Origin of the sequence: Persicirhabdus sediminis, from assembly GCF_016595495.1 — a bacterium.
Taxonomy (GTDB): domain Bacteria; phylum Verrucomicrobiota; class Verrucomicrobiia; order Verrucomicrobiales; family Akkermansiaceae; genus Persicirhabdus; species Persicirhabdus sediminis.
The window spans coordinates 1-56,871 of sequence record NZ_JAENIM010000008.1; the positions used below are offsets into that span (position 1 = coordinate 1).

55 protein-coding genes and 1 tRNA gene (1 of these 56 only partly in view) are annotated in these 56,871 nt (G+C 49.8%); 35 read left to right on the top strand and 21 right to left on the bottom strand.

The genetic code is table 11. The annotated features are described in order from the left end of the window. From JIN82_RS00330 to JIN82_RS00340, 3 genes are all read left to right on the top strand, one after another. Window positions 1-417, top strand: a 417-nt coding sequence (locus tag JIN82_RS00330; protein WP_234041668.1) for a hypothetical protein, incomplete at its 5' end; no start/stop codon positions are given. Between the two features lie 405 nt (window positions 418-822). Beyond that, window positions 823-1,488, top strand: coding sequence for a hypothetical protein (locus JIN82_RS00335; protein ID WP_234041669.1), 666 nt, complete (start codon window positions 823-825; stop codon window positions 1,486-1,488). A 130-nt stretch (window positions 1,489-1,618) separates the two neighbouring features. Continuing rightward, the gene (locus tag JIN82_RS00340) at window positions 1,619-2,461 is read left to right on the top strand and encodes an Imm26 family immunity protein (RefSeq protein ID WP_200309575.1); all 843 of its coding nucleotides are present in this window, start codon (window positions 1,619-1,621) and stop codon (window positions 2,459-2,461) included. A gap of 274 nt (window positions 2,462-2,735) precedes the next feature. On the opposite strand, the gene JIN82_RS00350 is transcribed toward JIN82_RS00340, so the two are convergent. From JIN82_RS00350 to JIN82_RS00365, 4 genes are all read right to left on the bottom strand, one after another. After that, complete coding sequence (locus JIN82_RS00350) at window positions 2,736-3,299, bottom strand: DUF420 domain-containing protein (protein WP_200309579.1); 564 nt, start codon at window positions 3,297-3,299, stop codon at window positions 2,736-2,738. 1,232 nt (window positions 3,300-4,531) lie between these two features. Further along, complete coding sequence (locus tag JIN82_RS00355) at window positions 4,532-5,095, bottom strand: hypothetical protein (RefSeq protein ID WP_200309580.1); 564 nt, start codon at window positions 5,093-5,095, stop codon at window positions 4,532-4,534. 155 nt (window positions 5,096-5,250) lie between these two features. Beyond that, window positions 5,251-6,096: a hypothetical protein gene (locus JIN82_RS00360; RefSeq protein WP_200309581.1), complete on the bottom strand. Its 846-nt coding sequence runs from the start codon at window positions 6,094-6,096 to the stop codon at window positions 5,251-5,253. A 122-nt stretch (window positions 6,097-6,218) separates the two neighbouring features. Then, complete coding sequence (locus JIN82_RS00365; protein WP_200309582.1) at window positions 6,219-6,752, bottom strand: hypothetical protein; 534 nt, start codon at window positions 6,750-6,752, stop codon at window positions 6,219-6,221. Window positions 6,753-6,968: 216 nt separating this feature from the next. Between JIN82_RS00365 and purE the strand changes: the two genes are divergently transcribed. The 9 genes from purE to JIN82_RS00410 all read left to right on the top strand — a co-directional run bounded on the left by purE (window position 6,969) and on the right by JIN82_RS00410 (window position 15,210). After that, complete coding sequence (gene purE / locus JIN82_RS00370) at window positions 6,969-7,478, top strand: 5-(carboxyamino)imidazole ribonucleotide mutase (protein WP_200309583.1); 510 nt, start codon at window positions 6,969-6,971, stop codon at window positions 7,476-7,478. A gap of 9 nt (window positions 7,479-7,487) precedes the next feature. After that, window positions 7,488-8,645 carry a 5-(carboxyamino)imidazole ribonucleotide synthase gene (locus JIN82_RS00375; RefSeq protein WP_200309584.1) on the top strand — a complete coding sequence of 386 codons (1,158 nt, stop codon included), beginning with the start codon at window positions 7,488-7,490 and terminating at the stop codon, window positions 8,643-8,645. Between the two features lie 335 nt (window positions 8,646-8,980). Then, complete coding sequence (mbhE, locus tag JIN82_RS00380) at window positions 8,981-11,731, top strand: hydrogen gas-evolving membrane-bound hydrogenase subunit E (protein WP_200309586.1); 2,751 nt, start codon at window positions 8,981-8,983, stop codon at window positions 11,729-11,731. A 3-nt stretch (window positions 11,732-11,734) separates the two neighbouring features. Then, window positions 11,735-12,076, top strand: coding sequence for an NADH-quinone oxidoreductase subunit K (locus JIN82_RS00385; RefSeq protein WP_200309588.1), 342 nt, complete (start codon window positions 11,735-11,737; stop codon window positions 12,074-12,076). A 20-nt stretch (window positions 12,077-12,096) separates the two neighbouring features. After that, on the top strand, window positions 12,097-13,590 hold the full coding sequence (locus JIN82_RS00390) for a proton-conducting transporter transmembrane domain-containing protein (RefSeq protein ID WP_200309590.1): 1,494 nt from the start codon (window positions 12,097-12,099) through the stop codon (window positions 13,588-13,590). Window positions 13,591-13,595: 5 nt separating this feature from the next. Beyond that, window positions 13,596-13,934 carry a Na+/H+ antiporter subunit E gene (locus JIN82_RS00395; protein WP_200309592.1) on the top strand — a complete coding sequence of 113 codons (339 nt, stop codon included), beginning with the start codon at window positions 13,596-13,598 and terminating at the stop codon, window positions 13,932-13,934. 44 nt (window positions 13,935-13,978) lie between these two features. Next, a complete protein-coding gene (locus JIN82_RS00400) occupies window positions 13,979-14,227 on the top strand; it encodes an MrpF/PhaF family protein (protein WP_200309594.1) in 249 nt (82 codons plus the stop codon). After that, window positions 14,224-14,496: a monovalent cation/H(+) antiporter subunit G gene (gene mnhG, locus JIN82_RS00405; RefSeq protein WP_200309596.1), complete on the top strand. Its 273-nt coding sequence runs from the start codon at window positions 14,224-14,226 to the stop codon at window positions 14,494-14,496. The genes JIN82_RS00400 and mnhG overlap by 4 nt, the downstream gene beginning before the upstream one ends. Window positions 14,497-14,658: 162 nt before the next feature. After that, window positions 14,659-15,210 (top strand): DUF6515 family protein, encoded by a 552-nt coding sequence (locus JIN82_RS00410; RefSeq protein WP_200309598.1) that lies wholly within the window; start codon window positions 14,659-14,661, stop codon window positions 15,208-15,210. Between the two features lie 8 nt (window positions 15,211-15,218). On the opposite strand, the gene JIN82_RS00415 is transcribed toward JIN82_RS00410, so the two are convergent. Next, window positions 15,219-15,295: transfer RNA gene (locus JIN82_RS00415), tRNA-Pro, on the bottom strand. A gap of 98 nt (window positions 15,296-15,393) precedes the next feature. Here JIN82_RS00415 and argC point away from each other — a divergent pair. The 3 genes from argC (at window position 15,394) to JIN82_RS00430 (ending at window position 20,000) form a co-directional block, all read left to right on the top strand. Next, the gene (argC, locus tag JIN82_RS00420; RefSeq protein WP_200309600.1) at window positions 15,394-16,431 is read left to right on the top strand and encodes an N-acetyl-gamma-glutamyl-phosphate reductase; all 1,038 of its coding nucleotides are present in this window, start codon (window positions 15,394-15,396) and stop codon (window positions 16,429-16,431) included. A gap of 50 nt (window positions 16,432-16,481) precedes the next feature. Next, window positions 16,482-17,729 (top strand): bifunctional glutamate N-acetyltransferase/amino-acid acetyltransferase ArgJ, encoded by a 1,248-nt coding sequence (gene argJ, locus JIN82_RS00425; protein ID WP_200309602.1) that lies wholly within the window; start codon window positions 16,482-16,484, stop codon window positions 17,727-17,729. 243 nt (window positions 17,730-17,972) lie between these two features. Next, window positions 17,973-20,000, top strand: a complete 2,028-nt coding sequence (locus JIN82_RS00430; RefSeq protein ID WP_234041670.1) for a glycoside hydrolase family 2 protein — start codon at window positions 17,973-17,975, stop codon at window positions 19,998-20,000. 146 nt (window positions 20,001-20,146) lie between these two features. On the opposite strand, the gene JIN82_RS00435 is transcribed toward JIN82_RS00430, so the two are convergent. The 4 genes from JIN82_RS00435 to JIN82_RS00450 all read right to left on the bottom strand — a co-directional run bounded on the left by JIN82_RS00435 (window position 20,147) and on the right by JIN82_RS00450 (window position 24,935). Then, on the bottom strand, window positions 20,147-22,264 hold the full coding sequence (locus JIN82_RS00435; RefSeq protein WP_200309606.1) for a transglutaminase-like domain-containing protein: 2,118 nt from the start codon (window positions 22,262-22,264) through the stop codon (window positions 20,147-20,149). A 47-nt stretch (window positions 22,265-22,311) separates the two neighbouring features. Then, window positions 22,312-22,668, bottom strand: coding sequence for a hypothetical protein (locus tag JIN82_RS00440; protein WP_200309608.1), 357 nt, complete (start codon window positions 22,666-22,668; stop codon window positions 22,312-22,314). A 138-nt stretch (window positions 22,669-22,806) separates the two neighbouring features. Next, window positions 22,807-23,175, bottom strand: coding sequence for a hypothetical protein (locus JIN82_RS00445; protein ID WP_200309611.1), 369 nt, complete (start codon window positions 23,173-23,175; stop codon window positions 22,807-22,809). 218 nt (window positions 23,176-23,393) lie between these two features. Then, window positions 23,394-24,935 carry a YifB family Mg chelatase-like AAA ATPase gene (locus tag JIN82_RS00450; protein WP_200309613.1) on the bottom strand — a complete coding sequence of 514 codons (1,542 nt, stop codon included), beginning with the start codon at window positions 24,933-24,935 and terminating at the stop codon, window positions 23,394-23,396. A gap of 335 nt (window positions 24,936-25,270) precedes the next feature. On the opposite strand from JIN82_RS00450, the gene JIN82_RS00455 reads away from it, so the two are divergent. Beyond that, window positions 25,271-26,128, top strand: coding sequence for a sigma-70 family RNA polymerase sigma factor (locus JIN82_RS00455; RefSeq protein ID WP_200309615.1), 858 nt, complete (start codon window positions 25,271-25,273; stop codon window positions 26,126-26,128). 106 nt (window positions 26,129-26,234) lie between these two features. Here JIN82_RS00455 and JIN82_RS00460 read toward each other — a convergent pair whose 3' ends face one another. Then, window positions 26,235-26,963 carry a PEP-CTERM sorting domain-containing protein gene (locus tag JIN82_RS00460; RefSeq protein ID WP_200309617.1) on the bottom strand — a complete coding sequence of 243 codons (729 nt, stop codon included), beginning with the start codon at window positions 26,961-26,963 and terminating at the stop codon, window positions 26,235-26,237. Between the two features lie 78 nt (window positions 26,964-27,041). Then, entirely contained in the window at window positions 27,042-27,734 is a 693-nt protein-coding gene (locus tag JIN82_RS00465; protein ID WP_200309619.1) for a CHAP domain-containing protein, read from the bottom strand. A gap of 137 nt (window positions 27,735-27,871) precedes the next feature. On the opposite strand from JIN82_RS00465, the gene JIN82_RS00470 reads away from it, so the two are divergent. The 5 genes from JIN82_RS00470 (at window position 27,872) to JIN82_RS00490 (ending at window position 32,414) form a co-directional block, all read left to right on the top strand. Then, window positions 27,872-28,246 (top strand): FKBP-type peptidyl-prolyl cis-trans isomerase, encoded by a 375-nt coding sequence (locus JIN82_RS00470; RefSeq protein ID WP_200309621.1) that lies wholly within the window; start codon window positions 27,872-27,874, stop codon window positions 28,244-28,246. 147 nt (window positions 28,247-28,393) lie between these two features. Then, window positions 28,394-30,130, top strand: a complete 1,737-nt coding sequence (locus JIN82_RS00475; protein ID WP_200309623.1) for a DUF3592 domain-containing protein — start codon at window positions 28,394-28,396, stop codon at window positions 30,128-30,130. A gap of 2 nt (window positions 30,131-30,132) precedes the next feature. Further along, on the top strand, window positions 30,133-30,537 hold the full coding sequence (locus JIN82_RS00480; RefSeq protein WP_200309625.1) for a hypothetical protein: 405 nt from the start codon (window positions 30,133-30,135) through the stop codon (window positions 30,535-30,537). A gap of 117 nt (window positions 30,538-30,654) precedes the next feature. Further along, on the top strand, window positions 30,655-31,743 hold the full coding sequence (locus JIN82_RS00485; protein ID WP_200309627.1) for a DUF3592 domain-containing protein: 1,089 nt from the start codon (window positions 30,655-30,657) through the stop codon (window positions 31,741-31,743). Window positions 31,744-32,027: 284 nt separating this feature from the next. Beyond that, on the top strand, window positions 32,028-32,414 hold the full coding sequence (locus JIN82_RS00490) for an SLOG family protein (RefSeq protein ID WP_200309629.1): 387 nt from the start codon (window positions 32,028-32,030) through the stop codon (window positions 32,412-32,414). 365 nt (window positions 32,415-32,779) lie between these two features. Here the strand turns inward: JIN82_RS00490 and JIN82_RS00495 are convergent, their stop codons facing one another. Together JIN82_RS00495 and JIN82_RS00500 are read right to left on the bottom strand one after the other, a co-directional pair. Continuing rightward, window positions 32,780-33,394 (bottom strand): NUDIX domain-containing protein, encoded by a 615-nt coding sequence (locus tag JIN82_RS00495; RefSeq protein WP_200309631.1) that lies wholly within the window; start codon window positions 33,392-33,394, stop codon window positions 32,780-32,782. A gap of 25 nt (window positions 33,395-33,419) precedes the next feature. Further along, entirely contained in the window at window positions 33,420-33,932 is a 513-nt protein-coding gene (locus JIN82_RS00500) for a DUF5069 domain-containing protein (protein WP_200309633.1), read from the bottom strand. Window positions 33,933-34,474: 542 nt separating this feature from the next. Here JIN82_RS00500 and JIN82_RS00505 point away from each other — a divergent pair. The 6 genes from JIN82_RS00505 (at window position 34,475) to cls (ending at window position 38,933) form a co-directional block, all read left to right on the top strand. Then, window positions 34,475-34,888, top strand: a complete 414-nt coding sequence (locus tag JIN82_RS00505) for a TraR/DksA family transcriptional regulator (protein ID WP_234041686.1) — start codon at window positions 34,475-34,477, stop codon at window positions 34,886-34,888. A 228-nt stretch (window positions 34,889-35,116) separates the two neighbouring features. Further along, on the top strand, window positions 35,117-35,290 hold the full coding sequence (rpmG, locus tag JIN82_RS00510; RefSeq protein WP_200309637.1) for a 50S ribosomal protein L33: 174 nt from the start codon (window positions 35,117-35,119) through the stop codon (window positions 35,288-35,290). A 39-nt stretch (window positions 35,291-35,329) separates the two neighbouring features. Then, window positions 35,330-35,572, top strand: a complete 243-nt coding sequence (gene rpsR, locus JIN82_RS00515) for a 30S ribosomal protein S18 (protein WP_200309639.1) — start codon at window positions 35,330-35,332, stop codon at window positions 35,570-35,572. Between the two features lie 83 nt (window positions 35,573-35,655). Continuing rightward, entirely contained in the window at window positions 35,656-36,438 is a 783-nt protein-coding gene (folE2, locus tag JIN82_RS00520; RefSeq protein WP_200309641.1) for a GTP cyclohydrolase FolE2, read from the top strand. A gap of 164 nt (window positions 36,439-36,602) precedes the next feature. Next, complete coding sequence (locus JIN82_RS00525; protein WP_200309643.1) at window positions 36,603-37,343, top strand: suppressor of fused domain protein; 741 nt, start codon at window positions 36,603-36,605, stop codon at window positions 37,341-37,343. 72 nt (window positions 37,344-37,415) lie between these two features. Further along, window positions 37,416-38,933: a cardiolipin synthase gene (gene cls, locus JIN82_RS00530; RefSeq protein ID WP_425511508.1), complete on the top strand. Its 1,518-nt coding sequence runs from the start codon at window positions 37,416-37,418 to the stop codon at window positions 38,931-38,933. Window positions 38,934-38,937: 4 nt separating this feature from the next. Here cls and JIN82_RS00535 read toward each other — a convergent pair whose 3' ends face one another. Further along, on the bottom strand, window positions 38,938-39,870 hold the full coding sequence (locus tag JIN82_RS00535) for a cation diffusion facilitator family transporter (protein WP_200309647.1): 933 nt from the start codon (window positions 39,868-39,870) through the stop codon (window positions 38,938-38,940). Window positions 39,871-40,138: 268 nt separating this feature from the next. Between JIN82_RS00535 and JIN82_RS00540 the strand changes: the two genes are divergently transcribed. Further along, window positions 40,139-40,867, top strand: a complete 729-nt coding sequence (locus tag JIN82_RS00540) for a DUF2270 domain-containing protein (protein WP_200309649.1) — start codon at window positions 40,139-40,141, stop codon at window positions 40,865-40,867. On the opposite strand, the gene JIN82_RS17045 is transcribed toward JIN82_RS00540, so the two are convergent. Together JIN82_RS17045 and JIN82_RS00550 are read right to left on the bottom strand one after the other, a co-directional pair. Beyond that, window positions 40,864-41,286: a DUF6899 family protein gene (locus JIN82_RS17045; RefSeq protein WP_234041671.1), complete on the bottom strand. Its 423-nt coding sequence runs from the start codon at window positions 41,284-41,286 to the stop codon at window positions 40,864-40,866. The two genes, JIN82_RS00540 and JIN82_RS17045, sit on opposite strands and share 4 nt — an antisense overlap. Then, a complete protein-coding gene (locus JIN82_RS00550) occupies window positions 41,216-43,765 on the bottom strand; it encodes a hypothetical protein (protein ID WP_200309653.1) in 2,550 nt (849 codons plus the stop codon). The genes JIN82_RS17045 and JIN82_RS00550 overlap by 71 nt, the downstream gene beginning before the upstream one ends. A 191-nt stretch (window positions 43,766-43,956) precedes the next feature. Between JIN82_RS00550 and JIN82_RS00555 the strand changes: the two genes are divergently transcribed. From JIN82_RS00555 to JIN82_RS00580, 6 genes are all read left to right on the top strand, one after another. After that, window positions 43,957-45,264 (top strand): UDP-glucose dehydrogenase family protein, encoded by a 1,308-nt coding sequence (locus JIN82_RS00555; protein WP_200309654.1) that lies wholly within the window; start codon window positions 43,957-43,959, stop codon window positions 45,262-45,264. A 142-nt stretch (window positions 45,265-45,406) separates the two neighbouring features. Continuing rightward, window positions 45,407-46,657 carry an RsmB/NOP family class I SAM-dependent RNA methyltransferase gene (locus JIN82_RS17535; RefSeq protein ID WP_200309655.1) on the top strand — a complete coding sequence of 417 codons (1,251 nt, stop codon included), beginning with the start codon at window positions 45,407-45,409 and terminating at the stop codon, window positions 46,655-46,657. 42 nt (window positions 46,658-46,699) lie between these two features. Further along, window positions 46,700-46,867 carry a hypothetical protein gene (locus JIN82_RS00565; protein WP_200309656.1) on the top strand — a complete coding sequence of 56 codons (168 nt, stop codon included), beginning with the start codon at window positions 46,700-46,702 and terminating at the stop codon, window positions 46,865-46,867. A gap of 27 nt (window positions 46,868-46,894) precedes the next feature. Next, window positions 46,895-47,758: a 1,4-dihydroxy-2-naphthoate octaprenyltransferase gene (gene menA / locus JIN82_RS00570; RefSeq protein WP_200309657.1), complete on the top strand. Its 864-nt coding sequence runs from the start codon at window positions 46,895-46,897 to the stop codon at window positions 47,756-47,758. Window positions 47,759-47,767: 9 nt separating this feature from the next. After that, entirely contained in the window at window positions 47,768-48,718 is a 951-nt protein-coding gene (locus JIN82_RS00575; protein ID WP_200309658.1) for an enolase-like domain-containing protein, read from the top strand. After that, complete coding sequence (locus JIN82_RS00580) at window positions 48,700-49,857, top strand: AMP-binding protein (protein WP_200309659.1); 1,158 nt, start codon at window positions 48,700-48,702, stop codon at window positions 49,855-49,857. The genes JIN82_RS00575 and JIN82_RS00580 overlap by 19 nt, the downstream gene beginning before the upstream one ends. On the opposite strand, the gene hemW is transcribed toward JIN82_RS00580, so the two are convergent. Beyond that, window positions 49,850-50,947 (bottom strand): radical SAM family heme chaperone HemW, encoded by a 1,098-nt coding sequence (gene hemW, locus JIN82_RS00585; protein WP_200309665.1) that lies wholly within the window; start codon window positions 50,945-50,947, stop codon window positions 49,850-49,852. The genes JIN82_RS00580 and hemW overlap by 8 nt on opposite strands. Window positions 50,948-51,045: 98 nt before the next feature. Between hemW and JIN82_RS00590 the strand changes: the two genes are divergently transcribed. Further along, window positions 51,046-52,497 carry an SDR family oxidoreductase gene (locus JIN82_RS00590; protein ID WP_200309666.1) on the top strand — a complete coding sequence of 484 codons (1,452 nt, stop codon included), beginning with the start codon at window positions 51,046-51,048 and terminating at the stop codon, window positions 52,495-52,497. 82 nt (window positions 52,498-52,579) lie between these two features. On the opposite strand, the gene JIN82_RS00595 is transcribed toward JIN82_RS00590, so the two are convergent. The 4 genes from JIN82_RS00595 to JIN82_RS00610 all read right to left on the bottom strand — a co-directional run. Next, on the bottom strand, window positions 52,580-53,473 hold the full coding sequence (locus tag JIN82_RS00595) for a D-hexose-6-phosphate mutarotase (protein WP_200309667.1): 894 nt from the start codon (window positions 53,471-53,473) through the stop codon (window positions 52,580-52,582). 134 nt (window positions 53,474-53,607) lie between these two features. Continuing rightward, window positions 53,608-54,384: an IclR family transcriptional regulator gene (locus JIN82_RS00600; RefSeq protein WP_200309668.1), complete on the bottom strand. Its 777-nt coding sequence runs from the start codon at window positions 54,382-54,384 to the stop codon at window positions 53,608-53,610. Between the two features lie 237 nt (window positions 54,385-54,621). Further along, on the bottom strand, window positions 54,622-55,929 hold the full coding sequence (locus tag JIN82_RS00605) for a DUF1501 domain-containing protein (protein WP_200309669.1): 1,308 nt from the start codon (window positions 55,927-55,929) through the stop codon (window positions 54,622-54,624). Window positions 55,930-55,944: 15 nt separating this feature from the next. Next, window positions 55,945-56,871, bottom strand: partial view of a DUF1549 domain-containing protein gene (locus tag JIN82_RS00610; RefSeq protein WP_200309671.1) — the final stretch only. The gene runs 1,125 nt beyond the window's last position; 927 of the gene's 2,052 nt are visible here — the last part of the coding sequence; the start codon falls outside the window, past its right edge; its stop codon occupies window positions 55,945-55,947.

Genomic DNA, 56,871 nt, shown 5'->3' on the forward strand with positions numbered 1-56,871 from the left:
TCTTCGCTATGTCTTCTACGTGGTTGTGTCATGGTCTCTATGATTTCTTGGTATCAATTAGGAGACCTGCTGGCTAGTATTTTGGGGAAGTTCAGATTGTTGACGAGTGAGGACATTGACGCATTGCCCGCGACACTTACTGCATCGCAACTATTTAATAAATTTTGGCAGATGGATCTCCCAGACCCGCCAATCTTTATTTACCCCTCGGCAACGCCCAATTATCAATACATTGCATTTGCTGATCCAGCTGACGATGAGGCGTTATTCAACGAGGAGTATGATAATGTGAAGATCGTGGCTATCGCTCATCTTAGCGACGATCAAAGTGTAAGATCAATAGTTTGGGGCGCAGATCCTACATCGATCCCGGAACATCCTGCCTCAGATCCATTTCAAGAAGCTTCCAAAGATTAGAAGAAGCATAACAAGTCGGAGCACACCCCGTCACATACATCATCTCCCATAGCACCGAGCGGGTGATGACTTTGTTACTGACGCACCAGCTGATGTGGTTTTGCATCGCTGGCGTGGCATGTTTGAAGTTAGCATGGTGAAGCCTATCTGACTAACTGCTAGCTATTTGATTGACTGATTAGAGCGATCTAGCAAACTTCATTAGGTTCACTGAGAGCTGAAAACTTTCAGTTACTAACCAAGGACACAGCCCGCCATCATTATGAGAACGATCCATCAAGCTAAACATGCCGCCCGCCAGCTAACCCTAAGCCATGATCGTAGTCTCGGCTAATCGGATTTCCGAAATGTTAAATCCACCACCAATTACTACGAACCAATACTGTTAGCCCAAGAAAAATGCTTATGCGATATAACGCCATTTTAATCGCGCTCTTGATCACTGCATGTGCGCCAGAGGAGAATGAACAGGCCTCCCCCGACACCGAATCAACAACTATGGAATTCATCGAATCTGAACTGCTTGGAGATGTCACGCTGTGGCTTTCGAAGTCCGGAGAATTATATCGTGAGGACGAGCTGAAGGCGCTTTCGAAGACGATCACCGCAGATCAGGCGGTTGAGCTTTACACCTACCTCCGAGACAACGGTGAGCGGTGGGAATCCGAGTGGAGAGAGTCATTCATTTCTCTGTTTCCGCAGTCGGAATCGAAGCTTCCGGAGATCGCCGAAGCCGATCGTTGGCAGACCGAAGTTTTCGAAGTCATAGCTGCCGGCGAGCTCCAAGGCGTAAAAGACTTCATCCAGGAGACAGGGATTTTGGAGAACATCAAGTTTGATCCTGCGGACACGTATCAGGAAGGGCAGTCGATGGGATTCACCGATAAGGTTGATTACATCCCATTCGATTTTTTCCCGGTTCAGGTAGAGAACGAGGATGGTGATTATCCAGTTTCCTACGCCCGCGAGAAGGGGCTGACTGAGATTGCGGACTACCTTCAGTCTGTAATCGACGAGCTGAGCCAGCGATACCGAAATGCCTACGAAGCCGGACGCAAATCCAAGGGCTAACAAGACGTCGCTCTCAGCACCTGCCCCGCCGCGAGTTCAAATCCGTTATGACCATTCAACCTTCAACCCGCAGTCGAAGCCTATCCCTCGGGCAGGTGTGAGAGGACTGCGACGTTAGCTCGGAACAACTATGATAGAGAACGACACTCTAAAGGCATTCGCATTTGACATCCAACTGCCGGATGAGACATCGCCCCGGTTCTACATCTTCCATGACCTTGCGGAGTTGTTCGGCGAAGAGTTCAACCGTGATGCCTTGAAGAGACTTCGAAAGTTGCTCCGTGGGCATCCTCAGAATCCTCGTGGCAAGTTGATATCGGACTACGAAGCGGATTGTGTTTCACTGAATGCCAGCAAGGCCGACGTGATCTACCTGGTGGCAAGGATTATCAATGAGGAATCCATATCCGCCTACAGACGTGAGTGTTCTGAAGAAGAGTATGCTGAAATCCTTGCAGAACTCCAGGGCTGGAAGAGACGAAAACCGAAGAAGTGGCAGGTCGGCGACGTGTTTTCTTTTTCTCTGAGCAACGGGGATCTCGGCTTTGGCCAAGTGCTCGCAAGGGAGTATGGGGCGCCAACATGTGCGTTACTTGATATCAGATCTTCTGAGCTTATAAGCGTGTCAGAGATCGAGAAAGCACGCGTCATTTCCATATTGCATCTCGGGTCCGATCTCTTGGATAAGGGGGGGTGGCAAGTTATTGGTACCGCCAGGGTTCTTGCGGATCCAGACAGCTCTCAACACGGTAGCCTCTTCGATGTCGGATCAACCTCCTTCGGATCTGGACAGCATTTGCAGGATCTCGCTGAAGCCTTCTACAGCCTTTCGCCATGGAATGTCGGTTATTGTGGAGATGACGAGTATTTCGACAAGCAATTGATGGCTGACGTGAAGCGACCGGAGAATTGCCTCTGGTTGAATGACGAGAAACGAAGAGCGTATCGTGACGAACATGGAATCACCGCTTGAAGGAAGAGATAACAAGTGGATTCATGCCCAACGAGGATCAGCCGCTGGCGCGTCTGCCCCACGTGGCATGATCCAGGACGCTCACCCCATCATATCCACCAGCTCCCGTAGTACCGAGAGCGTGATGCATTTGTTACTGTTGCTCCAGCAGATGTGGTTTTGCATCGCTGGTGTGGCCTGTTTGGAGTGGAAGCTGCCGTCTTGCAGAATGGCGTATTTTTCCACCTCGGGGTAATTTTCTAGCCAGATCTCCAGCTAGCTGAGGTTTTGCTGTTTACCCGTAGTAGGGTTTGAGCATGAGGTAGCAGATGGGGCCGGTGATGCAGACGTAGAGCCAGACGGGGAAGACCCAGCGGGCGAGTTTGCGGTGGCTGTGGAGCTGGTTGGTGAATCCGGCGATGAAGGTGAAGAGGATGAATGGGAAGCTTAGCGCGGCGAGGATGATGTGGCTGATCAGCAGGATGAGGTAGACGGCTTTGAGCGCGCCCTCGCCACCGTAGACGGTGTGGCCGCTGGTGATGTGATAGGCGACGTAGCAGAGCAGGAAGATGGTGGAGCAGGCGAAGGAGAAGCCGATCCAGAGCCGGTGGCCTGTGATGTTTTTCTTTTTGATGGCGATGACGGCAAAGATGAGGCCAAGGCCGGCGAGTGAGTTGAGCACGGCGTGAACGGCGGGCAGGAAATCTAGCGAGACGCCAGCTGGGAGTTCGAGGTGGATTTCTCGCATGGCGACGACTAAACCGAGTACGGCGGCAGTCACGACCCAGGCGATGGGTTTTAGCTTTTGGGCGAGCCGATGATTTGGCGCTTTGAGCAGGGTTTTCGTGTATGCGTTCATGCGTTTGAGATAGCGTTACTGGCAGATGATGCAAGTATTTCCTGCGCTTTGATGCACAGTAGGTGGGTGAGACCATTCTGCCAGCTAGCTAACTGGAATAGTTTTGATTTTGAGTTGAGAAAAATGGCGAGTTCAGCAGGCTGAGTTGATTATGAGAAACTTCGGTTTTGATTGGCGCTTATCCACGGGTTGCGCTCGCTGGTGCTCGTCGACCCGCGGCTAAAGTCCATTAGCCCTTCGGGCTAGCTAGCTGGCGTGATTTTTCTAGCTTGTAGCGAGTCAGCTAGATGACTTGAGCTGGCTAGCTTTGTCTCGCCCCTTTGGGGCTGCAGGTTTGTTGGGGGCGTTCTCCCTGACCTGCGTTAGGCCTTCAGCCTTGCCTTGGTCAGGGCTGTAGTTTCTCGGTCCTTTGGACCTTTTTTCGATAATGCAAGAATCTAGGGGAAGAGTCTGGCTAGATAATATCCTAAGCTGAGTGCTTTATCGTAGCTGGTTTTTCCATTTTCCCTGCGGGAAATACGATGTTTGGGGTGCTTATCCACGGGTTGCACTCGCTGGGGCTCGTTGACCCGCGGCTAAAGTCCATTAGCCCTTCGGGCTAGCTAGCTGGGGTGATTTTTCTAGCTTGTAGCGAGTCAGCTAGATGACTTGAGCTGGCTAGCTTTGTCTCGCCCCTTTGGGGCTGCAGGTTTGTTGGGGGCGTTCTCCCTGACCTGCGCTAGGCCTTCAGCCTTGCCTTGGTCAGGGCTGTAGTTTCTCGGTCCTTTGGACCTTTTTTCGATAATGCAAAAATCTAGGGGAAGGGGTGGCTAGATAATATCCTAAGCTCAGTGCTTTATCGTAGCTGGGTTTTCCATTTTCCCTGCGGGAAATACGATGTTTGGGGCGGCTATCCACGGGTTGCACTCGCTGGGGCTCGTCGACCCGTGGCTAAAGTCCATTAGCCCTTCGGGCTAGCTAGCTGGCGTGATTTTTCTAGCTGGCGTTTGGGTGAGCTAGGGGGGAGCAGGAAGTCTCGGGCTAGCTAGCTGGCGTGATTTTTCTAGCTTGGGTGTGGGTGAGCTGGGGGAAAATGGTGCCGTGAGCCGATTAAATGTGCTAATCGGCTCAGAATTGGCTGTATTTTGAGCCGATTAGCGATTTTAATCGGCTCATAATTGGCGTTTTTTTGAGCCGATTAGTTGTAATTTGTTTAGCGCGAAAGACTTGTATTTTTGGAGCCCGCTAGCTGGTTATTTGTTTGCTGGGGTGTGGTTGTTGAGGTGCTTGAGCTGGGCGTCGGCGATGTCTATCAATAGGGTGATGATGGTGAAGACGAGGTAGTTGACGGCTAGCGAGACGACGGTGGAGACGAGCACAAAAAAGGGGCTAGGGTTGGGGATAAATTGGGCATTGATAGCAAAGCCAAAGCTTATGAAACCGGCGAGGGCAATGAGCATGAACCCAATGGCATTGAGGGCGGAGACGACACGGCGTAGTGGGCCGTAAGCGCTGTGGTCGCGCAGCTTGTGCAATGTCTGCTCTTGCTGGTTGTTGAACCGAGTGGCTGTGTGTGGGTTTTTGGAGAGCGGAGTGGCCGATTGTGCACTTTTTGCAATGTCGGTAAAGATCTCGGTGAACGGAATGGTTTTTGATTCAGCTGCCACGCTCACATTTTCTGTGACGAGGATGGAGTCGTCGGCACACAGGTTTTCTAGACTTTGGGCAAATTTTCTAGCGGCATCATTGATGGACTGAGCCTCGATGGTGGCTTCCCATTGGTTGTTGCTGGTGCGGCGGACGCAGTATTCTTTCATGAGTTTGTTAGTGGTGCTTGTGTGTGGAACTCTCAGCTGGTGATTTAGTTAGGTGAGCTGGCTGGGGGTGGCCAGCTCTAGTAGCTGATTCTAGCGGCTGCGTCTAACTTCTTCTTCTAGCTGAGAGTGTTTTACCATCAGCTAGCCAGATGACGTTAGGTCGCGGCGTTGATTTTTTGTTCTAGCTCGCGGTGGTCAGCTGAGCTGATGATTAGATTCTCCACGATGTTGAGGGCGCTGAGATTATCTTTACCGTCCTTATCTGTGGTGATGGAGCAATACTTCACGGTGAGGTAGCTGTCTTGGCTGCAGCTTGGGCATTTGGTGAGGCCTATTTGTGTGTAGGCTGATGGGTCTTCAATTTCAGTTGAGAGGTTTTTGATTGCGCTCAAGTCGCCATTTTCCAGCTGCTTGATGAGATGTTTTTTATTAGGAATGTCGGCGAATTTTTGATCTGAGTTAGAGGTTTTAGCCCACTTGTGGCAGCGCTCACAGAATGGCACGTCACCGGTGGCCCAGAGACATAAATAATAGCTAGCTGCGATAACGATGGCAGCTTCTGCTAGCCAGATGAGATAGAGGGCAATGCCTGTTGGGGTGATGTTGCGAATGCCCCACACGCCGTCGATAGCGATCATCTGCATTGCTTGCCATTGGTCTAGTGGTGAGAGAATGAGATACTCTGAATCTGTGTAGGCAAAGAGCCATGCTACCCAGCTGAAGTAGACGGCAATGACGGCAAAAATCACGGCTAAGGTAATGGTCGCCTTGTTGTTTCTAATTTTCCCCCAATTAGCGCATAGGCCAATCGCCATGCCAACTGCTGCGCCGAAGATGATGGTGAAGATTATATTGAGGTAGATGAAGGGAACATAGAAAGTAGCATAGGCATAGATGATCGCTAACAGTAGGCAGGCTAGTCCTCCTAATACGATGCTGTAGATGATGCCTAGCGGGTTGATGCCACCTGAGTGGGTGTAGTAGTTTTGTGAAGAGTTCATGTTTGTGTAAGTGATAGGGCGACTTTGTTAGCTACACAGCGATGGTTCCAGTAAATTATTTGTTATGTGAATAAAATTTTCACGAACTTGTTCAGCTGATAGCTGTGAGGAGTTTGGTAGATCTATGCACGCAGGCGAAGATCGGCGAGGTCGATGAGTAGGCGAAGCAGCTGGCTAGCTAGATAGATGAGCCCGCAGTAGAAGGCGGTGCTTAGGAGGATATAGATGGCTGCTGGCCAGCTCAGCTGTCTCTGGATGAGTCCGGAAGTGGCAAAGAGCCATTTTACGACCACAAAACACTTCGAGATGGCCAAGAGGTAGGCGATGACTGAGGTGATGGTGATGGCGCTGTGGAAGCCAGGATAGGCGGTGTGGGCGCGGGTGAGCAGGCGCTTGATGTTGGGGCCAACTGTGCGCGGGGTTTCTTGAGCGATGTATTCATAGATGGCTTGTACAGGAAATTGCTCCCAGCTGATGCGATTGTCGAGACTACCGACGACATCTTCTATGCCATCATTGCGCACATCTAGAGTAGCTGATTCTGGAGTCTCTGGGTAGCGGTGCAGGTATGCTATGGCTGCCTCGGTTGCTGTTGTCGCGCTGATGGTGTCTGTGCTATCTTTGTCTCCCTCTATCTGTACCTGAAATTTCTTCATCGCGGGTATGTTAGTTGTGCTTGTTAGTTGGGCAAGCGTAAACGATGGTTTCCTGCTGGGTGTTCGTTAGGGGATGATTAGGCACGCAGCTGATGATGGGGGATTTTCCAGCTGGCGGAGGATGCCAGCTGGACGTGGCGGACAAGTCTTGCGGGGGCGGGTGATTGGTGTTAAGGAATGGCAACGGAGGCATCTCCGCAACCAGATCACAGAGACATGTCAGAAGAGAATCAGAGCAAGCCAGTGGTGGGAATTATTATGGGAAGTTCGTCGGATTGGCCGACAATGGAGCACGCAGCGAGAACGCTGAAGACGCTAGGCGTTCCTTATGAAACCAAGGTGGTGAGTGCTCACCGTATGCCAGACGAGCTCTATTCATATAACAAAACTGCGCGCGAGCGTGGGCTGAAATGCATCATCGGTGGTGCTGGCGGCGCGGCGCATTTGCCGGGCATGTCTGCAGCGATTACAGATCTGCCAGTGCTGGGTGTGCCAGTGGAAAGCAAGGCGCTCAAGGGCATGGATTCTCTATTGTCTATTGTGCAGATGCCGGGTGGAATTCCTACCGCTACTTTTGCTATTGGTAAGCCGGGGGCAATCAATGCCGCACTTTTTGCTGCAGCGATGCTGGCTAACGAATGTCCAGAGCTGCTCGAGCGTCTGGTAGAATTCCGCGCAGCACAGACTAAAGTAGCGACTGATAGTGAGCTACCAACCCTCGACTAATTTTTGACTATGTCAGCGACTAAGAGATTTCAGCCAGGAAGCACGATTGGCATCGTGGGTGGCGGCCAGCTGGGCATGATGCTGGCGGTGAAAGCCAAACAATACGGGTATAAGATTGTCGTCTGGACTGGCGGCAGTGAATCACCAGCGGCGAAGTTTGCCGATGCTACGGTGGACGGCGCGTACGACGATCCAGCTAGTTTGGCTGAATTTGTAGCGGCGGCAGATTTTGCCACGGTTGAGTTTGAAAACCTACCTGTGGAGATGTTGCGCCAGCTGGAACAAGAGATTCCTCTATCACCTAATTCTAACGCGATCTACACCTGCCAACGGCGCGATTTAGAAAAAACATTCCTGCGCGAGAATAACATTCCGCGCGCGATGTTTGAGCTCGTGCACAATGCCGACGAACTCGCCAAAGCGGTGGAGCGTGTCGGAGCCCAAGGGGTGCTGAAAACGGCTTCATTTGGCTACGACGGCAAAGGCCAACAACGACTGCACGGCGGCGAAGACCTCGCTCAGGTGTGGCAAGATTTTGGCTCCGACTGCGCGGTATTCGAGCAGTGGGTGCAGTTTGAAAAAGAGCTATCTATCATGGTGGCGCGCGATGCTGAGGGAAATTGTGTTTTCTACGATCCAGCTGAAAACGTGCATCGTCACCACATTCTCGACCATTCTATCGTGCCCGCTAGAGCGAGCGATGAAGTGATGGAGAATGCTCGCCAGATCGCGCAAAAAATCGTCGAGGCTCTGGATTACCAGGGCATCATGGGGGTGGAATTTTTCCTCAAAGCCGACGGCCAGCTGGTGGTGAATGAAATGGCACCACGACCACACAACTCAGGCCACCACACCATGGATGCCTGTGAGACATCGCAGTTCGAGCAGCAGTTGCGTGCGGTTGCCGGCCTTTCGTTAGGCTCAACTCGACTTCTCAGCCCGGTGGTGATGTTAAATTTACTCAGCGATGTGTGGAAAAATTCTGGCGACCAGCCGGACTGGAATCCACTTTGGGACGACGGCTCAGCCACGCTGCACTTATACGGTAAAGCTTATGTGAAGGGGCGTCGTAAGCTCGGTCACGTCAACTTTTTAGCCAAAGATGGGCTGGCTGATCCGCTAGATAGAGCGAAAACGATTCAGCAAAAATGGTTCGCTGAAGTGTAGTCTTATTAGATTTATCTAGCCGTTTTAATTTTCGGGTGAAATCGGCGCTAGATGTAAATAAAACACCTTATCAGTACCGCTTGGTGGGTAACTCCGCCAAGCGGTGTTTTTTTGTGCTGTTGCTTTACTGACAATATCAGCTGGAAATCAAAGTTGATTGTCATTGCAAAAGACAAATGATAACACATGTTTTAAGGAGTTGTTTAACATTTTGCAAAATGAAGAGCCTACTAGTGAGTGAGAAATATGTGATAACAAAGCAGCCGAACAACCGCTTGGCTGCGGATTAGCCTGGGGGATTCTAGGAAACCAATTGATGAATAATTTTAGATAGCATGATGTCGATAGCAACTTGGGTTTGGATTCCCTTTATACTCGCGTTAGTCACGCTGGTGGCGACACCTTTGATGAAGCGCATGCCGCAGGCATTCTCCTTGGCGCTCGCCGCGGTGATGTTAGTTCCGGGCATACTCTGTGTGCAACAGCTGGTGGCTGGAGAAAGCCAGCAATATTCGCTAGCCTGGTTTGAGGCCTTAGGCATTAACTTTGACCTGCGATCTCACCCGTTCTCCTTGTTTTTTGGCGCGTTGATCTTTTTGATTGGTGCCTCGGTGGTGGCCTACACTGGCTTCTACCTAACGCCGAAGAAGTTTGTGAACCGCTTCATGGTGGCGTTGTTAGTTTTTGCTGGTTCCATGGTGGGCTTGGTATTTTCCAACAACATCCTGCTGATGTTCCTGTTCTGGGAGCTCACTAGTGTGTCGTCCTACTTCATGATCGGCCACTATCACGAGCAGCTAGACTCACGAAAAAAGGCGCTGCAGGCATTGCTCGTAACGGGTACTGGCGGACTCGTCTTGCTAGCTGGATTTGCTTTGTTAGGAAGCATGGGCGGTAGCTACTTGCTCAGTGAGCTAGTAGAAAAACGCGAGTTATTGGTCAACCACGAGCTCTACACGGCGATGGTGATCTGTATCTTCATCGGCGCATTTACCAAATCTGCACAATTTCCATTCCACTTCTGGCTGCCAAATGCGATGGCTGGCCCAGCACCAGCAAGTGCGTTTTTGCACTCTGCAACGATGGTGAAAGCGGGTCTTTTCCTGCTAGCTGTGATGAGCCCAATCATTGGTGGCACCGCACTGTGGAACCAAACGCTGATGGTGATAGGCGGCATCACTTTGATTATTTCCTGCCTCAGCGGGCTGGTGCAGACGGATGTGAAAAAGCTGTTGGCTTATTCAACCACGGCGGCACTTGGTTTCCTAACGATGCTGTTGGGCATCGGTACGGAAGAAGCCTTTGTGGCTTTTGTTCTCTTTCTAGCAGCGCACGCATTCTACAAGGCGCCATTGTTTATGATCGCGGGTAGCATCGAGCATCACGCGCATTCACGCGACATTCGCACGATCTCAGGTCTATGCAAAGCGATGCCGGGCACCAGCATCGCCGCTGGCATGGCATTGCTCTCAGTAGCTGGTATTCCGCCAATGGCTGGATTCATCGGCAAAGAATACGCCTACAAAGCGACCAGCTTCTATCCATCTAGCGATATCAATTTACTAACTATCGTTGCGGTATTTGGCGCAGCCGTGATGATCGCTCTATCAGCGCTGGCCGTTGTTGGGCCGCTGTGGAGAAAGAGTGAAAAACCAGAACATCGCCACGAAACCACCGTGCAGTGGGGGGCGCCACTTTTCCTTACCATGATAGGTTTGGCTGTTGGTCTCGCACCAATCTGGTTTGCTTCTACTTTCCAATCCATGGCCGCGTCGCTATGGAATGACGACGTCAACATGGCCATCAAGCTGTGGGCTGGCGTGAATTTGCCGCTGGTACTCAGTATCATCACCGTGGCTACCGGCGTGATTATTTACCTCTACATCGGCAGGTTCCGTCCAGCTGGTGAGAAGATCTACGCTGGCTTTGCCAAATGGGGGCCAGAGCGCGCTTACGACGCCTCGCTAGCTGGCATGTTAGCCTTTGCCAAATGGCAGACCAATGCCATCCAGCACGGTAGACTGCGTGGCTACATCGCCGCTACTTTTGCTTCCGCCACCGCGCTGATCGCCTACAAACTTTGGTTCTCATGGTCGTGGCAAGACTATCAGGTGAGCTTTGATAACCCAGCCGCTGAGCTAGCTGTCGCCATCATTGGTGTGATCATGCTTTTGGCAGCGCTGTTTGCGCTGAAGGCCAGATCGCGACTAAAAGCGATTGTAGGCATGAGCATTGTTGGCCTAGGCATCGCCTTGTTATTTGCTGTATTCAGTGCACCGGATTTGGCGATTACCCAGATCTTGGTAGAAACATTGGTAGCTATCTTGTTAGCCTTCGTTTTGCCACTGCTTCCAGAAATGCGCCGCTACGCATCCAAAGCGGTCAAGCGCACGGATTTGGCCATCTCACTGTCAGCTGGTTTGGTCATGGCAATTATCGTTCTGAAATCAACCAGCGTGAATTTGCATGTTCCTATCTCCGACTTCATGGGAGAGCAGAGTTACCTAATGGCACACGGTAAAAACGTGGTGAACGTCATCCTGGTAGACTTCCGGGCGATGGATACCTTCGGTGAAGTTACCGTTCTAGCGATTGCTTCTATCGGTGTGTTAGCGCTGTTGCGCACGACTGCTAAAGAAGCTGGCTGTGGCCATAAAACGTCGATCATTCTGCGTGTGGTAGGTAAGTTCCTCCTGCCAATCCTCATGGTGCTCGCACTCATCGTTTTCTACCGTGGTCACAACGAGCCTGGTGGTGGATTCATCGGCGCCTTGCTAGGTTGCTGTGGATTTGGCCTGATCTTGCTCAACAGCAGCGATTCTGGCCTAGTAGCCAAAACGCAAAGGCTCTCCAAGCTACTCTTGGGTGTGGGACTATTCCTGTCCGCCCTCGCTGGAGTTGTTGGTAGCCTTGCAGGTACAGATTTCTTCACTGGCCTGTGGATCGCCCCGAATTTGCCGCTCATTGGTGAGCTGCACTTAGGCACGCCATTGCTCTTTGATGTTGGCGTCTTTTTAACTGTCATCGGCTTCACCTGTACGGTGTTAGCTTCATTTTCAAATCAACCACTAGAGAAGGAGTACTAAAATATGGATGTTATATTAGCTATTGTGATTGGCGGCTTATTTGCGGCCTCAGTCTATTCACTTCTTCAGCGGAGCCTATTCCGCATGGTGATTGGCGTGGTCTTGTTAAGTCAAACCGCTAACCTGATTGTCTTCACCGCTGGGGGACTAACACGTGGCAAAGCAGCATTCATTGCTGACGACGCTACTCAGCTGGCTGAAGCCGCTGCCGACCCGCTCCCTCAGGCGCTGGTGCTTACCGCCATTGTTATTGGCCTCGGCGTGACTTCATTCCTGCTAGCCCTACTGCTCAAAGGTGTGCGCAAAGCACAAATCGATGACCTCGATAAACTTAATCCACTCTAATTTCTAATTTTTCATACTCGATGAATCCTACATTGCTTATCATAGCTTGTATTCTACTGCCATTTGCTGGATCCGTTTTGGCTCTGCTCGGTGGTAAGTCGCTGCGCTTCCAACAGGCAGTTGGCATACTCGCTTTCTCACTCGCGCTCGCCGCGTCATGTGCTTTGTTGAAATTTACAGCTACTGGCGAGATCGCCACCGTAGTTGTAGGTGGCTGGAAAGCTCCATACGGCATCACTCTAGCAGCTGATATTCTCAGCGCCATGATGCTGGTGGTCTGTAACCTAGTAGCTCTGGGAGTAGCTATCTACTCACTCAAGGGGCTGAGCGTAGAACGCCAGACGACTTTCTTCTGGCCACTCTTACTAATCTTGATGTTTGGTGTTAGTGGTTCATTTGTGACGACTGACTTGTTCAACCTCTTTGTTTGGTTTGAGGTCATGCTCTTGTCATCATTTGTTCTCATGTCATCACGAGCTGGCAAAAGCCAGTCCGCTGGAGCGATCAAATACGTGGTGCTCAACCTCATCGCATCCACCTTCTTCCTCTGTGGCGCTGGCCTGCTCTACGGAAAAGTGGGCACGCTAAACATGGCTGACCTCGCCGTGAAGTTAGGTGAAAATGACTCCATGCTGGTGCAGAGTTCTGCTGCCATGTTGTTCATTGCCTACGCGATCAAATCAGCCGTTTTCCCATTCTTCTTCTGGCTGCCAGCATCATACCATACGGCTCCAATCCCAGTTTCCGCTTTGTTTGCGGGCTTGCTCACGAAGGTTGGTGTCTACGCATTCATGCGTACCGGGACCTTGTTTGTCTTCACTGGTGATAGTAATATGGAGCGCATCCTCATGGTGGCGGCTATCCTAACGATGGTCACTGGCGTGCTCGGTGCTGCGAGTCAGTTTGCCATGCGCAAGGTGCTTTCATTCCATATTATCAGTCAGGTTGGATATATGATGTTGGGCTTGGCTCTCAATTCCACACTGGCCATTGCCGGCGCTATTTTCTACATTTTCCACCACATCATCGTGAAGTCTAACTTGTTCCTTATCACTGGGGCTGTTGAACACAGCATCGGTACCAGTGACCTGTCCAAAACTGGTGGCCTCTACAAGAAGCTTCCTTGGTTGGCGATGTTATTCCTCATTCCTGCACTTTCTCTAGCGGGCATTCCGCCGCTGTCAGGGTTCTGGGCAAAGTTTGTTGTTCTCAAAGCGAGCTTAGATTCAGGTGAGTGGATTGCCGCCGTCGCTGTACTAGCGGTTGGCCTACTAACATTATTCTCCATGACCAAGATCTGGAACGAAGTATTCTGGAAAAAGGTGCCTGAAGGCGAAGAACGCGAGCTGAAGAAGATTCCAGCTACGATGTTAGCACCTATCGTCGCTCTTGCTATTTGCACAGTAGTGATTGGTCTCTTTGGTAATGATTTATTTAAGCTCTCTGAGCAAGCATCAGAGCAGCTGCTTAACCCGCAACCGTACATCGAAGCTGTACTTAACCCGAACTCATAAGCAACATGTCTATGATTACAAAACCAATTTCAGTGGCGCGATTTGCAGTTCTTTATCTCAAAGAAATCCTCATCGGCTGCTTGCGAATTGCTCGTCTCAGCCTCGCTCCTAAAGTCCACTTTTTGCGCAGCATTGAGTACATCGATATCCAGCTGGAAAATGATGTTCAGCGTCTCGCGTTAGGTAACCTCATTAGCATGACTCCTGGTACTCTAACCATGGATTACTCTGATGACGGTCAGCAGGTGATTGTGCACATGATGTACGCTGATGAAGAAATTCGTCAGGAGACCATCGACACTATCGTTAAGGAGTTTCAACCCGTAGTTAAAATTTTATTCTAATGGATACGATAATATTGATTTCGTTGATGATATTGCTCATAGGCATGAGTTGTTTATTCGTCTGTCTTCTTAAAGGTAAGAACATGGCCAATGCGGTCATCGTACTGGACGTCGCAACTATCTTGGCGCTGGGTATTTTCTCCGGTCTAGCCATCATTGATAATGAACCTAGATATGTGGATGTTGGCTTAGTGCTCGCGCTGGTCGGCTTCCTAACCACCGTTGCCTTGAGCCGATTGGTTAAAACCAAAAAGCAGGCTGAGACAGATAAACTTAACCAAGAAATCCTATGATCGCAGCAATACTATTTCTTCTCGGCGCATTGATGATGTGCATCGCCACTATAGGTATGCTAAGGCTTCCTGACCCATTGAGCCGCATGCATGCGGGGACAAAGGCCGCCTCATTAGGTATTTTGTTGGTTTGTTCGTCACTAGCTGTTCACTTTGCCAGTTGGGAGATTGCGCTGCGCGCGATCTTCATTGTGCTCTTAGTTTTCATGACCGTTCCTGTTGGCGCCCATATGGTGGCCCGCAAGCTCATTGAGGACGACTCAGAGTAATCTCTAGCCAGCTAGAAAATTATTTCAGACCCTCTAACGCCTCGGCATTTCGCCGGGGTGTTTTTGTTTCTAATAGGAGACGTTTGTATAGAAATCTGGGTCACTTTGATTGAATGCTTGGTTGTCTATCACCGTCATATTGGCAGATCATTAATCACCGATATGAAAAGAAGAAATCCATTGATGTTGGCCCCCCTGTTCAGTTTGTTATTTATTATATGCGGTGGTGTGGCTGGTGCTCAGTCTCATCATCATAAACCATCATCTAAGGTGACGGTTGTGCCTCATGGGTCGATTCATATTTCGATCGGTGGCATTAGCTATTGGATATCTAATGACAAGTTTTACAGATACGACGATAGACGAGGTTATCACACCGTGGGCCGCCCAGGCGGTTACAGATCTAACCAAAAGGCATCACTGCCGCGTGGCGCTAGAGAAATTACCCATAATGGTGAGCGCTACTGGAGCTACCGTGGCCAGTACTACAAGCATAACCCAAGAAGAGGTTATGAGATTGTAACCTTGCCTCCAAAGAAATCATCCAAGTGGGGATTCAAAAGTAAAAAGCCGGCAAAAGTTCACTACATGAAATCTCTACCAAGAGGCTCAAAGACAGTGGTTGTGCGCGGTAAAAAGTATTGGACCCATGGAGGCAGATACTATCAGCACGCTTCAAAACATGGTTATTACGAAGTTGCTAGACCAAGATAATTAGACATTGGTCGGGCTGACAGGATTCGAACCTGCGACCTCTTCACCCCCAGTGAAACGCGCTACCAAGCTGCGCTACAGCCCGCAAAACATTTATGCCTTACAGCCAAGATGGCTGTAAGGCAAAATGAAGCGCATCAGTTCACAGTTGGCAAGAGCATTATTTCATGGCATGGCTTTTTCATGAACTCAACGAAGATTGCTGTTATTGGTGCTAGTGGATACACAGGGTTAGAGCTTTTGCGTTTGTTGCTCATGCACCCACAAGCTGAGCTAGTATGCGTTACATCGCGCGCAAATGCTGGTAAGTCATTGAAACAGCTATTCCCACGCTTCACGGGAGCCCCGGGAGCCGACCTCGAGTTTATTGCTCCTGACGCTGATGTCATTGCCGCTAGTGGTGCTGAAGTTGCTTTTCTAGCTCTTCCTCACGGCGTAGCTGCTGAGTACGCCACCTCATTGTTGGAACGTGGTCTGCGCGTGATTGACCTGAGCGCTGACTTCCGTCTGGATGATCCAGCTGTGTACGAAGAATTTTATGGTGCGCCACATCCAGCTGTCGATTTGTTAAAAGAGGCGGTTTACGGCTTGCCGGAAATCCGTTCTGAAGAAATTTCCAAAGCGCGTCTGATAGCCTCACCTGGTTGTTATCCAACAAGCATCATTCTGCCGCTGTTACCATTGCTGCGCAAAGGGCTCATTGACCCACAAAGCATTGTTACCTGTTCAATGAGCGGCGTCAGTGGCGCTGGCCGCAAAGAGGCCATCCCATTGCTTTTCTGTGAGTGTAACGAGAGCGTTAGAGCTTATAGCGTGCCCAAGCACCGTCACCTCTCAGAGATCGAGCAAGAGCTATCCATTGCTGCTGGAGAAAAAGTAGTGATGTCATTCACTCCACACCTCGTGCCTACTAACGCAGGGATTTGTTCGACGACTAGCGCCAAGCTTGTTGGAGATCTTGCCGAAGTAGGCAAAGCGCTGGAAGAAGCCTATAACGATGCCGCCTACGTGCGTCTGCTAGGAAAAGGGGGCTGTGCGGATACCAAGAATGTGACTCGTACTAACTTTGTCGATATCGGCTGGGATTACGACGAGCGCACAGGACGCATCCTGCTGCTCAGCGCAGAAGATAACCTAGGCAAAGGGGCTGCAGGCCAAGCAATTCAGAGCTTTAACATTATGTCAGGCTTTTCAGAAACTAGCGGATTGCTAAATTTCTAGGTTTGCGGCATGTTGCTAACCTGTTTTTGATCAATTGTTTGCTTTGGGTTATGTCTATTAAGAAAATTAAGGGTGGAGTTTGCGCTCCTAAAGGGTTTCTAGCCAATGCGGTTAGTGCGGGGATTAAAAACCCGGATGTCGAGCGGCTAGATCTAGCGTTGATCTACTCAGAGTTTCCTTGTGAAGCAGCAGGTACATTCACCACAAACCGTGTGAAGGCTGCTCCAGTCAAGGTTTCTCAAGCCTATATGAAGGCTGATAAAGTACAGGCAATTGTGGCTAACAGCGGCAATGCGAATGCTTGTACTGGCATTCAGGGGCTTAGTGACGCCCGCCAGACAGCTGCGATTGTTGGAAAAAAACTAGGTTTGCGTCAGCGCCAAATGGCGATCTGCTCGACAGGGGTGATTGGCTTGCCAATGCCGATGATGCGCATTGAACCAAAATTTGGCGAACTGGTGGATGGCCTAGCTGCGGACAAAGGCTTAGAGGTGGCGCAAGCCATCATGACCAGTGATACCACGCATAAAGAGATTTCTATCAGCGTGAAAATTGGTGATCACCGCGTGCGCGTTGGTGCCTGTGCTAAAGGCGCTGGCATGATTTGCCCGAGCATGGCAACGATGCTGTGTTTTATCACGACGGATGCTAACGTTTCCCAAGCATGTCTGCAGAAGGCGGTGCAAACTAGTGTTGAAGCGAGCTTCAACCGCATCACCATCGACGGTGACATGAGCACTAACGATACCGTGATCGTATTGGCTAACGGTGCCAGTGGCGCACCTGAGATCAAACGTAACAGCGTGGAGTGCGGACAGTTCCGTGAGGCCATTCAGTACGTGATGAAAAAGATGGCCACGTCATTGGTTCGCGATGGCGAGCGGGTGACTAAGTTTGTTACGGTTTCCGTCAAGGGGGCAAAGACATATCTCGATGCTAGAAAAGTAGCTGAAGCAGTGGCTAACTCCGCTTTGGTGAAAAGCTCATGGAATGGCGAAGATCCTAACTGGGGGCGTATTATTCATGCTGTCGGTTACTCGCGCGCTGCCATTAGAGAAGAGTTGGTAGATATCTACATCGGTGGCAAAGCGGCATGTTTAGGCGGCCTACAGGCGGATACTCCTATGGAGCAGTTGCGTAAGATAGCAGCTAAAGATGAGTTTGAGGTACGTATCGATCTGCACTTAGGGAAAGCCGATTATGAAGTCTACACCAGTGATTTATCACCTGAATATATCGACTTCAACCGATCTGAATACGCGTACTGGAAGCAGGCGCGGAAGGATGGATTGGCGTAATTTATACCTGACTATCTAGAGCAAAATAGTAGCTCTGCATGTATTGTGTAAGCCTTTGGTAGTATAGTTCTATCTTAAGTTAGGATCGGTCATTTTTACGTTGATTTCAAGAGATTTGACATGACGGGTGGGGTGTAAGTGTCGTATAGTTTGGGTCAGGGATTAACCTGAACCATAATGAAACCACACACTATCAAAGATCTAATTTGTCGACCTCTGCACAGAGTCGTCGTAACTAGTAGTATGGCTGGGCTCGCGAGCGCGAGCTCGCTATTTGCTGCTGAAGGTTCACTCAGTTTGCCAGCTGAGTGGAATTTTTCCAAAGGCGTAAAATCGCAAGATGTCGCCGAGGTAAAGTGGGAGAAAGTCCAGCTGCCTCACACTTGGAACGCAGAGGATGCCAGCAATGGCGGCGGCAAAGACATGCAGAGCCGCGACGGTTATTATCGAGGGCCAGCGGCCTATCAGGCTTCATTCAAATCAGCGAAGTCGGCGATTGAAGGTAAGCGTGTTTTTCTTAAGTTTGAGGCGGTCGCTACGGTTGCCACAAGCTACCTCAACGGTGAGAAGTTAGGTGAGCACAAGGGTGGTTTCGCCGCTCATACCTACGAGATCAGCAAACAACTTAAAGCTGATGGTGAAAATGATTTATTAGTTCTCGCCAATAACGAGTGGCGCGAGGACGTCATCCCTCTATCAGGTGACTTTCCAGTGTTTGGTGGTATCTATCGTCCAGTTCACCTGATCGTTAAAAACGAGGTTTGCATCAGTCCGTTGATTTATGGATCTGACGGGGTACAAATTATCCAACAGAACGTCAGTAAGGAGAATGCGGAGCTGAAAGTGAATGTGTGGGTTGATAACTCACTATCAAAATCAGCCGCTACCGAGCTGCAATTTATCCTCAGAGATGCTGAGGGAAAGCAAGTGGCTGAGAGCAAGCTGGATGCTGAAATTCCAGCTGGCGAAAGCAAACAAGTTAGCTCGCTGGTTAAGCTAGCCAAACCACATCTGTGGCACGGCATCGACGATCCTTATTTGTATCAATTAGAAGTGAAGCTTTCCTCAGCTGGAAAGCCGATAGATCAATTCGAGCATGCAGTAGGATTTAGATTCTATCACATCGACGCGGAGAAAGGATTCTTTTTGAATGGTGAGCCGTACAGATTATTCGGTGTCAACCGCCACCAAGATTTTGGCGGCAAAGGTTGGGCTATCTCTGAGGCTGAGCAAGATCTTGATATGGAGCTGATTCGTGAGATTGGAGCTCGCTCATTGCGTCTCGCTCACTATCCGCACTCTCGTTATTTCTACGATTTGTGTGACCGTGAGGGACTCATGGTTTGGGCTGAGTTGCCACTGGTTGATTGTATTTCCGATCATCCAGATTTTGCTGAAAACAGCAAAAATCAACTGCGCGAAATGATTCTGCAAAATGGCAATAACAGCTCTATTTTTACCTGGAGCATGTTTAATGAAATGTACCACCGTAAGTCGCCGCCAGCCAATGATGTATTGGTTGCGCTAAATAAACTTAGCCATGAGTTAGATCCATCTCGATTTACTGTTGGAGCAAGTAACAAGAACAATAAAGAACTCAATAACTGCACCGATCACTTAGCGATGAACAAATACCCAGGTTGGTACGGCGGTGGTGCTACAGGGATGCCTGGATCGATGAAGAAGCATAATGAGTCTGGCAATAAACGTGGTATTGCCATTAGTGAGTACGGCGCTGGAGCATCTATCCATCACCATGAGCTTGAACTAAAGAGACCTAAGACTAAAGGCAATTGGCACCCAGAAGGTTGGCAGGCGCACGTGCATGAGGAAAATTACCGCTCTATTGCAGCAGCTGGATATTGTTGGGGATCATTCGTCTGGAACATGTTTGATTTTGCTAGTGTCTGGCGCACCGAGGGGGATAAAGATGGCATCAATGACAAAGGCCTGGTGACCTATGATCGTAAGGTGAGAAAAGATGCCTTCTATTACTACAAGGCAAATTGGTCAAAAGAGCCAGTAGTTCACCTAACTGCGAAGCGATTTGTCGAGCGCGATTCACAGAAGACACCTGTGAAAGTTTATTCTAATTGCGGTGAGGTCACTCTGTTGGTGAATGGTGAGGAAGTTGGCAAGGCTAAGCCTGACGAAGTCATGATTACCAGCTGGAAAGATGTGGAGCTGAAGAAGGGTAAAAATACCATCGAAGTTAGAGCGACACGTGACGGCAAACAAGTCACCGACACTTGCGAGTGGATCGTGAAATAAGCGCTACTTGAGCAATGATTATCAGAAAGCCGTCCAGAATTGGGCGGCTTTTTTTTGCCAGCTACACGACCATCTAGCGACCTTACTTAGGTGAAAAATCCAGAGCGCCATTGCGGCGACTTAACTGCTCAACAGCTCAAATGCTATTAGCTGCTTTGTTTAGGCAGTTTTGCTAGCTGGCTTTTGAGTTCCGCTGCGAGTTTGACTAAAGGTTGCTGGTTTTCAGTCGGTAACCCATTTGGGTCAAATCGTGCTTGTTGATGGAGTTTGCTAGCCTCTGCTAGGGTTTGGTCGTTGATGCCGTGCTCAGTTAGCTTTTGCAGCCATTGAGTGAGATCTTGTCCAAGTGGCCGCGGGCCAATGATCTTGCTAGCCATCGGCTCTAGCTGGTTGATGGCTGTAAGTGGTACTTCTTCCGACCAATAGCTAGTGATATGTGAATCTAGCTGTTTGGAGCTTTTGCGAGCATGATAGAGTCGCCAGCCGATCCAGCTGAAAACGATGACGGCAGCCAATGAAACCCAACGGCTGAGTTTTCCTGTATTTTCTGGGCTGGTTCTCCAGAGGTGGAAATCTTCGCGCAATTCTTTCCAGCCATCTTGAATCCGCCCTAACCAGAGCCAGTTGCTATTACCGGTTTCCATCCAGCTGGGTGGTGTTAGGTCGACATCTACCCAGCGTCCATCAATGTAGGCTCGGTTCCACGCGTGGGCATGGGTGCCTCTCAGCAGCCATTGATTTGTGCCTGGTCGATTTTCTCTACAGGAAAATCCAACAGAATAACGAGTTGGCACGCCAGCTGAGCGCAAGATCATAGCCGTCGCCGTGGCAAAGTACTCGCAGTGGCCACGTTTACTATCGAGCAGGAAGTTAGTGATGTACATTCCTTCTTCGCCCCAGCCGAGCTTAGGAGTATCTAGGTGGCGGGTATAGGTGAACTGGGTATTGAAGTATTTGCGCAGCGCGATGACTTTTTGGTTATCGGGCATGTCGAGTAGTCCTAACTGGCGAACAACTTGCTCTACGCCGGCTCGTTCTGCCTCCGGAACTTCGAGGTCAAAGGCATCGTTAGGTGGGCTTTCTACCACGAGTTCAGAATTATCCCAGCTAGTGTAGTCGACGATGGTGTAGTCTGGGTTAACAATGCGGATGGTGCCTAATGAGTTGCGCTCAATGGAGGTGGCTAGACCTAACTTGCTGAGATCGCCAATGGCATAAGTTTGGCTTGGCGATGGAATTGGGTTTTCTGCCTGCTCGGCACTCACTTCACCGCGGAATCTCAGATTGGCTTTTTTGTTCACCTCAAACCCTTTGGGCAATGGTTGCGGAATGATAGGGCGGATGTCAGTTTTTCCAGCTAGACGGTTTTCGCGGTAGTAATCGTCTGACTTGTCGTAGCGCGCTCCAGTTTGATTTTTATATTCATGTAGCCAGACGGCATTGTTATAGCGGTTGAAGGTGGCTGTGCGCACGAGCTGCGGAGATGGCCCGCGCTCCACGGTCATGCGCCAGAAGATTGCGCGGCTTTGTTTGATCTCACCTAGATGGCCTAGGTTGGTGCGGCTTTCTGAGCTATTTGTTTGGTTGCCTGAGCCCATGAATTTTCCGCTCATTAGGTATTCGTAGGCTTGCTTCATGGCGAGCTGGCTAACAAAGCCAATCGAGCAGGCAATTATAATGGCGAGGGTGAAGGCGAGTGGGCGAACGTCAGTAGCGCGCTTGCAATGGCTCCACAGTGCCCATGCGAGGATGGTGCTCATGCCGATGAAAAATTGTGTATCTTCAGCGGAGCCAATGGCGATAGCTACAACCGTTAGGGCGATGTAGCCGTAGCCAGTATTGACTAACAAGTTGTTGGTTTTGCGGCCAAGTTTGCGGTCGTGTTGGTTGCGGCGGCGAGCAAAGTAGGAAAAGGTACTGGCTTTGATTGCCCGTTGGTTTCCGTAGCGCATGGCTAACTCAACGGGCAGAAAGATGAGCGGCAGCCAGATGAGTATGGAGTGAAACTCTCGCAGCCGCATGCCATCTAGCCACATCACCGCGGCGGTCATGCCTGCTATGAGCACGGTGAGGTGCCAGGCGCGGACATAGTGGATGTCGTCAAATTCCCAGCGGGTTTGGATCCAATTACACGCTTCAATGAGCAGGGCGACGATGATGCCTATCAGGCTGTTGCCTGTCATCGCACCCCAATAGATCACGCTAGCTCCAGCTAACAAGCGTGGAGGTGACTGGGCATAGGCGAGGTAGGGTTGCTTAGGCATGTGACTTTGCTAAGCTTAAGCTGGGGTGGGAGTTAGGGAAGCAAAATTTAGCCGCGGGAGACTTTTGTAATTTTACCTTCAGCGATGGCAAAGTTGAGTCTTTCTGGCTGGTAATCGCTGGTGGCTGGCTGCGGCATGCCATCTATCTCAATAATTCGATAGGTGATATTTTCTTCTTCGCATAGTTTTCCAGCAGCTTCTTGGTCCATGCCGATGAACCTATCATCTGGGTTGGCGGCTTCAGCTGGCGGTTCAGCTGCAGGCATGGTCTCAGCTTGTGGCTGGCCAGCTTCTTCTGAGCTATCAGAATTCGCAGCGGATTCTTCTTTTTGCTGACATGATGCTAGGGCGATTGCTGAGCTGATAGCGGCAGCGGTGATTAGATGGCTTGTGGTCATTTTCATAATCGATTGGATGGAGTAAATTAATAGCTACCTATCGTACTGGCTAGATCACTTGTCAATTAGTCGAGTCATTATCAAACAAACGAGCCAAACCATCTAGTGGTTTGGCTCGAGATGAAAATGTTTATGTGAAGCTGCTTATGGAGCGAGTGGCTTCATGGTTGGGATGAGGCCGAGTTGTGGCTCACCAGTTCCGCCTTGTGTGGTTGCGCGAGCGAGCACTTCGTCGCTAACGATTCCGCAGCACTTAGATGCTGGGCAGTATGAAGAACCACATGTGAAGCAGCCGTCTTTAACTGTTTTTGTTTTTGTAACTGGGCGCTTGTAGCTTTCTTCGTATGGCATGCCACCTTTACCAGCTGGCACTACAGTGCGAGTAGCATCTTCGTACTCGGTGTATTCCACTTCAGCTGACATTCCACGGCCGCCGCATGGGAATAGGCCACAGCATGATGAGAACATCATTGTCGCTACGGCTAGGGTGATAAGTTTCATTAGGTTTTTCATAGTATGATTACCATATGAGCAGGAGGAATTATTTCTGGCAAATAAAAAAAATGATTGAATGTGATGTTAGCCGCTGCATTTAATCATTTTAGCGAGATTGTGAATTTGTAATTTGTTGCTAGTTATTAGTTAGTTGCATGGTGGGTGTCATACTTATTTTTATTTGTGGAAAATAATTATCTCTTATTTGCTGACACAGCATCCTCTCGCTAGCTGGCTCACATCATCATCTTGCGGTCTAATGTGCGGTACTGGATGGCTTCTAGCAGGTGGTGCTCGGCGATGTCTTGGCATTGCTCGAGGTCGGCTATAGTGCGGGCTACTTTGAGAATTCTATCATGCGCTCTAGCTGAGAAATTTAGTTGGTTCATTGCCTGCTCTAGCAGCTGAGAGCTAGCATCATCAATTTTGCAATGGGTGCGCATTAGCTTGCTAGACATCGATGCGTTATTTTTAATTTCTGGAGATTGGTGAAATCTAGCTAGTTGAGTTAGGCGGGCGTTTTCCACGCGGGTTTTAATTTCTTCTGACGGCTCACCGCTGCATCCATTATGCAGTTCTTGATAGTCTATCAATGGGACTTCGACGTGCAGGTCGATGCGATCTAGCAATGGACCTGAAATTCTACGGCGATAATTTTCTATCTGCATGGGATTGCAGCGGCATTGGCGTTTGCGGTCGCCGTAGTAACCGCACGGGCACGGGTTCATGGCGGCTACGAGGATGTAGTTGCAGGGGAATGTGTGGCTGGCGCTGGCGCGGGAGATGGTGACGTAGCCATCTTCTAGCGGCTGGCGCATGACTTCTAATGTCTGGCGGCGAAACTCTGGCAGCTCATCGAGAAAGAGCACTCCGTGGTGGGCGAGGGAAACTTCTCCTGGTCCAGGGTTGCTACCACCACCTAGTAGACCGGCGTCAGAGATGGTATGGTGCGGCGCGCGAAAGGCACGCGTAGCCAGTAGCGCTTCATTTTGAGCTAGCCGACCAGCGATGGAATGAATCTTGGTTGATTCTATCGCTTCTTCTTCGCTGAGATCAGGTAAAATAGTAGGCAGGCGTTTGGCGATCATTGACTTGCCGGTGCCAGGCGGGCCAACCATGAGCAAATTGTGTGCGCCAGCCGCGGTGATCTCCAGCGCACGTTTCACTTCCGCTTGGCCTTTGACGTCGTTGAGGTCGACGTTGTAACTGCGTTTTTGGTGAAATAGTTTCTCGCGGTCTAGATCATAGGGGGCCATGGAAATCTGGCCAGTGATGAAATTCCACGCATCGCTGAGGTTTTCCACCGGATAAACTTCGATGCCCTCGACGACTGCGGCTTCAGCGGCATTTTCCACCGCTACAATGAGCCGAAGGCGACCCGATTTACGAGCTTGCAGAGCCATGGCGAGCACGCCTTTTACGGGACGCACTTTGCCGTCAAGTGCGAGTTCGCCAGCGATGCAGTAGCGCTCGGGGTGACGGATGGTGTCCTGCCCACTGCTGGTTTGGGCCATTGCCAGCGCGATGGGCAGGTCAAACCGTGGCCCTTCCTTACGCAAATCTGCTGGCGCGAGATTGATGGTAATGGTGCCATCGTCCCACCCTAGTCCGGAGTTTTTTAAGGCTGCAGTGACTCGTTGTGAACTTTCTCTGACCGCTGCATCTGGCAGGCCAACGGTGAATATTTTTGGTTTTTCTGAGCCGCTTGCATTCACTTCTACCTCTACTTCCACGGCGTCTAAACCAAATAATGTCGAAGAAAATAAGCGCACGGTCATATTGTTAGTCTAGCCGATCGCTTGACATGGTCAAGTCGTGATTTGTTTTCCTATTTTGATCATTTTCAATTACTTAGAGTTTTTGAAATATCATGATTTGAGGAATTGTTATTTTGGATAATTACAAAAAAAGTGTAGACGACGAGTGATGATGTCCGCTATATTGGAATGATTCTAAGTATAAATGAACAAAAACCCACGTCTGTGGCTCTTATAATATAACGGCGCCCCAAACAATCGTATTAAGCAAATAGAAAGTTTCACTTTTTGCGGAATAAACCATCGATTGAGCCGTCATAAGAGTACCTCCATAGCGAACAACCACGTAAACGATAATGTCACAATTTGACTCAGACTCTAGCCTGCGACTCTACTTGCGGGAAATCTCAAAAACTGACCTCTTGACTCCCGCTCAAGAAGTTGAACTCGCCGACCGGATCAAGAAGGGCGATGCAAAAGCGCGTGCGCACATGATTCGTGCGAACCTGCGCTTAGTGGTAAAGATTGCGCAAGATTATTCCAATTATGGACTGCCCCTTGCAGATTTAATTTCCGAAGGCAACATCGGCCTGATGAAGGCAGTTGAGCGATTCGACCCAGAAAAGGGTGGCAAGCTCAGCACCTACGCAGCTTGGTGGATCAAGCAGGGCATCAAACGCTCGCTGGCCAACCAAAGCAAAACCATTCGCCTACCGGTTCACATGGTAGACAAAATCGCTCGTATGCGCCGTATCTCAGCGATGCTTACCGAGTCACTGGGACGCGAACCTAGTAATGACGAACTGGCTGAAGAACTGGGCATTCCAGCTCGCAAGCTAGCCTTACTGAAGCGCGCAGCGCAGCGACCACAATCGCTGAATGCACCGGTGCACGAAGGTGAGGAGTCTGACTTTGGCGACATCATTGGTGATGACAAAGCTGTCGATCCATACCAAGCGCTCGATAATAAGAGCATGCACGGTGAGCTCGATGGATTGCTTCACTTGCTCGACGAGCGTGAGCACCGCATCATCGATGCACGCTTTGGCCTCAATGGAGCCAAACCGAAGACGCTTGAAGAAGTGGGCCGTGAATTCGGTGTCACTCGCGAGCGCATTCGCCAGCTGCAAAATATCGCGCTGGAGAAAATGAGAAAAGCGCTCAGCCGCAAGGATGAGCCACAAGTTGAATCCCTCGTGAAGGGCAACGCGTAAGCGTTAAAATTTTGATAGTATCTGTGTGTTTGGCCGCGATTCATCAGCTGATGGGTCGCGGTCTTTTTTTGAAAAATGGCCAGTGAGAGCGTGGGTTGGGGCCATTTCATGATCTACGACGGCGAAATAGGCCAGCTGAGCTCAGAGCGAGCAGTGAGATAGTAGCTGGTTCGGGGACTTGAGCGACAATGGTGAACCCTACACTATGTGGCGTAAGATAGTCGTAGTTTGAGCTGTCAAAGCTGATGCTGTCAAAGCTGCCCGTCAGCTGGATGGCAAAACCAGAATTGGCTGTATTATTTCCTTCGCTAGCATTGATGAAGACTTGGTTGCCAGCTTGAATGAGCGGATTTACCTGATTGGAGTCGTGCAAGATCAATAGCGGCATCAATGAGTCAAATAGCCATTGGTGGGATTTATCGTCCACAAAGTTGATGAGAATGGTTGGGTTCACCACCGCCTCACTAAATGTAATGGTGGTTGTTTGGTAGCTAGCTCCTCCCATGTCTAAACTGGCGGCATCGTTGGTAATGCCCGCCCCGTCAATGCCTGGTACATTATTCGATCCCAGATTGGTAGACCAGTCGGTGCTGAAATATAGTCCACCATTGCGGGCTGCTGGATCCATGTTGCTTTGATTGTTTACACTGACGCTAATATTTCCCAGCTGACCGGAAATCTGGCCATCAGCTGATGTATCGCTGCTGTCCCAGGCTACAGACATCAATGCCGCCTGTGAGCTGACGATTAAACTGAACCAGACTGCAGGTATCAGCCAGCTGGAACGAGTGCCGCTGTGTGAAAGGAAAACTGGGATAATTGGTGGACGTTTCATGATTAAAACAAGTTTTCAAACTATAAGCATGTTTCTAGATATCCGTCAATAAGTCATCAATGATGAGTGAGTTAGGTTTTAGTCCTTAGCTGGAGGACCTTCATAGCGATAGACCATCAACTTGCCTGAGCTAAGTTTTTTCAGGTCGAACTGGTAGCTGTGGACGAATTTTTTTCCCGCCCAGTTTTGTTGGGCCACTTTGACCACGCCACGCCCGGTACGCTCGATGACGATGGCTGTATGGTTAGGTCCGGTGCGTGAGCCGTCGGAGAATTGGGTGCTTTCCAGCTCGAGGATATCGCCGGGACGTGGGTGCTCGATGTTGATGTCTAACTTTCTCCCCCAGATGCGCTGTCCTTGGCGCGGCAGCTCTAGCGAGGTGAAGGCGACGTGAGCTAGCGTCCAGCACTCGCCATTGCCAACTTGCTGGCCCATCTTGTTGTTGCAGAAATTGACAATCTTTCTAGCAGCTAGATCGGCGGCAGCAATCTTGTCCTCGGCGGCGCGGCGTTTTTTTTCTTCTTCCTCATCCGTCCCACGCACGGATTGCACAAACTCGCGGTCAAAGGCTGATAGGCTCGCTAGCGGGATGGTATACATTTTGCCATTGCGCTGGAGTTTTACCGTGACGTGTGTCGTGGTAGAATATTGATATTCAGCGGTGATTCTTTGCCCCTTATCATTGGTGAAAACATGCACCTCAGCGCGCCCAGCTGAGATGCTAGCAGCTAGCAAAATCAACATCGCGGTTTGTTTTATGTTCAAAATCATGGACGAGGTGGGCAGCTAAGTAGCTATCTATCAAACTAATATCGTCGGGCATTTCTTAGCAACTATCATTTGCTCGCTAGCTGGAAATTGCTGCGCTTTCTGGTTGAAAGGCAGCGCCAGCTAGCTAGCTTATCGGCATGTCAGAACAATTGATTGCTGAAAAGTGGCCTGAGGCCAAAACAACTGAGAGCGGGCTGAAATACGTAGTGACCGCTGAAGGTGCTGGTGGCGACAAACCACAGCGCGGCCAAGCAGTGAAAGCTCACTACAGCGGCTACCTGCTGGATGGTTCTAAGTTCGACAGCTCTGTCGACCGTGGCCAGCCATTTGAATTTCCTGTAGGCATGAGCATGGTGATTGCTGGCTGGGACGAGGCATTCCTCGACATGACCAAAGGTGAAAAACGCACATTGATCATCCCTCCACAACTCGGCTACGGCGAACGTGGATTCCCACCTGTGATTCCTGGTAACTCACACCTCGTCTTCGACGTTGAGCTCATCGATTATTAATCGACCCGCTAGATTATTGATTTTAGAAAACCTCACCGCGACGGCGGTGAGGTTTTTTTTGTATTGTTAGCTAGCAATCACTAGCGGTAAACGATTGTGCAAGATTGTGATGTTCAGCTGGCTGGCTGTTTGTCATCTTGAAGGCAGATGAATTTTAGGGTTAGAAATAATCAGAAAAGCCAGCCGCCGCTCATTGTTCTGTTATTGTTTGGTGCTGTGTTTGCGGGCATGGGCTGCCTGTTTTGCTATCTCATTGTTAGCTCTGAGCTGAAGGACGCGGAGATTAAAAAATGGCCGCAGGCGCAGGCAGAGGTGAGCCAGTCGCAGGTGAAGGTGCGGGCGAAGCAGGATAAGCCATTTGAGCTGGTGGTGAAATACCAGTATGACTGGGACGGCGAGAGCTACGAGGGCGACAATGTTTCCCGATCAGGCCAGAAGGATAAAGATTATACTAAGCTCTGGCTGATGAGCCGTGAGTTTCCAGCTGGCGCGAAGGTGTTAGCTTATGTGAATCCTGAGGATCCAGCTGAGGCGTATCTGCAAAGTGATGGGATGGGGGGGACTCTGTTGTTTGTGCTCTTGCCGCTGATATTTGTGGTGATTGGCGTGGGGATCATGTGGGCCGGCATTTCAGCTAGAGCAAATGCCAAGAGGGAAGCGGCAGGCGAGTTGCCCGTGAGCACACAGCAGAAGTCGAAGTTCATGAATAAACATGGCTGGCTGTTTGGGGTTCTGTTTGGTTCTGTATTTTTCTTTATTGGGTTGGGGGTATTTTATGGTGTCGGGCTAAAGGGCTGGCAGCAGGGAGTCGCAGCGAAGAGCTGGCAGGAGACGCCGTGCCGAGTGATTTGGAGTAAAGTTAGAACGCACAGTGGTGACGACAGCACTACCTACAGCGTGGATGTTTTTTACCGCTATCAATGGGACGGTCAGAGTTATCGATCTAATCGTTATGATTTTTCCTCATCTAGCAGCAGTGGCTACGACGCAAAAAGAGCGCTAGCCGATCGCTATAAAAAAGGCAGCGAGCACACCTGTTTGGTGAATCCAGCTGAGCCGTGGATCAGCGTGATTGATCCCGATGGTGGTCATTGGTTTGGCTTCATTTTTGGTGGCATATTTGCTCTGGTTGGCGGAGGTGTGATGATAGCCAGCGTGGCTGCTAAGGCAAAATCACGCCGGCAAAACAAAGCTGACGGCGGCTCCAAAGCGGGCAACCCATATTTGGCAAAATCTAGCAGCGCGGCAGTTTCAGCTAGTGGTTTAGTGGAGCAGCAGCTCAGCAAGGGGCGCTGGGGAAAAGTAATTGGCGCCTGTTTTCTCGCTCTGTTTTGGAATGGCATCGTCTCAGTATTCCTGAAAATCCTTTATGACAGCTGGGTGGCTGATAACTTGGAAATCTTTCTAGCAGTATTTTTGATTCCTTTTGTCTGTGTTGGCATTGGTTTTATATTCGCTGCGGTATTGACGATTATCGAGCTCGGGCATCCTAAGCTATTAGTGAGTTATCTAGCTGAAGATTTGGCCTTGGGTGAAAAGGTGACGATTGCTTGGAAAATTCCAGCTGGCAGCGCTGGTCGTCTGAAGCGCATGCAGATTCATCTGCGTGGTGAAGAGCGGGAAAGCTATGAAGGGGGCAGAGATAACGGCACAGCGGTGGCGACTGAGATTTTCGCTTGGTTGCCGCTGCTAGATACTCAGCGGGAGATTGAGATGATCAATGGCAAGGCAACAATTGAGCTGCCGCTAGATCTGATGCACAGCTGGCACGGAGAGGAACATTCAGTGATCTGGTCGATTGAGGTGAGTGGGGAGATAGGATTTTTCCCCAATATGCATGATGAATGTGAAGTTGAGGTATTAGCCCCTAGAATAGAAAAATAGACATGAAGTTAGAGATAGAAATTCCCTACGATCAGAAAGTATTTGTGCCCGGCGAGGTGATCAGCGGCCGCTGTGTGTGGCAGCTAGATAAAATACCAGACTCATTGCAGCTGTCATTACTCTGGCTAGCTAAAGGGCGAGACCGCAATGATACTGAGCTGGTGGCGACTGAGTATCTGAAAGCTTCAGCTAGCGGTGAGCAGACATTCAGCTTTGAGCTGCCGAGCCAGCCATTATCCTTCCGTGGCAATTTGCTGCGCTTAGGGTGGATGTTGGAGTTGGTTAGTGATGGCGGTAAATTTTGCCGTTATGAATTTGAGCTCAGCGCCACTGGTGAGCCTTTGATTTTGAAGAAGGCAGATGTGGCTGGACGGAAAAAGCCGTGGTTCAGGATGAAATCACGTTAGTTGTCGTTGGCTAAGTAGCTGGCTGGAAATTTGAGTTAGCTAGTAATCACTGGTGATAAATTTTTGTCATAATTTTTGGTGTTCACGATGCTGCCCTATAGGCATCTTGCGCGTTCGATGAACACCAAGAATATAAAACGAGCTGAAAAGAAGCCTCCATTGTTATTGATGGTGTTGTTAGGTTCGGTTTTTGTAGGCTCGGGGTGTGTGGCTATTTTTCTAATGATCTTCTTTCAGATGAGTTCGTTAGAGATAGAGAAGTGGCCGCAATTAGAGGCAGAGGTGACGAAGTCGTATGTGAAGATTCGGCCGCAAAATGACCAGCCATTTGAGCTGCAGCTTAAATACCAATATGAGAGGGCGGGGATAAACTACGAGAGCAGCTATTTTTCCAAACAGGGGAGTAAGTCTAAGGATTATACGCAGATCTGGCGGCAGAGCCAAGATTATGCCGTCGGCACCTCGGTGCTAGCTTACGTCAATCCAGCGGATCCAACAGAGGCCTATTTGCATGCCGGTGGACTGGGCTGGATGAACCTTTTTATTCTTATACCGATGAGTTTTGTATTTGTGGGCGTGTTTGTTATTTGTGTAGCGAGGAGTCAGCATGGACATGCGCGGCTCTTGGCGGCTGGTGAGTCACCTGTGGATTCTCCGCTGAGCTTAAGCTTGCCGGAAAAATATACATGGCTGATAGGTGGGCTTACGGGAGTGGTATTACTAGCCATCGGCATCGCGGTGATCTTTGGCTTTGGTGTTCGTGGCTGGCAGCAGGCTGAGGCCGCAAAGAGCTGGCAAGCGACGCCGTGCAAGGTGATTTGGAGTCAGCTCAGGTCTCACGCTGGTGATGATAGGGAGACTTATAGTGTGGATATTTTCTATCGCTACCACTGGGAGGGCCAAGCATATCGATCTAATCGTTATGATTTTTCTTCCTCTAGCAGCAGTGGCTATGAAGCGAAAAAGGCACTGACTGAGCGCTATGGCAAAAGCAGCGAGCATATTTGTTTGGTGAATCCAGCAAAGCCATGGCAGAGCGTGATTGTTGCCAATGGGGATTATTGGTTTGGTTTCATCATTGGCGCTGTGATTGCATTGATTGGCGGCGGCGTAATCGTGAAGTTTGCTGCTGTAGGTGTGAAAAAATTTCAGCGGGAGCAAGTTCTCCCTGAGCCATCAGCGTCGCAAAATCCGTATTTGGCATAAGCATCGTGATGCCGGGTGGCGAGGTGTGTTAGTTTGAAATTGGTCTCGCTGGCGGGTGAATGGTTTGCTGGCTGGCCGTGGTGAGTAGAAATTTTTTCAATGTAAATCTGGCTGAGCAGATCAGACGTGAGGGATGCAGGATTTCGCCATGTGTTAGAAATAATTTTTCTATTGCACATTGTTGGATGTCGTTGCATCTGCGTGTGTAGCGAATGGAGCCAGCTGGTTAGTTTTGTCGCCCGAGTTGTTTGGGCGAGTCAGTTGGTTCGCGTCATTTAATGATTATGAAAACGATTGTAGCAGGAGGGCGAGATTATGAATTTACGCCAGCAGATATTGAGTTCATGGACAGCTTGAAAGAGAAGGTTTCTGAGATTGTGTCTGGCGCGTGTGGGGCGAAGTCGGCGGCTGATCCAGCTACTGGTGCGGATGGATTTGGTGAAACTTGGGCGGCTAACAATGACGTCAAGGTGGAGCGGTTTTACCCTAACTGGAAAGAACACGGTCGCGGAGCTGGGCCACGTAGAAACCGCACGATGGCGGAGTATGCCGATGCGGTGGTGCTTTTCCCTGGCGGGCGTGGCACGGAGTCGATGTACAGAGAGGCGAAGTCGAAGAAGTTGGTGATTTACGATCGCCGCAAGGAAGTGGTTCAGTTAGGTTTGCTGTAGCGGGTGAGTTGGCTGGCATCACGGGTGTTCCATTCAGCCTTCGGCAGATGATTTTTCTGGCTGGTCGACCACGGGTGGCACTCGCTGAGCTCGTTGACCCGCGGCTAAAGTCTGTTCAACCCTGCGGGTTGGGCATTGGCTAGCTGGAATTTGTGCTGCTATCTGAAGAAGGTGCGGTGGGAGATTTCTAGCTGGAGAAGGTGCCGCTGGTGAAGGGGGCATTTTTAGCTGGGGAATGTGTCAGCTGGGGAATGAGCAAAAAAATAGCCAGCTGGTTATTGGCCAGCTGGCTTGGTGATTGGTTTACTGCTTGTGGGCTGAAAGTGTGGCTGTGGGCGGTGGACTTTCAGCTGCGGGCTGTGGGCTTACAGCTGGGCGAGGGCGTCGACGCATTTTTGCGACCAGCTCTCGAGTGATTCGTAGTATTCGCCTTGCAGCTGCTCTAGTGTGAGGAACTGGAGCTCGGCGATGGCGTCTTCGTTGGCGGTGACTTGGTCATTTTCCAGCTCGAAGAGGTGAACGACGCCGAGATGGACTTTGCCTACTTCGTTGGAGTCGTCGTTGAGCAGGGCGATGATTTTCTGGCTATGGCTGCCTGAGATGTTGAGTTCTTCTTCGATCTCGCGCTCTACGCCAGCCATGTAGGTGGCTTCGCCGAGGTGGTCGGTGCGTTCGTCGATGGGGTTGATGTGACCGCCAATGCCGACTGAGCCAGCGGCGTGCAGGCGCGCTTCGCCACCGGATTTGCCACGTCTGTAGTGGAGGAATTTGTCACCAGCTTTGAAGATGGCGTAGGGGATGAGTTGTTTATGAGTAGGGTCTTCCTCGGCGGCGGCGCGGTCCATGAAGAAGTTGTTCTCCGGGTTGAGTATGACGGGCAGGTATTTGTCGATGTCGGCGTTGGTGCCTTGGAAGCTGCCGAGGTCATCGAAGAGTGGACGTGGAATGACGAGGATTTGCTCGCCGGCGTATTTGCTCATAGTGGTAAATTGGATGTCTGGTTGATTATTTCGATGCTGCTTTGACGTAGTCTGCAATGCGCTGGGTATCGTCACCTGCGGCCCAGACGTTGCGTAGGAAGTCAGCTGGATGGAGATTGTTGGCGCTGAGGAAGCGGCGGTCGCCACCACAGCTGAACATGATGTCTGGGTCGAGCTCGCCAGCTAGTTTGGCTTTGGCTTTGGCAATAATGCGCGGCAGGTAGGCGATGCCGTCGAGCTGCTCGCTTTTGCCAGGAAGCTGGTCGCGGGTGATTTCTTTGTCGCTCAGCGTGCCATCTTGCACGACGGTGAGGAAATCACGGCGCACGGCGGCGATGAGCAGGGCGGTGGACATGGAAGGAACGCCAGCGTCACCAAAGTCTTCAACAAAATCAAAGAACTCGCGTTGCTTGTAGCCGATGGACTCGAGGAAGAGCAAGTCGTTGTCTGTATAGTAGCTGGTGAAGTCGGTATTGCCGCTGAGGTATTTTTGTAAACAGCGGTCAAAGAGTTCTAGAAATTGGTCGTTCCACGTCATGGGCTGACGATGATCATTGGGTTTAGATTTGTCACGCTTGGAGTCTGAGAATTGTCCACCAGTTCTTGTCGTGCCTATTTGTGGTGAATTTCCCAGCTAGAAATGGGCGTGCGCTGATCTGAAATCACGCGCATTCCCAGCTGGATAATTTTTTCATTCTCAAGCGGATCGTTTTGCTAGGTTGCAAAAGTTAATGCCAAAAAAAAGAAACCGAACGGTAGTATGAAATCACGCTTGTTTAGCTCATTTAGGATGAACGATTTACTGGAGTTGTGGCGTCTTAAATGCTTGTGAAAGAACGCTTGGACCATGACACGAAGGCAAAATAATGCTTGTCGCCTGCAGGAATTATGGGTAGCGATACGCGGGTTTTTTTTCATTTTGGAAGGTTTTCTATCATGGAGGAAAACGATAATTTCGTGAAACCCCACAAAAAACACAAATACTAGAGTTCCATTATGGCTGCAAAAGACGATACAAAAAAGGTTAGCTCAAAAGCTAAATCAAGTCCATCCACTACTAAGGTAACCAAGCCCGTGAAGATGACTGCGTTTGTCAAAAAGCAACACCAGCGATTATTGGACCTCAGGGATAATCTTCTCGATGCCATGCACCAGGTGACGCGTGATACGCTGAAAAATGCACCTATGGGTAGTGAGGCCTCAGGTGGCGAACACAGTGGTGATGCCGGTAGCGATACTTACGACCGCGACTTTGCTCTACAGATCCTTTCTAAAGAGACTGACGCGCTCCACGAGGTGGCTGCAGCCATCGAACGTGTAGAAAAGGGAGTTTATGGCGTTTGCGAGATGTCTGGGGATAAAATTCCCAACGAACGTCTCGAGGCACTGCCATTCGCCCGCTACACTGTAGAGTGCCAATCTCAGTGGGAGCAGGAAAACGGTGTCAGCCGTGGCCGCGCTAGCACTGCCAGCTATCCAAACTTCCGCTTATAAGTAGCCAGCCAGCTGGAAATCAGCTGGCTAATACTTAGCAAAATGAAATTTCTTTGCTCTCCGATGGTTGATTGTGTTGACCATCGGATTTTTATTGTCTATTCGTCTCTGCAGATGGCCTGCAGGGGAGGATTTTGCAGAAATGTGATTAATTGCGTATTCTTCGCTTGACCTCGGGCTGAAAATGGGTAGCTTCCCGCTCCCCAAGAATTTCCCAAAAAAATTACTATGCCACGCGACATCATCATCCTCGAATGCACCGAAGCAAAAGCTGAAGGAAAACCAACTTCACGCTACACATCAACTCGCAACAAGAAGAGCCTTAATACACCGGGTCGTCTTGAGAAGATTAAGTACAATCCTTTTCTTCGTCGTCGCACATTGCACCGTGAGCTTCGCTAATTGAAGTCGCATTCGTTAACTATTTAACTATTCAAATTCATGTCTACACCTAAGACCAAGCAGCGCCGCATCAACTACTGGAAAGCTAACCGTCCGATGCCGCATCGTCGTCACGACATTCCAGAAGCTGAAGTTAACTACAAGAATCTTCCACTTCTTACTCAGTTCACCACTGAGACTGGTAAGATCCTTCCTCGTCGTGTAACTGGTATTTCTGCTAAGCTCCACCGCAAGATCACTCGTGAGATCAAGCGTGCTCGTGCAGTAAACCTCATGGCCTAGAGATCTACGGGAAATAGATTTTTCACAGAAGCCTGTCCGCTATGTTTAGCCGGGCAGGCTTTTTATTTTTCAGATTAGAAAAAATGCAGGAACTCAAGGATACTCAAAACGAGCTTGATGATCGCAATCTCGCCATCGATCGAGTTGGTGTGAAAGCATTGCGGTTTCCGCTCGAAGTGCGCGAAAAAGATGGCACCACTCAGCGCACCGTGGCGACTACCGCATTGGCGGTAGATCTGCCTCATCATTTTAAAGGCACCCATATGAGCCGCTTCGTAGAAGTGCTCAACTCACATGGCAACTGCCTAGATGTGCGCGAAATGCAGAAATTACCAGCTGAGTTGCTTGGCCGTCTCGACGCCAGCAAAGCTCATGTTGAGTTTAAATTTCCATTTTTCCGCAGCAAACCAGCACCTGTGACAGGAAAAGCTGGCGTGATGGACTACGAGGTTATCTTTGAGGTGGAAGCCGGCAAAGATGGCAGCCACGATTTTATTCTCACCGTGATGGTGCCAGTGGCCACACTTTGCCCGTGCTCCAAGGCGATCAGCGAACGCGGCGCTCACAACCAGCGCGGTGTAGTGACTTACTCCGTTCGTTTTAACGAGCCAATCTGGATTGAAGATCTTATTGATCTGGTAGAAAAATCAGCCAGCTGCGAACTCTACAGTTTGCTCAAGCGCCCAGATGAAAAGGAAGTGACCGAGCGCGCTTACGATAACCCAGTCTTCGTAGAAGATTTGGTGCGCAATGTAGCTGCTCGCTCAAATGCTCAGGACAATATCACTTGGTACAAAGTGGAAGCTGAGAACTTTGAGTCGATCCACAATCACAATGCCTACGCGGTGATTGAGAAACCACTCTAAGTTAGCATTGATCATTTTTAGCAGCCCAGCTGGATTTTTTCCAGCTGGGCTGTTGTATTTCTAGCTGGCTGGAAATGATGACTTCATCTCTAGCTAGATAGAATTTTGCTTCCTAGCCGGGGAATTTTCTTTATCCACCAGCTAGATTCTCTATCAATGAGGCCATGAGAGAAGCGGATGAATTTACTGAATCTGGCCAGCCAGTGTATCATTACAACGAGGCTCCAAAGGAATTTGAGGTCGCCCAAGGTGATGAAGAGAATATTGAGCTCATCAGCCAGCACATTGAAAAACACATCGGCCCCGTGGCCAATGTATTTCACGAGCTGATCTCTGATGCCGTTCACATCGATATCCATATCGTCGAACCCAGTGCGGAGAGAAATTTCTACACCCTGGTGACCTCAGGCATGAGTGATAAAGCCATGGAAACGCCAGAACAATGTGCCGACTGCCAGTACACTGAGCTGATGATCTGTTTGCCAGCTGACTGGCCAATGAGCCAAGAGGAATGGAAGGATACGGCTAACTATTGGCCAGTCCACATGCTGAAGTCTATTGCTCGTTTCCCACATCTTTATAACAGCTGGGTATGGGCGATGCATACGATCCCTAACGGTGATCCGCCAGTGCCATTTGCTGAAAATACCCAGATGTCTGCGATCTTGTTAGCTCCGCCAGTCACCTTGCCTGCTGATTTCTATCAGCTGAAGGTAGACGACGAGAAAACCATCCATTTCCACTGCCTAATTCCGCTACATAACGATGAACTCGTGAAGAAACTCAAAAAGGGAGGTGAATCATTATTTGATGACTTTGATAGGTGTGGAGTGAATGAAGTGCTCGACGCTGGCCGCCCGTCTAGCATCGGCCCGCAAAAACCTTGGTACGCATTCTGGAAGTAAATCCATGGTTTTCAGCTGGTAGCCGATAAGCTAACGTTGACAGTTAGCATCAACAGGTAATACTAGCTAACCATGGGAACTGAGCGTCAGCGGAGAATTTTCGAATCACTAATATCGCGGATTCCTGTTCTGGGCCGTTATACTGGCGCCTTGCGACAACATCGCAAAAAGGTAGCGACCATTCTAGTCCTGATTGCTCACCTAGCTGGCGCACTAACTTCTGTGCGCGCAGTGATGGAGACGAGAACAGCCCAAGGCGCAATTGCCTGGGTGATCTCCCTGAATACTTTCCCCTACGGAGCTGTGCCTGCGTATTGGGTATTTGGTCGCAGCCGCTTTGAAGGATACTCAATTGCTCGACGACAGGATTTGATAGATACCATGCCAGTTGCTAGTAATTTGATGGCTGAGCTGAAATCAAAGAATCTAGCTGTGGATGGTTTGAGTAACCAAGCAGTGCTGCTGGAGCGTCTAGCTAAGTTGCCATTTACTGGCTACAACGAGGTGGACTTATTGATCGATGGTGAGCAAACTTTCGATGCCATTTTTGAATCTATCGACCGCGCTGAAGACTACATCTTGGTGCAGTTCTATATTGTTCGCAATGATGAGTTAGGCAAAAAACTCAAAGCCAAGTTAGAGGAAAAGGCGCGAGCTGGCGTGAGGGTTTATATGCTTTACGATGAGATTGGCAGCCATCAATTACCGCGTAGCTATAGACGTGAGTTGCGCGATGCGGGAGTGGAAATTTATCCATTTCACAGTACCAAAGGATCAGCCAACCGGTTTCAGCTGAACTTCCGTAATCATAGAAAGATCGTGGTTGTCGACGGTCACGAAGCATTTGTTGGGGGGCATAATGTTGGTGACGAATATTTAGGTGTGGCGGCTGGCATGCCAGAGTGGCGTGATACTCACGTTAGACTCCGAGGACCCGTTGTACAATCAGTACAAATCCCTTTTGCGGAAGATCTTCACTGGGCTAGCGGCAAAACATTGATAGATATTAATTGGTCACCCAAACCAGCTAAGTCAGGTAACAATGCAGCCGCTTTGTGCCTAGCTACCGGGCCAGCTGATACTCTGGAAAGTTGTACCTTGTTTTTCCTCAATGTGATCAACTCAGCTCAAGATAGACTGTGGATAGCCAGTCCATACTTTGTGCCCGACGAGCAAGTGGTTTCCGCTCTCCAGCTGGCTGCATTGCGTGGCGTGGATGTGAGAATCTTAATTCCCGAGAAAGCAGATAGCCAGCTGGTATGGCTATCGTCGTTCTCGTACCTCAACCAGACGGAGAAGGTAGGGGTTAAGGTTTACCGCTATCAGCCAGGTTTTTTACATCAAAAAGTGACTTTGGTGGACGATCAATTTGCTAGTGTAGGCACGGCTAACTTCGACAACCGCTCATTTCGTCTGAACTTCGAAATCACCATTGCGGTGAAGGATAAAGATTTTGCCTCACGTGTTGAGGCGATGTTATTAGATGACTTTTCTGAATCCGAGCTAGCTACTGTGGATGATTACAATAGCCGCTCGTACTTGTTTAAGTTCCTCGTGAAATCATCCCGTCTAATGGCTCCAGTGCAGTAGTGCATCAGCTGTGAATACCACGCTCAACAAGGTGGTCGGCGGTAGCTGGCTCAATGTGGACAAAGACATTGAGAACCTCTGGATGAGCATCTAGCAGCGCTTGTTTGACTGCGCCAGAGACATCGTGCCCTTGCTGGATAGTGAGGTCGGCGGTTACTTGCAGGTGGAAATCGACATCATAAAAATCACCAACTTTGCGCACTCTGAACTGGTGATAGGCAATGGCGTGATCATTAGTTAGGATGTGCTCTCGTAGGTCATCAATGATTTCTTGGCGCGGCGCGGTGTCCATCAGGTCCGAGCAACTTTTCCATACAATCTTGCCAGCTTCGAAGATGAGATAGGATGCTAGGACTGCTGTTAGTATGTCGTCGAGCATCAGCCAGTCGGGGCCAGCTAGCCAGATGAAAAGCAGGGTGACGGCGACGGCGAGTGAGCTCACACTATCGCTGCGGTGGTGCCAGGCGTTAGCCATGAGAAGGTCGGATTTTTGTTTTTTAGCCACCGCGCGTGTCCACCAGAACAGTGCTTCTTTCACAGCGAGCGATATCAGCGCCACAATAAATGGAAGTGCGCCGAGCGCTTGCTGGTCAGTCTGAATATTAACATCTGTAAATGCAGAGAGAACTAAGCCTGAGGCAAACACTATCAGCAACATACCAATGAATAACTGCACGAGGCTGGTAAACTTATGGTGACCGTAGTGGTGGTTTTCGTCTTCGGGTTCGAAGGAGAATTTGAAGGCTAGCAAAACGGCGAAATCCGAGATGAGATCTAGCAGGCTGTGCACGCCGTCAGCAAGTAACGCCTTGGTACCACAGGTCCAACCGATGATGATTTTAGCGATGCCAATGGTGAGGTTGATGAACAATCCCCAGAGCGTTACTTTTTGCCCTTGTTGTTGTTGCTGCTGTTGGTGACGGTTGGAATCAGGCATGACTGGGGATATGCTAAGCTAGCTGGCGGCATCTGTAAACCCAGATGGTGCTGGGTTAGATAGGGCGATGGACATTCTAGCTCGCTGGCACATTGTTTGGCCTGCGACGGTTGCATTTGAGATGTCTTAAACAGTTCGCCGTGCAAATGCTGAAGATTTCGCAAGTCCTGCTGAGCATTGAAAATTTCAGCTGTCTATGTTATAGTGCATCTCTGTGTAGCTAGTGGCTGGGTGTGAAATCGCTGCCCGCACCTAGTCTCAACAATAAATGAAGCCGACGATGATTGATGATACTGACGATCCTGCCATTGCTAATTTGGTGAATACCAAAACGCTAGATGACAAAGATTATTATGCAGTGATGGTGCATTTCTATCGTGGTGAACTCGGACGTATTATGGTCTGGCGCCAGCGGCTTGATGTGACGACTAACTGGGCCATTGTTGGTACGACGGCGATGATCACCTTCGGCTTAGGCTCCGCTGAGAATACCCACTTGATCTTCTTATTTGCCAACTTCCTAGTGTTTTTATTGCTCTCTATCGAGTCGCGTCGCTATCGGTTTTACGATGCCTTTCGCGCCCGTGTTAGAATGTTGGAGGCGCACTTCATCATGCCGACCTTGATGCGGGAAACCAAGCTGCTTCAGGGCGACTGGAAGAAGGTGATGGCTGAAGATTTGTTGATGCCAACATTTAAGATGAGCCGCTGGATTGCCACCTTACGTCGCTACCGGCGCAATTACATGTGGATCTTTGCGCTAATCAACGCAGCTTGGTTTGTGAAGATCTGGATTCATTACCCTGAGTCCCACACGATCAAGGGCTTTATTGCAGCGATTTCCAGCCACCATCCATTGCCTGAAGAAATTTTCTGGATCTTATTTGTCCTTCTAATGGCATTATTGACTGCGCTTACCGCTAGCTGTTTGTTAATGAATCACCAAATGGGGGAGTTTGGCTCAAAGGCAATGCACAGGAAAAAGTGGCTTCGTTAGTCACCTTCTTCTAATACCTCAAAGACATCGCCAGATTGTTCGATTTTGAGATCTTCGTATGGCGCTGCAAGTCGACGGTAAATTTCTAACTTTGCGCACTCCAGCGCGCCAATGGCTTCGTTCAGGTGACTGTAGCGAATGCCTCCTTTGTCGATCACGTAGGCGTCGATGATTTTGCTGATGGTGTAGTTGAGTTCGCCCGCATTTTGTGGACGCTCTCCTTTGTCGATGCGCTCTCTAGCAGCTTGGTCTATATATGGCATAATCGAAACGATAGCCATGTTAGCTGTGAGGTACAGCGAAAAGCCAGCCAGCTGGAAATAGCAACCAACTGGCTGGACGATATTGTTAGTTGAACTGGATGCTCCAGCTGACTTGCTTGCTTTCAGCTGAATCAAAAGTGACTTTGAAGTAGTCACTAGTTTCGCTGTGGATTTTGTAAGCTGCGCCGTCACAGTCGATAGTAGGCGTTTTTAGATAACCATTTTTGGCTACTGTCACCGTAGCAGGGTCGTTAGAGATAATCTCTAGCTTGCCACTTAGCGTGGATTTTTCCGTATTCCAGCTGATGTCAGTTAGCTCAAACATTCCCTGCATGATGTGTCTATCAGACGAGATAATCTGTGGCTGCGGCTGAACTTCTCTCACTGAGACCATGCATGATTCTTGAGGTTTTAGGCTGAGCTCGATGCTGTCTGATCCAGCGAAGGTTCCCAAGTACTTATCGGCCCAGAAATCGTAGACGTGGTATGATTTTTCAGCGGTTAGGCCGAGACTGCCAGTGCTGAATTGATCGCCGCTCAATGGCGCTTTGATTGTCTGCACACCAGCTGGATCACGATTGAGTGCGTAGAAGAGGTCTTCACCTTTGAGTGAGTTTATTTCTTCATCGGTGAGCCCGCGGTGATAGGTATTGATGAACATGACTTGATTCCAGCCAGGCTCAACTTCGTAGCTGTAGATTTGTGGATTTTCTTTATCTAAGAAAAGGTCTACTGGGCGCGGTGATTTGGCGCTATTTAGCACTGGGAAAACGCGGCTGAGATCGTGACGAGTCTCGTTATCCAGCGTGGAGATTGCGGATGATAGTTCTAACCGTCCACTGATGAAATACATCTGTGTTAGTATGTTCTGGCGGGCCGCTGGCTGCATAGGCACGGGCTTAATCTCGCGGGTGCTAGGTTTCTCATTGGTGAAGAATTTTGGCGGAATATGTAGCGCTTTACAATCTGGGTAGTAGTTGTAGAGGACACGGTTTTTGTACCAACGCTTACCAATGAGACCCATCATGTTAGGCTCGAGGTGGCTGTTATCTTTGGCGGTGCGTTGCAGGTCAACAATGCCCAAAGTTAGGTCGCTAGGCATGTACTCAAATTCAATGTATTCGCCTTTTTTATCCCACAGCCAATGTTCGAGGCTGCGTTCGTGAATGAATGCGTCTGAGCCGAGCCCAGTGCGTGAGATCTGAAAGTTTTCTCGGTAGGCTGATGAGGTAGTTGCAATTGGATCTTCAAAGCCACCGTCTTTCATCCAGCCAGATTGTGGGTAGTCGAACTTGATGCCTTTGAGTCCATTGCCCTGCCAGCGTTGCCAGACTTTTAGGTAGTAGTCTTGCCATTCTTTGTTAGTGAAATCCATGAAGATGTTGTAGCGTTTGTAGCTGGCATCGATTTTGGAAATGTCTTTGTTAATTACCCAGTTAGGATGGCTGCGGACAAAATCTCGTGAAGGAATGTTGACCTGATGGTATGTGAATGGAATGCAGTTAGCATCGGTAATTCCTTGGCAGAATTTTTCGAAAGTCTCGTAGGGGGCAGCTAGGCGATCGTATTTGAGCATGTGTTTGTCGTCCCACCACCCTTGGCTGGTATGGCCATTATCTCTCCACGCGTAGGTGTCTGGCTCTAGGCGGATGGCCACTGGGGCGAAGCGAGTGAAACCTGTAGCATCTATCAATTTTGCTTCTTCTACGAGATAGTCAGAGCGGTTGAACGGCACATTGTGCCCGAGCCTATTACCCATCGCCCAGCCACATAAGGTGGGGAAGTTATAATAGTTCAGCTGGATTTGGTTCAGCTGTGCGGTATAGTTTGCATAGTTCTCAAGCACCTCGAATGGATTATTTCCATCTAGGGTGATGATAGATTGGTCTTCACTGGCATAACTCTGTCCAGCGGTGATGAGTCTACCAAATGGGTCTCTAGCAATAATGTCTAGCTGGGGGATGTTGCCAGCTTGGCTGATTTTGATGTGGCGGAGAAAATCTTTATATTTCGATCCGCCGGCGACTAATGAGATTTGTTGATCACCAACTTTGCTAGTGATCATGCTAGAGTTCAACCCTTGGCTCGCCATGCCCTCGGTCACATTGTTGAGCGTATTGCCTGAGGAGCCTAGCAAGGTGCGAAAACCAGTGCCATTTTCTAAAATAGTTAGTTTGCCGGATAGCATGGTAGCTGCGCCATAACAGCGAAGGTCACTCTGGCTGGCGTTGTTAATCGAAAAGCCCATGGCTACGATTGGCTCAGCTGAGTCGTAAAGTTTGTAGCTGAACTCGGCGATGACGCCGTCTTTATTTTGCTCGGTAATGATGAGCGTATTGCCAGCTCCCACTTGATCGTGGAATCTTTCCGTGCGTTGTTGGCGCTTGTTAGCTTTCCATTGAGATAAATTTTCTAGCTGAAAGTCTACGGGCTGGAAGTAAACGGCTCGCTGCGCCCCGCTGATGATGGCTTTTTTATCTTTATCGTAGATATTAAGAGATCCGTCCTCTGCGACTTCGAGTGTGATGGTATTATTGCTGAGCTCTATTGCGCGGGCTGCCGATAACAGCGAAATGGTTGTGCTCAGTAGTAAAGCTGGTAGTCTAGCAGGCGGGTGCAGGTGGTGAAATTTCATGATTGGTTATGTGCTGGTGTGGCGTCGTTCTATATACTTGTATATGAATCGATATCTTTTCAAATATAACAATTAATTCCTTATTGGAGTGTGCGGGTGTTAGCGTCTTTTGTTACTAAACATTTTCAATAGATTACCTTGCAGACCGCTGGCGGATGGCTAGCATTCGTCAGGGGAAAATCCTAAATTTTATGAAAATCACCATCATTGGAACTGGCTATGTAGGCCTGACAACTGGAACATGTTTTGCTGAGGTAGGCCATGAGGTTTGCTGTGTGGATAATAATGCTGAGAAGGTTAAAATGCTTCTAGATGGGCAGATTCCTATTTATGAGCCAGGCTTGGAAGAGCTGGTTGTGAAGAATGTAAATGCCAAGCGCTTGCAGTTTACCACCTCTACGGAAGAGGGCGTAAAGCACGGTGAGGTTGTATTTATTGCGGTGCCAACACCTCCGCAGGCAGACGGCTCAGTTGATCTTTCGTTCATTGAAAAAGTAGCGCGCGAAATTGCCGAGAGCATGACGCCTGAAATGGGCTATCGCTGCATTGTGGATAAATCTACCGTGCCGGTGAAGACTGGTGAAAAAGTTGGAGAAACGATTCGCCGTTACGCGCCAGCTGGCGTTGAATTTGGCATCGCATCTAACCCAGAGTTTCTTCGTGAGGGTTGTGCCGTTGATGATTTGCTCAATCCTGACCGTATTGTTTTTGGTACTAATGACGACCGCGCAGGCGAGCTGATGCAAAAGGTTTACGCTCCATTTGTTGCACCAGTGTTAGTCACCGATATCGAGAGTGCTGAGCTGATCAAACACGCGGCAAATTCATTTCTCGCGCTGAAGATTTCTTACATCAATGCTGTGGCTAAGATTTGTGAAAAATCTGGCGGCGACATCGAAAAAGTAGCTGAAGGCATTGGCATGGACGAGCGCATTGGCCGTTCATTCCTTAATGCAGGTCTTGGTTATGGTGGTTCATGTTTCCCTAAAGATGTCAAAGCGTTCATTGCTATCTCCGAGTCACTCGGCTACCCGTTCCAACTGCTCAAAGAAGTTGAGAACATCAATGCCTCACAGATGACTCATTTCCTCGACAAAATCCGCGAAAAACTGTGGGTGCTGCAGGATAAAAAAATCGCAGTTTGGGGGCTTGCATTCAAACAAAATACCGATGACGTGCGCGAGTCTGTCGCTATCAGACTCATCAAACAAATGGTAGAAGAAGGCGCGCAGGTCACTGCCTATGATCCTGAAGCTATCGGCACCGCAAAAACTATGGGTGAGCTCGATGGAGTCATCGAATTTGCTGACAACATGTATGATTGTCTGGATGATGCCGAGGCGCTGGTCATTGCTACGGAGTGGCCGCAGTTTGCTAATGTCGACATTGCCGAGCTGAAAAAGCGTATGCGTAGCCATTTGATCTTTGATGGTCGCAATCTTCTCGATCCTGAGACAGTTAAGGCTCAGGGAGTTGAGTACTACAGCATTGGTCGATAATTTACCCGTCTGATCATCTGCCCCCAATCCATTATAGAGTGAACTAGCCATGTGTTAGTTCGCTGTGTAATGGATACGCTCATTAGCAGCGTGAAATAAATTATTAGCTGTAATTTGTTGATTTTTGAGCTAAACAGCGGCTGTGAGCAATCCGAAAACCAACGTGCGCCGCGCCGCTGTATCAGCCCTAAAAGCATGGGCTAATGGTCATACCTACATGGATACATTGATTGATAGGCATTCCAGCCGCAATCATTTGTCCCGCGAGGATAGATCACTATTGCAGAATATCCTAAACACAGTACTGCGCAATCGCAGGTTGTTGGACCACTGGATTAGCAAACTACGTAAAGGCAAGCTGGACCACGATACTCGTGATATACTGCGAGTCGGGCTCGCACAGATTTTGATCATCGGCATTCCCGATCACGCCGCCGTCAATGAGACCGTAAACTGTGGTAAAGCTCCAGTTCGTGGATTGATTAATGCCGTGCTCAGACGTGCTATTTTGAAAAGAAAGCAGCTCCTGTCAGATGCTGAAGAACTAGCTCCCGATGTGCTTTATTCTCATCCGGGCTGGCTCTACAAACGCTGGAGGCAGGAATTTGGCAAAGCCAATGCTATCAAGCTGATGCAGCTAAATAACCAGTCTGCTGATACTTTTGCTAGAGTAAATCCGCTAGTCGCTGAAGGCGCTGAGGCTCTCGCTAACTCCGACGTCGCCGAGGCTGTGGAGGATGTTGATGGCTTTTACCGCATCACTGGCGCAATGCCTCACGAATGGCTGAACAATGGCTACATCTACATTCAAGATCTAGCGACTAGGCATTCAGTAGAGCTGATGGACCCTCAGCCAGATGAGATTATTCTGGATGCCTGTGCCGCTCCTGGAGGCAAGGCTGTCCTCGCTGCCGCTGCCATGCAGAATAGCGGTGAGCTGGTCTGTACTGATTCTAACGCCAAGCGCTTGCCGAGATTGCAGGAAAATTTACAGCGACTCAAAGTGGCTAATGCAAGTGTTGACGTGCACGACTGGACCAAACCAGCTCCGGCTGATTGGCATGGAAAATTTGATGCGATCTTGTTGGACGTGCCGTGTTCCAACACTGGAGTAATTCGCCGTCGTATTGATGTGCGCTGGAGGCTTCAGCTAGAAAGCATCGACGAGCAGGTAGCTACACAGATGAGTATTTTGGAAAATGCACTTCCTTGCCTGAAACCAACTGGCCGATTGATCTATTCGACTTGTTCGATTGAAAGCCGTGAAAACTCTGAGCTAGTAGCCGAATTTATCGCCAAACATCCCAAACTAAAGTTGGCAGACGAGCGTATTATTACGCCATTTGCTGACGATACGGATGGTGCTTATGCTGCAAGGCTTGAGCTCAAATGATTAGACTGGACAGCTGGCCTTGCTTAACCCAATGATTCAGCCATGAAGTCTTGTCTTGGAATGTTGATTTTAATGGTGCTGTTATTGGTGATTACCGGAACAGCCGCCATTTTGTGGTATGGCAGCCAAACGACTGAGATTGGCCCGCGCTCAGCTGAGGTTAACGAAGCCGATGCCGAAGCCGCACCAGCCGCCCAGCCAGCTGAATAGTTTGTTAGTTATCTACCAGCGAGTCCCATGAATCTTAAATCAGTGATTCTAGCGGCGCGGCCGAAAACTCTGCCCGCCGCAGTAGTCCCTGTTTGGTTGGGCTGCTTACTAAGCTCGCGGGTTTTTGGTCAGCTAGACCTGTGGTTAGCATTTTGTACCCTGATGGGCGCCATTTGGATTCAAATTGCGACCAACTTTTTTAATGACGCCATCGATGATGAGAAGGGGGCTGATACCGAGGCGCGCATTGGGCCGACTCGGGCGACAGCGTCCGGTTTGATGACCCGTAAGCAAGTATACAGCTGGGCATTTGCATGTTTGGGCATAGCTGCACTGTGCGGCATTCCTATGATCATGGAGCGCGGGCCAATCATGTTAGCTATTGGTTTGCCGTCGTTCTATCTAGCATACGGATACACGGGTGGACCGCTGCCGCTGGCCTATCGTGGTTTGGGTGAGTTATTTGTGATTTTATTTTTTGGCCTCGTTGCGGTGATGGGCACGGTATTTGTCCAGCTAGGTGAGTGGCCATGGCAGGCGGCTGTGTTAGGATTACAGCTAGGTTTTTTATCTGCCTTGTTAATTTCTATCAATAACTTGCGCGACGCTGAAGAGGACGCCGGCAATGATAAACGCACCTTGGCGGTTCGCTGGGGGAGAAAACCTGTACTGCTGAGTTTGCTAGCCATGTTTATCACGCCTTATCTGTTGTTAGCATTTCTACCAGGTTTATCACTGCAGCTACTGTGGTTCCTGATTCCTTTTGCTTTGGGCGCTAAGGTGATTGTTTCAGTTTGCACCACGCCCGCTAGCCCAGTTTACAATAAATACCTAGGCATGGCAGGTGTGCACCTCATCTTGTTTGCCTCTGTGTGTACTTGGGTTTATTAATCATTACCCATGCAGATTGATGTTCATCATTACCAGCTAAGGAGCCGAGCCGCTCTTAATAAGCGCTCGTCTAGCACGCGGCACGATGGTGCCTTGTTGCGCGTGGACGGCGGATATGCCTGTCTGCACCCGTGGACGGTGCTGGGAGATCCCAGTTTAGATGAACTGCTAGGTCTGTTAGCAGCGGGCAATGATCACCCGATTTTGCAGTCGGCGCTGCATTGCGCTCGTCACGATGCTCTAGCGAGAAGGGAAAAACGTAGTCTGTTTGATGGCCTCACCGTTCCTCGTTCACATGCCACTATTCCCGCTGAGTTAGATGAACTCGATAGAGCTGTCGCTAGAGGGTTCACGACGGTGAAAATAAAAAGCGCGGGAGAGCCAGAGACTTGGCAATTTCTTGTGCCGGCGAATGAAAAGTTTCCGCACTTACGTTGGCGAATCGACTTCAATGAGCTAGCTGATCCAGCTGAGTTAGAATTCAATCTTCAGCAACTGCCGTCATCTTTGATCTCGCAGATCGACTTTTTTGAAGACCCATTTCCATTCCAGCCAGAACAGTGGAAGAAGCTGAGTTCAAAGTGGGGGATTTCATTTGCGCTGGACCGCCAGTGGTCTCCAACAGACCCTAGCTGTGAAGACTTTATTTCGGTGATCAAGCCGGCGATTAATCCTCTAGCTGGTGATTTTCAGCTAGCTAACTTGAGCCAGCCAGCGGTGGTCACCTCATATATGGACCACCCTCTTGGGCAAAGTTATGCCGCCTGGATGGCAGCTCGTTTGGCTAGAGAATCGGCTAAAAGCATAAGCACTTGTGGGTTGATTACTCATGGGCTTTTTGAGTCTAACGAATTTACTGATGCGTTGTCTCCAGTGGGCCCTGAGTTCTCGCCAGCGGCAGGCACAGGATTAGGCTTTGACGAATTACTAACTTCACTAACATGGACACGACTCAGCTAATCCAGCCAGCATTTTGGGAAAATGATTCTACCGGCATGGTGATGGAAAATACCATCATCGGCCAGCAGGTGGATGAGCTGAAGCAATGGGTGAGCGGACAGCGAGAATTAGATAATCATTTGTTATTTGCCAGCTCCGGGTCGACTGGTGAGCAGAAGTGGATCGCTCTATCAAAGCGCGCTTTGCTGCAGTCAGCTCAGGCGGTGAACAGCCACTTGTCGGTTGATAAAAATGATAGATGGATGTTGTCGTTGCCAATTTTTCACGTGGGTGGATTTGGCATTCTAGCGCGTGCCTACGCAGCTGGAATTGGTGTGAGTACTTATCAAGAAAAATGGGATGCAGCTGCATTTGCTCATCAGCTAGACCGCGACGGCTGCACCTTGACTTCCATGGTTCCTACCCAGCTGGCTGATTTGGTTCAGCTCAATTGTCCAGCGCCAGCTTCATTGCGCGGCGTAGTGATAGGTGGTGGTCATTTAGACCACACGGTCTATCAACAAGCGGTGAAACTTGGCTGGCCAGCCTTGCGCAGCTACGGCATGAGTGAGGCTGCGTCACAGATCGCCACTGAGTTGCCTGAGCATATTGGCCAAACTGAACCGTGGATGCGTCCATTGGCTCATTGGCAACTGCGCAATGGTGAGATGGGCTTGTTGCAGATAAAAGGACAGGCTTTATTCTCTGGTTACGTTCGCTCAGTTGGTGAAAACTTCGAGTTCCACCCTGTGGATAAAGACGACTGGTTTAGCTCTAATGACGTTGTGAGCATTAGTGAGCGCGGAATCAAATTCGACTACCGATTAGATAACCTAGTGAAGGTGCTGGGTGAGCTGGTTAACGTAACTAGCTGTGAAGCTCACCTGCGCGAGTTGGCGGCAGCGGATTCATTGATTGCTGACCGTATCGCGGTCGTAGCCATTGCTCATCAGCGCCGCGGTCATCAGCTAGTTGCGGTGATAGAAGGCGAGCTAGAATACTCGCAGCTGGAAATTTTGTTAGCCAAATACCATCAACAGGCCAACAGTCTAGAGGCGCTTGCTGATGTTGTTCAGCTGGCTGAATTTCCACGCAGTCCCTTGGGGAAAATCCGCTATCAAGCGCTGGCAAAGTTAGTCAGCGAGAGCTTGGCTAGATAAGCTTCTCGGCAATTGGGTCGACTAACATGCGTCCTTCATTTTTCAGAACCAGTCGGTGTTCATTGAGTTCTGCGTAGTTGCGTTCTAGCAATTCTTCTATGAATGGTGAGCTGCTGTCGTGAATGTAATTTACAGGCAATCCCTCGGTCGTACGCAAGAGCAGGGCGATGCGCTCGATGCGTTGATCATCATCGCTGAGTTCTTCAATCTCAGTCATCGCGTGGCGGTTCAGCTGGATCGCTTTGATGTAGCCAGCTGTGTCTGCTAGGTTTTTCCAGCGCGTGCCATTGATGGTGGAAACGGCTGACGGGCCGAGACCGATGTAGTCAGCTCCCGCCCAGTAGCTTTGGTTGTGGCGTGATTGAAATCCTGACTGAGCGTAGTTAGATGTTTCGTAGTGTTGGAATTTGGCTTTGCCTAGCAGCTCGTCCGCCAGCATGTACATCTCCGCATTATCGTCATCAGTTTGCTGGTAGCTACCCAGCTGGAATTTCTCGAAAAAATCAGTATCTTCTTCGTAAGTTAGGTTGTACGCAGAAATGTGATGTGGCTTGAGAGAAATCGCAGTTTCTAGGGTATCACGCCAGCTAGCTAGTGATTGTTTGGGGATGGAAAACATCAAGTCGATGTTGATTTCTGGCATGCCAATGGCGTGCAGAATTTTCACCGACTCAATCGCTTCCGCTCTTGAGTGTTCGCGGCCCAGTGTTTGAAGGATTTCATCGTCAAATGACTGGATGCCTAAAGAAATTCGCGTCACTCCTTGGTCGACAAAAAAGCGTGCTTTCTTTTCATCAAAGGTAGCTGGGTTGGCCTCAAAGGTGAGCTCTTCGAGCTGGCTGAGGTCAAAGTGGCTGCGCAGCCCGGTGAAGAGAGTTTCTAGGTGTGTGCGCGAGAGCATGGATGGTGTACCGCCGCCTAGATAGAGGGTTTTCAGCTGGCGGGATGGAAGTTCGCTCGCACGACGCTCAGCCTCTAGCAAGATTGCTTGAATAAACGCCTTCATGTCTGTGCCGCCCGGCGTATGCTTGTAAAACGAGCAATACGGGCAGATGCGGTGACAGAATGGAATGTGGATGTAGGCGTGCACGACTGCTAAATGTGCTGGCGATTGCCTTTGTGTCAAGGGTTCTCGGATTGTCGCTCTCGCTAACTTGCTTTCTCAGAACCAGCTGATAGTTTGCTAGTATGGATAAAAAATCAATCTTGGTTACTGGTGCCACAGGTTATGTAGGCGGTCGTCTGGTACCGCTCTTGCTGGAACTTGGCCATGATGTGTCTGTGCTCGTGCGTGATGCTGAGCGCGTGGCATGGCGTGATTGGTTTTCTCAGGTCACGGTGATCGAAGCTGACTTGTTAGCTAGTGATGCTAGCTGGGGTGAGGTTACTGGTTTGGCGGACCATTACGATGTCGCCTATTACCTCGTCCACTCTATCAACTCGGGTGAAGGGTTTATTGAGCGGGAGAAGAAAATGGTTAGTCAGTTTAATAAAGTATTCTCACAGCTGGATCATGTGATTTATTTAGGTGGCCATTTTCCGAGTGAAGGAGAAGTGTCTGAGCATCTAGCTAGCCGAGCGTTGACTGGTGAGTTGTTAGCTGAAAACTACCAATGCACACAGTTTCGCGCTGGGCCAGTGATTGGTTCAGGCTCGGCCTCATTTGAGATGTTGCGTTATCTCACTGAGCGCCTACCAGTGATGGTAGCGCCAAAATGGGTCATGAACTACGTGCAGCCGGTGGCGATTCGCAATGTGCTAGAATACTTGGTGGCAGCGCTGGATGTCGGTCCTGTTGGAGTGGTGGACATTGGTGGTGAGCGCATGAAGTTTGTAGATATGATGCTGCGCTATGGCGATGTACGCGGGCTCAAGCGTCTGGTGATTCCCTTGCCTGTATTAACGCCAGGTCTAGCGGCTCACTGGGTAGGATTTGTGACGCCTATATCTAACGACCTCGCTGTGCCTATCATCAAGAGCGTGATTTCCTCAGTGGTTGCTGATACGGCTATGGCTGAGAAATATTTTCCGCAGGTTGTGCCGATGCCCTTTGAGCGCGCGGTAAAACTGGCCTTAGAGAAAAGTGAACAGAAGATGATAGAGACTCGCTGGTCTGGGGCAATGGGCAATCGTAAGACGACTGAGCTGCACGATAGCCAGGGTATGATCAAAGAGATCCGCAGTATTTATGCGGACGTGCAGCCTGAGCACGCCTATGCGGCTTTCACCACGCTGGGCGGCGAAGAAGGTTGGTTAGCGTGGAATTGGGCGTGGGTGATCCGTGGGCGCTTTGACGCGCTGATAGGTGGGCCAGGCTTGCGTCGAGGTCGTCGCCATCCGAGCGAGATTGCAGTTGGTGACGCGGTAGATTTTTGGCGGGTAGAAAAAGTGATACCGCAGCGCGAGTTACTTTTGCGCGCGGAGATGAAGGTTCCGGGGCCAGCCTGGTTACAGTTTAAAGTTGAGCCAGAGGGTGACGGTTGTCGGATTTTTCAGACGGCGTATTTTGAACCAATTGGTCTAGCTGGGGTGTTGTATTGGTATGCATTGTACCCAGTTCACCGGCTGATTTTTAATGCAATGATTTCAGCCCTAGCAGCTAGGGCTGAAAGTTTTGCCAGCGGTGAGAAATCAATCTAGCGGGAATGGTTTTGATTTTAAGCTAACAAAATGACTAGCTCAGCAAGCTGAGTTTGTGATTAGAAGCTCAAATGGTATTTAGCTAGAGTGTTTCCGCGGAAATAATAAGTGAGCACAAGTGCTTGCCCATAGCTGGCACGCTAACGGATTTATCGTGTGCGTTGGCGGTTTCTACACAGATGAAATCATGGTATTCCTCGTCAGCTAGATCGCCGAGGTCAGCCGCTTTTTCGTTCCACGGGTTCCAGACAACCGTGGAGCCACTGCCAGATTTTTGTATCTTGATGATGCGGTTCCAGTTTTTATCGAGGATGTGGGTGGTGGCATCACTTTGATAGATTCTATCTACTTCACCTGAGAAAGAAACATCGCCTGATTGTAGACGCTCAGTTTGCTCACCGACGGTGTCGATGTAGCGGGCTTGGTCTAGGCCGGTGACGCTGACTTGGCTGCTGTCTGAAACACAGAAATAGCTGTGCAGCGCCTCACTAACCGTGATGGATTCATTGCTGAAGTTTTCGCTGAGCAATTCTAGCTGCAGCTCGTGACCGATGCGAACGCGCAAGGTGGTGCGAGTTGATTGTGGTAGCCAAATTTCAGTTCCTTGGGTGGGCAGCTCAAAGGTGAGCTCAACAAATTCTTCATTTGCTTGGCTAGCAATGAGGTTCCAGAAGCGGTTGCGGGCAAAGCCGTGAGATGGAAATGAGCTCTCTGTTGGATGGGCATTAAACCACGGCCAGCAGATTGGAATGCCTCCACGGATGGCTTTGCCTTCAGTGTAGATAGCCTGTGAGCTGGTGAAAATGATAGGTTTCTCGCCAGCTGGCTGGAAAGCAGTTAGGTGAGCACCATGCAGGGCGATTTCGCCGCTGGCTTTTGGGTGGGTGATTTGCGCTACTGGATAGCCAGCTGATTTTTCAACAAATCGAAGTTGTCCGGTGATTTCGTATTCGGCTAGATCGGGAAGTGTCTGCATAGGGTGGTCTGTGATTTCACGCAGTAGTTAGCATGTGTCCCTATTGTAGCAAGTGCCAAGCCAGATTTGTGGCCGAAAAAAAGCCTCACCACTGTGCGATGGTGAGGCTCGGAAAAAATGTTTGGGTGTGTCGCTTAGTCTAGGCCTAAGTTAGCATAGATTTCATCGCGGCACTGGAAGAGCAACTTGCAGATTTCTTCTTCGTCGATCTTCTTCTTTTTCAGCTTCATGCTAGGTACTGCTAGAGCGACTGGGCGCTCGGCGAGTGGAAGCAGGATGCTGTAGTCAGTAACGCTCTCGTGGAAGCTACTCTCGGCGCGGAAAATCTCGTCATTGCCACCTTCGACTGCGGTCATTTTTTTGCCAACACGTGGTGAGCGCTCGTTGTTGCGTCTCGCCAGCTCAAGCAGGAGAATTCTACCTGAGAGAGTTTCCATTGGTGGCTGCATGCTACCTACTTCAACGGACAAACTGATGCTCTTCTGTGGCAACTCTTGAGCGATGGCTAGGAGTTGATCTTCGTAGATGATGCTGAGGTGGACTGAGGCGTCCATTTCTTTGGCAAATTTGCGCATTGGGCGGCGTGATGCATCTAAGATCTGGCGCAGCGGAATGTGCATGTGTGCTAAGCTAAACATCTTGAGTGACATTTGATAGCAGCCAGTCTCAGGATCACGGGTGATATAGCCCTGCTTATTAAGCACTTCGAGAACTCGGAAAATCTCACTATTACTTCTTCCTAGTTTACGGGCAATTTCTGTCTGGCTCAGTGGAGTTGCCTCTTTGGCTAGGGTTTCAAGAATATTGAGGCCCTTTTCTAATGCTGGGGCGCTGTATGTTCGTTTTGGTGTGCTCATTTTATCTCTGAGGATGTTTTCGCCAATGAAAATTTGTTGTTTCCATTCTGGCATGGTTTTTTTGTTAAAATCAAGAGATTTCTTTCCTGCGGCAGCGAAGCTTTGCTCGCTGAGATTTGTAATATAGCGCTAGATGACAACGATGCAACCGTTTACATTGAGTTTTTTCACGGGTGCAAATTACTTTTCAGGTATGAGCTTTTTATGGTTAAAAATCAATAACTTATGGCTATCGTGTAACTAAAACGATTCAATTAAATTACGAGTGATAGGCACTATAGACCCTTATTATCAGGTGTGATTAAATATCGATGTGAGTGGCTGACCTTTTCTGCCTGACATTTTAAATGGCCGCTTGGTAGGAGACATAATGACTTTATCGTAGGGGACACCCATAGCGTAGCCAATTGTGGCGTTAAGTGAATCAGGGTGAATCTTATCAGCCTCATGAGCGACCTCGTGGCCAAATTCACTGGTACCACCATAGACGGTGCCACCTTTGACACCTCCGCCAGCGATTAATCCGCTGAATGCTTTTGGATAATGACCGCGGCCAGCGTTGCCGTTGACTTCCGGCGAGCGGCCAAATTCGGTGGTGAGCACAACTAGAGTTTCGTCGAGCAGCCCGAGAGTTTTCAGGTCATGGAGCAGTGCGGCGAGCCCTTGGTCGACCTCTGGCATTTTCAGGTCCATGAGGTTGAAATTGTCAGCGTGCCAGTCAAACCCGCCGTTAGAAACTTCGATGAAGCGCACGCCGCGCTGGACGAGCCGGCGGGCGAGTAGGCAGCCACGGGCGAACCGTCCACTGCCGTAGAGTTTCTGGGTTGCGTCAGATTCTTGGCTGAGGTCGAATGCCTCGAGGTCTTCGCTTTTCATCAGCTTGATGGCGGCGTCAAACATCTCGTTGTACGCGCGCACATCGCGGTAGCCGCTGTGAAATTGTTCATCAAAGGGAGCGTCAAGCTTGTGGCGCAGGTCGACTTGTTGGTGAAAATCGGCCTCGCTGGTGCCATTGAGTTTGGCATTTTTGATGCCGCTATTGGCATCGCCAATGGGCAGCGGCGAATAGGAGGGATCAAAAAATCCCGCGCCGGGGTGTTTGTTGCCCGTATGCACGGTGATGTAGTTTGGCAGCGTGGATTTGCTCTCCGGCGACAAATAGTTGACCCACGCGCCATTAGCTGGATGCACGATGCTACCGCGTGGCTCGTAGGAGGTATGCATGGCGTAGTTGCCCTGCGCGTGCGCCCCTTGAGTGGTGGTGAGTGAGCGCAGCAGGCAAACATTGTCCATCTGCGCGGCGAGCAATGGCAGACAGGCGCCTAGCTGGATGCCGTCTACGGCGGTGCTGATGGCCTTAGCTGGGCCAGTGTATTTTTCGGGCGCGTCAGGTTTGGGGTCGAGCGTATCGATGTGCGACATGCCGCCGCTCATGTAGAGGAAAATGACATGTTTGGCGGTGGCTGCTTGTGGTGGTGGCGCGGCGCCCTCGCCAAATAATGATGAGGCTGAGGCGGCAATGCTGACGCCAAAGCAGGTTTTTGCCGTTCTGGCTAGGAAGGCTCGGCGTGAGAGTTGGTTGAGCTGGTTGGCATTCATCGTGGCAGTAGGTAATTATTGGACAAAGAGGAAGCGCTTGGAGGTCAGCATGGCTCTGACGAGCGACTCCCTTTGTTTGCTGTTTTTAGGGTTTTGCAGATAGGGGGAGAAATCCAGCCGCTCAGATTCGCTAGGGTAGGCGGCATAGATGGAGAGAAATAACATGTCTAGCTGATCGGCGGGCGACTCCTGCTGGTTGAGCTCATGGGTGAAATTTTTGCTATTTCTGGCGAAATTGCGGATTTCACTGCCATTCATCAAAGTGAGCGATTGTGGGATTGATGCTTGGGTATGGCCAGCGTCTGGTGTCATGCGGTCAGAGGCGCCGAAGTTGCGCAAAAACTCACCTGGATGGTGTGGTGTGGGCAGCTCAGAGCTTCTCATGAAGGCGGCTTTTTCAGGTTTCCCCTGATAGGTCATGCCCATCATGCTGACTGAGCTGGCCATACTTTCTTCGCTCTGCTCTTTGAGTTTTCGTTTGTAGGCTTTGCGTTTGGCGGCGACTTGCTGCATCAGCAAGCTGGCCTTTTTCATGTCACCTGCTTTGCGGGCATCTTGGGCCTCCAGCTGTAGGGCACGAGTCTCACGCTGAACGGCTCGTTTTTCTTCTTCAGATTTGTCGTAGGCGGCGTCGATTTTTACCAGCTCATCTGGCTGGCCGTGCAACAGCTGCAGCGCTGTCTGCTGGTTGGTTTGCCATTTTTGCAGCATCTTCTGGTTGCGTACATTATCTACATTGCCGGCATTCAGAGTGACTAGAGAATCGCGCAATTCTTCAGCGGATAGGCGCCGCAGCGGCGGTCCTGCCCAGTGAAATGCTTGTCCCATTGGTGGTTCGTCGCCATTGGCGTGGCGCTGGAACAGCTGCGTGTGGTAGAGCACACGGAGGATTTCGCGTGTATCGTAGTTGCTAGACTTGGCTAGCTCCGCGAGGTAGTTGAG

Coding starts and splice junctions, on each gene's coding strand:
- JIN82_RS00565 (WP_200309656.1), top strand. CDS start 46,700: ATGAAGTCTTGTCTTGGAATGTTGATTTTAATGGTGCTGTTATTGGTG.
- JIN82_RS00355 (WP_200309580.1), bottom strand. CDS start 5,095: ATGAAAGAATACTGCGTCCGCCGCACCAGCAACAACCAATGGGAAGCC.
- JIN82_RS00410 (WP_200309598.1), top strand. CDS start 14,659: ATGAAAAGAAGAAATCCATTGATGTTGGCCCCCCTGTTCAGTTTGTTA.
- JIN82_RS00455 (WP_200309615.1), top strand. CDS start 25,271: ATGTCACAATTTGACTCAGACTCTAGCCTGCGACTCTACTTGCGGGAA.
- JIN82_RS00535 (WP_200309647.1), bottom strand. CDS start 39,870: ATGCCTGATTCCAACCGTCACCAACAGCAGCAACAACAACAAGGGCAA.
- JIN82_RS00395 (WP_200309592.1), top strand. CDS start 13,596: ATGTCTATGATTACAAAACCAATTTCAGTGGCGCGATTTGCAGTTCTT.
- JIN82_RS00360 (WP_200309581.1), bottom strand. CDS start 6,096: ATGAACTCTTCACAAAACTACTACACCCACTCAGGTGGCATCAACCCG.
- argJ (WP_200309602.1), top strand. CDS start 16,482: ATGTCTATTAAGAAAATTAAGGGTGGAGTTTGCGCTCCTAAAGGGTTT.
- menA (WP_200309657.1), top strand. CDS start 46,895: ATGAATCTTAAATCAGTGATTCTAGCGGCGCGGCCGAAAACTCTGCCC.
- rpsR (WP_200309639.1), top strand. CDS start 35,330: ATGTCTACACCTAAGACCAAGCAGCGCCGCATCAACTACTGGAAAGCT.
- JIN82_RS00555 (WP_200309654.1), top strand. CDS start 43,957: ATGAAAATCACCATCATTGGAACTGGCTATGTAGGCCTGACAACTGGA.
- JIN82_RS00485 (WP_200309627.1), top strand. CDS start 30,655: ATGAACACCAAGAATATAAAACGAGCTGAAAAGAAGCCTCCATTGTTA.
- JIN82_RS00500 (WP_200309633.1), bottom strand. CDS start 33,932: ATGACGTGGAACGACCAATTTCTAGAACTCTTTGACCGCTGTTTACAA.
- mbhE (WP_200309586.1), top strand. CDS start 8,981: ATGATGTCGATAGCAACTTGGGTTTGGATTCCCTTTATACTCGCGTTA.
- JIN82_RS00525 (WP_200309643.1), top strand. CDS start 36,603: ATGAGAGAAGCGGATGAATTTACTGAATCTGGCCAGCCAGTGTATCAT.
- JIN82_RS00605 (WP_200309669.1), bottom strand. CDS start 55,929: ATGAATGCCAACCAGCTCAACCAACTCTCACGCCGAGCCTTCCTAGCC.
- mnhG (WP_200309596.1), top strand. CDS start 14,224: ATGATCGCAGCAATACTATTTCTTCTCGGCGCATTGATGATGTGCATC.
- JIN82_RS00460 (WP_200309617.1), bottom strand. CDS start 26,963: ATGAAACGTCCACCAATTATCCCAGTTTTCCTTTCACACAGCGGCACT.
- purE (WP_200309583.1), top strand. CDS start 6,969: ATGTCAGAAGAGAATCAGAGCAAGCCAGTGGTGGGAATTATTATGGGA.
- JIN82_RS00575 (WP_200309658.1), top strand. CDS start 47,768: ATGCAGATTGATGTTCATCATTACCAGCTAAGGAGCCGAGCCGCTCTT.
- JIN82_RS00365 (WP_200309582.1), bottom strand. CDS start 6,752: ATGAAGAAATTTCAGGTACAGATAGAGGGAGACAAAGATAGCACAGAC.
- JIN82_RS00350 (WP_200309579.1), bottom strand. CDS start 3,299: ATGAACGCATACACGAAAACCCTGCTCAAAGCGCCAAATCATCGGCTC.
- cls (WP_425511508.1), top strand. CDS start 37,416: ATGGGAACTGAGCGTCAGCGGAGAATTTTCGAATCACTAATATCGCGG.
- JIN82_RS00465 (WP_200309619.1), bottom strand. CDS start 27,734: ATGATTTTGAACATAAAACAAACCGCGATGTTGATTTTGCTAGCTGCT.
- JIN82_RS00580 (WP_200309659.1), top strand. CDS start 48,700: ATGGACACGACTCAGCTAATCCAGCCAGCATTTTGGGAAAATGATTCT.
- JIN82_RS00495 (WP_200309631.1), bottom strand. CDS start 33,394: ATGAGCAAATACGCCGGCGAGCAAATCCTCGTCATTCCACGTCCACTC.
- JIN82_RS00385 (WP_200309588.1), top strand. CDS start 11,735: ATGGATGTTATATTAGCTATTGTGATTGGCGGCTTATTTGCGGCCTCA.
- argC (WP_200309600.1), top strand. CDS start 15,394: ATGAACTCAACGAAGATTGCTGTTATTGGTGCTAGTGGATACACAGGG.
- JIN82_RS00505 (WP_234041686.1), top strand. CDS start 34,475: ATGACTGCGTTTGTCAAAAAGCAACACCAGCGATTATTGGACCTCAGG.
- JIN82_RS00430 (WP_234041670.1), top strand. CDS start 17,973: ATGGCTGGGCTCGCGAGCGCGAGCTCGCTATTTGCTGCTGAAGGTTCA.
- JIN82_RS00445 (WP_200309611.1), bottom strand. CDS start 23,175: ATGAAAAACCTAATGAAACTTATCACCCTAGCCGTAGCGACAATGATG.
- JIN82_RS00600 (WP_200309668.1), bottom strand. CDS start 54,384: ATGCCAGAATGGAAACAACAAATTTTCATTGGCGAAAACATCCTCAGA.
- JIN82_RS00375 (WP_200309584.1), top strand. CDS start 7,488: ATGTCAGCGACTAAGAGATTTCAGCCAGGAAGCACGATTGGCATCGTG.
- JIN82_RS00490 (WP_200309629.1), top strand. CDS start 32,028: ATGAAAACGATTGTAGCAGGAGGGCGAGATTATGAATTTACGCCAGCA.
- JIN82_RS00340 (WP_200309575.1), top strand. CDS start 1,619: ATGATAGAGAACGACACTCTAAAGGCATTCGCATTTGACATCCAACTG.
- JIN82_RS00400 (WP_200309594.1), top strand. CDS start 13,979: ATGAGTTGTTTATTCGTCTGTCTTCTTAAAGGTAAGAACATGGCCAAT.
- JIN82_RS00440 (WP_200309608.1), bottom strand. CDS start 22,668: ATGAAAATGACCACAAGCCATCTAATCACCGCTGCCGCTATCAGCTCA.
- JIN82_RS00480 (WP_200309625.1), top strand. CDS start 30,133: ATGAAGTTAGAGATAGAAATTCCCTACGATCAGAAAGTATTTGTGCCC.
- JIN82_RS00450 (WP_200309613.1), bottom strand. CDS start 24,935: ATGACCGTGCGCTTATTTTCTTCGACATTATTTGGTTTAGACGCCGTG.
- JIN82_RS00475 (WP_200309623.1), top strand. CDS start 28,394: ATGAATTTTAGGGTTAGAAATAATCAGAAAAGCCAGCCGCCGCTCATT.
- JIN82_RS00590 (WP_200309666.1), top strand. CDS start 51,046: ATGGATAAAAAATCAATCTTGGTTACTGGTGCCACAGGTTATGTAGGC.
- JIN82_RS00390 (WP_200309590.1), top strand. CDS start 12,097: ATGAATCCTACATTGCTTATCATAGCTTGTATTCTACTGCCATTTGCT.
- JIN82_RS00550 (WP_200309653.1), bottom strand. CDS start 43,765: ATGAAATTTCACCACCTGCACCCGCCTGCTAGACTACCAGCTTTACTA.
- JIN82_RS00435 (WP_200309606.1), bottom strand. CDS start 22,264: ATGCCTAAGCAACCCTACCTCGCCTATGCCCAGTCACCTCCACGCTTG.
- JIN82_RS00335 (WP_234041669.1), top strand. CDS start 823: ATGCGATATAACGCCATTTTAATCGCGCTCTTGATCACTGCATGTGCG.
- JIN82_RS00470 (WP_200309621.1), top strand. CDS start 27,872: ATGTCAGAACAATTGATTGCTGAAAAGTGGCCTGAGGCCAAAACAACT.
- JIN82_RS00540 (WP_200309649.1), top strand. CDS start 40,139: ATGAAGCCGACGATGATTGATGATACTGACGATCCTGCCATTGCTAAT.
- folE2 (WP_200309641.1), top strand. CDS start 35,656: ATGCAGGAACTCAAGGATACTCAAAACGAGCTTGATGATCGCAATCTC.
- JIN82_RS00595 (WP_200309667.1), bottom strand. CDS start 53,473: ATGCAGACACTTCCCGATCTAGCCGAATACGAAATCACCGGACAACTT.
- rpmG (WP_200309637.1), top strand. CDS start 35,117: ATGCCACGCGACATCATCATCCTCGAATGCACCGAAGCAAAAGCTGAA.